At 66.8% G+C, this 57,671-nt stretch carries 45 protein-coding genes and 1 pseudogene (1 of these 46 running past the window's edge); 32 read left to right on the top strand and 14 right to left on the bottom strand.

Going from position 1 to position 57,671, the window contains the following annotated elements; genetic code table 11:
* Both ACQUQR_RS15080 and bioD read left to right on the top strand, forming a co-directional pair.
* A protein-coding gene (locus ACQUQR_RS15080) for an aminotransferase class I/II-fold pyridoxal phosphate-dependent enzyme (protein WP_435197344.1) crosses the window boundary here: on the top strand, nucleotides 1-1,100 show its 3' portion. Its footprint begins 148 nt before the window's first position; 1,100 of the gene's 1,248 nt are visible here — the last part of the coding sequence; the start codon falls outside the window, past its left edge; the stop codon is at nucleotides 1,098-1,100.
* Nucleotides 1,097-1,768, top strand: a complete 672-nt coding sequence (gene bioD / locus ACQUQR_RS15075) for a dethiobiotin synthase (protein ID WP_435197343.1) — start codon at nucleotides 1,097-1,099, stop codon at nucleotides 1,766-1,768. Before ACQUQR_RS15080 ends, bioD begins: the two co-directional genes overlap by 4 nt.
* 51 nt (nucleotides 1,769-1,819) lie before the next feature.
* On the opposite strand, the gene thiC is transcribed toward bioD, so the two are convergent.
* The 5 genes from thiC to ACQUQR_RS15050 form a co-directional block, all read right to left on the bottom strand.
* Nucleotides 1,820-3,265, bottom strand: coding sequence for a phosphomethylpyrimidine synthase ThiC (gene thiC / locus ACQUQR_RS15070; protein ID WP_435197342.1), 1,446 nt, complete (start codon nucleotides 3,263-3,265; stop codon nucleotides 1,820-1,822).
* Nucleotides 3,266-3,354: 89 nt separating this feature from the next.
* Nucleotides 3,355-3,699, bottom strand: coding sequence for a (2Fe-2S) ferredoxin domain-containing protein (locus tag ACQUQR_RS15065; RefSeq protein ID WP_435197341.1), 345 nt, complete (start codon nucleotides 3,697-3,699; stop codon nucleotides 3,355-3,357).
* Nucleotides 3,699-4,424 (bottom strand): CbtA family protein, encoded by a 726-nt coding sequence (locus ACQUQR_RS15060; protein ID WP_435197340.1) that lies wholly within the window; start codon nucleotides 4,422-4,424, stop codon nucleotides 3,699-3,701. The genes ACQUQR_RS15065 and ACQUQR_RS15060 overlap by 1 nt, the downstream gene beginning before the upstream one ends.
* A gap of 5 nt (nucleotides 4,425-4,429) precedes the next feature.
* Entirely contained in the window at nucleotides 4,430-4,618 is a 189-nt protein-coding gene (locus tag ACQUQR_RS15055) for a CbtB domain-containing protein (RefSeq protein ID WP_435197339.1), read from the bottom strand.
* 52 nt (nucleotides 4,619-4,670) lie between these two features.
* Nucleotides 4,671-6,941, bottom strand: coding sequence for a VWA domain-containing protein (locus tag ACQUQR_RS15050; RefSeq protein WP_435197338.1), 2,271 nt, complete (start codon nucleotides 6,939-6,941; stop codon nucleotides 4,671-4,673).
* A gap of 34 nt (nucleotides 6,942-6,975) precedes the next feature.
* Here ACQUQR_RS15050 and cobN point away from each other — a divergent pair, with 34 nt between their 5' ends.
* The 5 genes from cobN to ACQUQR_RS15025 all read left to right on the top strand — a co-directional run bounded on the left by cobN (nucleotide 6,976) and on the right by ACQUQR_RS15025 (nucleotide 14,643).
* The gene (gene cobN / locus ACQUQR_RS15045; protein ID WP_435197337.1) at nucleotides 6,976-10,902 is read left to right on the top strand and encodes a cobaltochelatase subunit CobN; all 3,927 of its coding nucleotides are present in this window, start codon (nucleotides 6,976-6,978) and stop codon (nucleotides 10,900-10,902) included.
* The gene (locus ACQUQR_RS15040; RefSeq protein WP_435197336.1) at nucleotides 10,892-11,605 is read left to right on the top strand and encodes a precorrin-8X methylmutase; all 714 of its coding nucleotides are present in this window, start codon (nucleotides 10,892-10,894) and stop codon (nucleotides 11,603-11,605) included. The genes cobN and ACQUQR_RS15040 overlap by 11 nt, the downstream gene beginning before the upstream one ends.
* Nucleotides 11,602-12,357, top strand: coding sequence for a cobalt-precorrin-7 (C(5))-methyltransferase (locus ACQUQR_RS15035; protein WP_435197335.1), 756 nt, complete (start codon nucleotides 11,602-11,604; stop codon nucleotides 12,355-12,357). The genes ACQUQR_RS15040 and ACQUQR_RS15035 overlap by 4 nt, the downstream gene beginning before the upstream one ends.
* Nucleotides 12,358-12,470: 113 nt before the next feature.
* Nucleotides 12,471-13,247 carry a CbiX/SirB N-terminal domain-containing protein gene (locus tag ACQUQR_RS15030; RefSeq protein ID WP_435197334.1) on the top strand — a complete coding sequence of 259 codons (777 nt, stop codon included), beginning with the start codon at nucleotides 12,471-12,473 and terminating at the stop codon, nucleotides 13,245-13,247.
* A 97-nt stretch (nucleotides 13,248-13,344) separates the two neighbouring features.
* A complete protein-coding gene (locus ACQUQR_RS15025; protein WP_435197333.1) occupies nucleotides 13,345-14,643 on the top strand; it encodes a cobyrinic acid a,c-diamide synthase in 1,299 nt (432 codons plus the stop codon).
* 37 nt (nucleotides 14,644-14,680) lie between these two features.
* Here the strand turns inward: ACQUQR_RS15025 and ACQUQR_RS15020 are convergent, their stop codons facing one another.
* Complete coding sequence (locus ACQUQR_RS15020; protein WP_435197332.1) at nucleotides 14,681-15,757, bottom strand: helix-hairpin-helix domain-containing protein; 1,077 nt, start codon at nucleotides 15,755-15,757, stop codon at nucleotides 14,681-14,683.
* Between the two features lie 168 nt (nucleotides 15,758-15,925).
* On the opposite strand from ACQUQR_RS15020, the gene ACQUQR_RS15015 reads away from it, so the two are divergent.
* The 15 genes from ACQUQR_RS15015 to ACQUQR_RS14945 all read left to right on the top strand — a co-directional run bounded on the left by ACQUQR_RS15015 (nucleotide 15,926) and on the right by ACQUQR_RS14945 (nucleotide 33,151).
* Entirely contained in the window at nucleotides 15,926-16,795 is an 870-nt protein-coding gene (locus ACQUQR_RS15015) for a mechanosensitive ion channel family protein (protein WP_435197331.1), read from the top strand.
* A 154-nt stretch (nucleotides 16,796-16,949) separates the two neighbouring features.
* Nucleotides 16,950-19,076, top strand: a complete 2,127-nt coding sequence (locus tag ACQUQR_RS15010; RefSeq protein WP_435197330.1) for a dipeptide ABC transporter ATP-binding protein — start codon at nucleotides 16,950-16,952, stop codon at nucleotides 19,074-19,076.
* Between the two features lie 133 nt (nucleotides 19,077-19,209).
* On the top strand, nucleotides 19,210-21,399 hold the full coding sequence (locus ACQUQR_RS15005) for an acetate--CoA ligase family protein (protein ID WP_435197329.1): 2,190 nt from the start codon (nucleotides 19,210-19,212) through the stop codon (nucleotides 21,397-21,399).
* A gap of 247 nt (nucleotides 21,400-21,646) precedes the next feature.
* Entirely contained in the window at nucleotides 21,647-22,195 is a 549-nt protein-coding gene (locus ACQUQR_RS15000; RefSeq protein ID WP_435197328.1) for a helix-turn-helix domain-containing protein, read from the top strand.
* A gap of 158 nt (nucleotides 22,196-22,353) precedes the next feature.
* The gene (locus ACQUQR_RS14995; protein WP_435197327.1) at nucleotides 22,354-22,620 is read left to right on the top strand and encodes an AbrB/MazE/SpoVT family DNA-binding domain-containing protein; all 267 of its coding nucleotides are present in this window, start codon (nucleotides 22,354-22,356) and stop codon (nucleotides 22,618-22,620) included.
* 3 nt (nucleotides 22,621-22,623) lie between these two features.
* A complete protein-coding gene (locus tag ACQUQR_RS14990) occupies nucleotides 22,624-22,983 on the top strand; it encodes a type II toxin-antitoxin system PemK/MazF family toxin (protein ID WP_435197326.1) in 360 nt (119 codons plus the stop codon).
* A 351-nt stretch (nucleotides 22,984-23,334) separates the two neighbouring features.
* Entirely contained in the window at nucleotides 23,335-25,152 is a 1,818-nt protein-coding gene (locus tag ACQUQR_RS14985; protein WP_435197465.1) for an ABC transporter substrate-binding protein, read from the top strand.
* Nucleotides 25,153-25,158: 6 nt separating this feature from the next.
* Nucleotides 25,159-26,142, top strand: a complete 984-nt coding sequence (locus ACQUQR_RS14980; protein ID WP_435197325.1) for an ABC transporter permease — start codon at nucleotides 25,159-25,161, stop codon at nucleotides 26,140-26,142.
* Nucleotides 26,142-27,062 (top strand): ABC transporter permease, encoded by a 921-nt coding sequence (locus ACQUQR_RS14975; RefSeq protein WP_435197324.1) that lies wholly within the window; start codon nucleotides 26,142-26,144, stop codon nucleotides 27,060-27,062. Before ACQUQR_RS14980 ends, ACQUQR_RS14975 begins: the two co-directional genes overlap by 1 nt.
* Nucleotides 27,059-29,152 (top strand): dipeptide ABC transporter ATP-binding protein, encoded by a 2,094-nt coding sequence (locus tag ACQUQR_RS14970; protein ID WP_435197323.1) that lies wholly within the window; start codon nucleotides 27,059-27,061, stop codon nucleotides 29,150-29,152. The genes ACQUQR_RS14975 and ACQUQR_RS14970 overlap by 4 nt, the downstream gene beginning before the upstream one ends.
* Nucleotides 29,153-29,155: 3 nt before the next feature.
* Complete coding sequence (locus ACQUQR_RS14965) at nucleotides 29,156-30,535, top strand: hemolysin family protein (protein ID WP_435197322.1); 1,380 nt, start codon at nucleotides 29,156-29,158, stop codon at nucleotides 30,533-30,535.
* 34 nt (nucleotides 30,536-30,569) lie between these two features.
* The gene (locus ACQUQR_RS14960) at nucleotides 30,570-31,022 is read left to right on the top strand and encodes a universal stress protein (RefSeq protein ID WP_435197321.1); all 453 of its coding nucleotides are present in this window, start codon (nucleotides 30,570-30,572) and stop codon (nucleotides 31,020-31,022) included.
* 148 nt (nucleotides 31,023-31,170) lie between these two features.
* Nucleotides 31,171-32,088 carry an AEC family transporter gene (locus ACQUQR_RS14955; RefSeq protein WP_435197320.1) on the top strand — a complete coding sequence of 306 codons (918 nt, stop codon included), beginning with the start codon at nucleotides 31,171-31,173 and terminating at the stop codon, nucleotides 32,086-32,088.
* A gap of 91 nt (nucleotides 32,089-32,179) precedes the next feature.
* Nucleotides 32,180-32,707, top strand: a complete 528-nt coding sequence (locus ACQUQR_RS14950) for a DUF7342 family protein (protein WP_435197319.1) — start codon at nucleotides 32,180-32,182, stop codon at nucleotides 32,705-32,707.
* Nucleotides 32,708-33,151 (top strand): hypothetical protein, encoded by a 444-nt coding sequence (locus ACQUQR_RS14945; RefSeq protein WP_435197318.1) that lies wholly within the window; start codon nucleotides 32,708-32,710, stop codon nucleotides 33,149-33,151.
* Nucleotides 33,152-33,343: 192 nt separating this feature from the next.
* Here ACQUQR_RS14945 and ACQUQR_RS14940 read toward each other — a convergent pair whose 3' ends face one another.
* Both ACQUQR_RS14940 and ACQUQR_RS14935 read right to left on the bottom strand, forming a co-directional pair.
* A complete protein-coding gene (locus ACQUQR_RS14940; RefSeq protein WP_435197317.1) occupies nucleotides 33,344-34,594 on the bottom strand; it encodes an MFS transporter in 1,251 nt (416 codons plus the stop codon).
* Nucleotides 34,595-35,112: 518 nt separating this feature from the next.
* Nucleotides 35,113-35,226, bottom strand: a pseudogene (locus tag ACQUQR_RS14935) (type II toxin-antitoxin system death-on-curing family toxin); the annotation flags it as partial.
* Nucleotides 35,227-35,683: 457 nt separating this feature from the next.
* Between ACQUQR_RS14935 and ACQUQR_RS14930 the strand changes: the two are divergent.
* From ACQUQR_RS14930 to ACQUQR_RS14910, 5 genes are all read left to right on the top strand, one after another.
* Complete coding sequence (locus ACQUQR_RS14930; protein WP_435197316.1) at nucleotides 35,684-37,144, top strand: ATPase domain-containing protein; 1,461 nt, start codon at nucleotides 35,684-35,686, stop codon at nucleotides 37,142-37,144.
* Entirely contained in the window at nucleotides 37,144-39,009 is a 1,866-nt protein-coding gene (locus ACQUQR_RS14925; protein WP_435197315.1) for a PAS domain-containing protein, read from the top strand. Before ACQUQR_RS14930 ends, ACQUQR_RS14925 begins: the two co-directional genes overlap by 1 nt.
* 22 nt (nucleotides 39,010-39,031) lie before the next feature.
* Nucleotides 39,032-40,090, top strand: a complete 1,059-nt coding sequence (locus ACQUQR_RS14920; protein ID WP_435197314.1) for a zinc-dependent alcohol dehydrogenase family protein — start codon at nucleotides 39,032-39,034, stop codon at nucleotides 40,088-40,090.
* Nucleotides 40,091-40,578: 488 nt separating this feature from the next.
* The gene (locus ACQUQR_RS14915) at nucleotides 40,579-41,259 is read left to right on the top strand and encodes a DUF7504 family protein (RefSeq protein WP_435197313.1); all 681 of its coding nucleotides are present in this window, start codon (nucleotides 40,579-40,581) and stop codon (nucleotides 41,257-41,259) included.
* Between the two features lie 3 nt (nucleotides 41,260-41,262).
* Nucleotides 41,263-43,482, top strand: a complete 2,220-nt coding sequence (locus tag ACQUQR_RS14910; RefSeq protein ID WP_435197312.1) for a hypothetical protein — start codon at nucleotides 41,263-41,265, stop codon at nucleotides 43,480-43,482.
* Nucleotides 43,483-43,554: 72 nt separating this feature from the next.
* Here ACQUQR_RS14910 and ACQUQR_RS14905 read toward each other — a convergent pair whose 3' ends face one another.
* Nucleotides 43,555-43,695, bottom strand: coding sequence for a DUF7503 family protein (locus ACQUQR_RS14905; protein WP_435197311.1), 141 nt, complete (start codon nucleotides 43,693-43,695; stop codon nucleotides 43,555-43,557).
* Between the two features lie 272 nt (nucleotides 43,696-43,967).
* Between ACQUQR_RS14905 and ACQUQR_RS14900 the strand changes: the two genes are divergently transcribed.
* Nucleotides 43,968-46,604: a right-handed parallel beta-helix repeat-containing protein gene (locus ACQUQR_RS14900; RefSeq protein ID WP_435197310.1), complete on the top strand. Its 2,637-nt coding sequence runs from the start codon at nucleotides 43,968-43,970 to the stop codon at nucleotides 46,602-46,604.
* A 633-nt stretch (nucleotides 46,605-47,237) separates the two neighbouring features.
* Here the strand turns inward: ACQUQR_RS14900 and ACQUQR_RS14895 are convergent.
* From ACQUQR_RS14895 to ACQUQR_RS14880, 4 genes are all read right to left on the bottom strand, one after another.
* On the bottom strand, nucleotides 47,238-49,202 hold the full coding sequence (locus ACQUQR_RS14895) for an archaea-specific SMC-related protein (RefSeq protein WP_435197309.1): 1,965 nt from the start codon (nucleotides 49,200-49,202) through the stop codon (nucleotides 47,238-47,240).
* Nucleotides 49,203-49,308: 106 nt separating this feature from the next.
* Nucleotides 49,309-49,944: a rod-determining factor RdfA gene (gene rdfA / locus ACQUQR_RS14890; RefSeq protein ID WP_435197308.1), complete on the bottom strand. Its 636-nt coding sequence runs from the start codon at nucleotides 49,942-49,944 to the stop codon at nucleotides 49,309-49,311.
* A 38-nt stretch (nucleotides 49,945-49,982) separates the two neighbouring features.
* Nucleotides 49,983-50,750: an IclR family transcriptional regulator gene (locus tag ACQUQR_RS14885; protein ID WP_435197307.1), complete on the bottom strand. Its 768-nt coding sequence runs from the start codon at nucleotides 50,748-50,750 to the stop codon at nucleotides 49,983-49,985.
* Nucleotides 50,751-50,948: 198 nt separating this feature from the next.
* Complete coding sequence (locus tag ACQUQR_RS14880) at nucleotides 50,949-51,803, bottom strand: 3-keto-5-aminohexanoate cleavage protein (RefSeq protein WP_435197306.1); 855 nt, start codon at nucleotides 51,801-51,803, stop codon at nucleotides 50,949-50,951.
* A 108-nt stretch (nucleotides 51,804-51,911) separates the two neighbouring features.
* Here ACQUQR_RS14880 and ACQUQR_RS14875 point away from each other — a divergent pair, with 108 nt between their 5' ends.
* From ACQUQR_RS14875 to ACQUQR_RS14860, 4 genes are all read left to right on the top strand, one after another.
* Nucleotides 51,912-52,688 (top strand): SDR family NAD(P)-dependent oxidoreductase, encoded by a 777-nt coding sequence (locus ACQUQR_RS14875; RefSeq protein ID WP_435197305.1) that lies wholly within the window; start codon nucleotides 51,912-51,914, stop codon nucleotides 52,686-52,688.
* 133 nt (nucleotides 52,689-52,821) lie between these two features.
* Nucleotides 52,822-54,177 (top strand): sugar ABC transporter substrate-binding protein, encoded by a 1,356-nt coding sequence (locus ACQUQR_RS14870; RefSeq protein ID WP_435197304.1) that lies wholly within the window; start codon nucleotides 52,822-52,824, stop codon nucleotides 54,175-54,177.
* 15 nt (nucleotides 54,178-54,192) lie between these two features.
* The gene (locus tag ACQUQR_RS14865) at nucleotides 54,193-55,764 is read left to right on the top strand and encodes a sugar ABC transporter ATP-binding protein (RefSeq protein WP_435197302.1); all 1,572 of its coding nucleotides are present in this window, start codon (nucleotides 54,193-54,195) and stop codon (nucleotides 55,762-55,764) included.
* A 92-nt stretch (nucleotides 55,765-55,856) separates the two neighbouring features.
* Nucleotides 55,857-56,759, top strand: a complete 903-nt coding sequence (locus tag ACQUQR_RS14860) for an ABC transporter permease (RefSeq protein WP_435197464.1) — start codon at nucleotides 55,857-55,859, stop codon at nucleotides 56,757-56,759.
* Nucleotides 56,760-56,936: 177 nt separating this feature from the next.
* Here the strand turns inward: ACQUQR_RS14860 and ACQUQR_RS14855 are convergent.
* Nucleotides 56,937-57,671 (bottom strand): aldehyde ferredoxin oxidoreductase C-terminal domain-containing protein (locus ACQUQR_RS14855; RefSeq protein WP_435197301.1); only part of this gene is annotated, 735 nt, incomplete at its 5' end.

The raw sequence follows: 57,671 nt of genomic DNA, 5'->3' as shown, positions 1-57,671 counted from the left end.
TGGCCCCCGACCCGAAGGGGGGAGTCCCCGAGTTCACCGACGAAACGCGACTGGTGTTCGCGGCGAACGACTACCTCGGGCTCGCGGCCGACGAGCGCGTCCAGTCCGCGGCGGCCGAGGCCTCCCGTGAGATCGGCACCGGTGCCGGCGCGAGCCGGCTCGTGACCGGTGACACGCGGGTCCATCGCGCCCTCGAACGCGATATCGCCGAGACGAAGGACACGGCGCGTGCGCTCGTGTTCTCGTCGGGCTACGCGACGAACCTCGGGGTGCTCTCGGCGCTGGCTCCGGACGTCGTCTTCTCCGACGAGCTGAACCACGCGAGCATCATCGACGGCTGTCGGCTCGCCGACGCGGAGACGCGGGTGTACGACCACTGCGACCCCGACGACCTCCGGGCGAAGTTCGACCGGCGCGCCCACGAGGCGACCGGGGACGAGTCGTGGCTGGTCGTCACCGACTCCGTGTTCAGCATGGACGGCGACGTGGCTCCCCTCGAGGAGCTCTGTGATCTCGCCGAGGAGTACGGCGCGTGGGTGATGGTCGACGAGGCGCACGCGACCGGCCTGTACGAGGCGGGCGGCGGTCTCGTCCAGCGCGAGGGGCTCGCCGACCGGGTCCACGTGCAGATGGGGACGCTCTCGAAGGCGCTCGCGAGCCAGGGCGGGTACGTCGCCGGGAGCGACGTGTTGATCGAGCACCTGCTCAACGCCGCCCGCTCGTTCGTCTTCTCGACGGGGCTCACGCCGCCGGCCGCGGCGGCTGCCCGCGAGGCGCTCCGGATCGCCCGGGACGGCGACCGGCCGGCACGGCTCTGGGCGAACGTCGAGCGGCTGCGCGATGGGCTCGAGGAACTGGGGTACGAGGTGTGGGGGGAGAGCCAAATCCTGCCCGTCGTCGTCGGCGACCGGGACACCGCGATGGCGCTCGCCGAGCGGCTCCGCGAGCGGAACGTCGTCGCGCCGGGGATCCGACCGCCCACGGTCCCCGAGGGGACCAGCCGGGTTCGGGTGGCACCGATGGCGAGCCACACGGCCGAGGAGATCGACCGCTGTCTGGCGGCCTTCCGCGAGGCGGGCCGTGCGCTGGAGCTGCTGTGACCGAGGACTTCGCGGTCGTCGGGACGGGCACGGGCGTCGGCAAGACCGTCGTCACCGCGGGGTTGGTCGGGACCCTCAGGGACGCCGGCGTCGACGCCCGGGCCGTCAAACCCTGTCAGACGGGCTACCCGCCGGACGACGACGCGGGGTTCGTCGCCGAGGTCTGCGGGACGGCCGCCGCCGCGACCTGTCTCCGCCGGCTGGAGCCGCCGCTGGCTCCCGAGGTGGCGGCCGACGAGGCGGGTCGCGCCCTCTCCTATGAGGCGATCCTGACGGACTGTGAACGGGCGCTGGCCGACGCGGCGTGTGGCGTCCTCGAGGGCGTCGGCGGGCTCCGTGTGCCACTGGCCGAGGGCCGGGACGTGATCGACCTCGTGGCCGACCTCGGGCTCCCCGCCGTGGTCGTCGCCCGGTCGGGGCTGGGGACGTTGAACCACTCGGCGCTGACCGTCGAGGCGCTCCGTCGGCGCGATATCCCCGTCCGCGGTGTCGTTCTCAACGAGTACGAGGCGGCGACCGTCGCCGAACGGACGAACCCGGCCGTGCTCGCGCGGATGGTCGACCTGCCGGTCGAGACGCTCCCACCGCTGGACCTGACGGACCCGACGGCCGTCGTCACCGAGACGGCGGACAACCTCTCGCGGTCGCTGCTCGATACCGTCGGCTAGCGTGGTGTCCGGGGCCGTCGAACCGGTTGCTCGACGGTCCGACGACCGAACTCAGTCGTCCGCGCGCGACTCGGGCGTGAAGGTGACGCCGTCGATCTCGATCTCCTCGGGGACGCGGCTGGTGTCGTGTGTCCCCACCGGAGGGAGGTTCACCTCCGCGGCGGGCGAGCTGGTCAGGTCCGTCTCGTCGTCGAGCGCGGTCATCTCGCCATCGGCGTCGCGGGCGTCCTGGTCGATCCGCATCGAGCAGAACTCGACGCCGCACATCGAGCAGAACCGGGCCTCCTTGTAGTTGTCGCCGGGGAGCGTCTGGTCGTGGTAGGTTCGGGCGCGGTCGCCGTCGAGCGCGAGCTCGAACTGCCGCCGCCAGTCGAACTGGTACCGCGCCTCGGAGAGCGCGTCGTCCCAGTCGCGTGCGCCGGGGAGCCCGGTGGCGACGTCCGCCGCGTGGGCCGCGATCCGATACGCGGCGAGACCGTCACGCACGTCTGCCTCCTCGGGGAGGCCGAGGTGTTCCTTGGGGGTGACGTAACAGAGCATCGCGGCTCCCGCACGGCCGGCTTCCGTCGCGCCGATCGCGCTGGTGATGTGGTCGTACCCCGGCGCGATGTCCGTCACGAGGGGGCCGAGCACGTAGAACGGCGCGCCGTCACAGACCTCCTGTTGTCGCTCGACGTTCGCCTCGATCTCGTCCATCGGGACGTGTCCCGGCCCTTCGACCATCACCTGGACGCCGTGGTCCCACGCGGTCCGCGTGAGTTCCCCGAGCGTCTCGAGTTCGGCGAACTGCGCCTCGTCGCTGGCGTCGGCGAGACAGCCGGGGCGGAGGCCGTCGCCGAGCGAGAACGTCACGTCGTGCTCGGCGAAGATCTCACAGAGCTCCTCGAACGTCGCGTACAGCGGGTTCTGCATCCCGTTCTCCTCGATCCACTGCGCCAGGATGGACCCGCCCCGCGAGACGATACCGGTCTTGCGACCGTCCGTCACCGGGAGATGTTCCATGAGCACGCCCGCGTGGATGGTCATGTAATCGACTCCCTGTCGGGCCTGTTTTTCGATCACCTCCACCAGCAGCTCGTGGGTGATCTCCGCGGGGCTCTCCGCTCGCTTGACGGCCTCGTAGATGGGGACGGTGCCGACCGGAACGGGGGAGTGTTCGACGTTGGCGACGCGGATCTCGTCGAGGTCCGCTCCAGTCGAGAGGTCCATCACCGTGTCCGCGCCGTAGTGGACCGCGGTGTGGAGCTTCCGGAGTTCGCCCCGGATGTCGCTCGTCGTGTCGCTGTTCCCGATGTTCGCGTTGACCTTCGTCGAGAACTCCCGCCCGATGATCATCGGGTCGAGCGACTCGTGGGCGTGGTTCGTCGGGATCACTGCCTGTCCCTCCGCGACCTGCTGCCGGATGAACTCCGGGTCACGGTTCTCCCGGTCCGCGACGCGTCGCATGGCGGGGGTGATCTCCCCGTCGACGGCCCGCTGCAACTGCGTTCGTACCATGAACCACCTAGTGATACTACCGAGTAATAAGTGGTCCGGTAGTCCGCAGTGGTGGTCGCGTGCGCGGGTCGGCAGCCGGGCAGGACGAGTCAGGGAGGCGACGGCTCGACACCCAGCTTCGACGCCTCCGGCCCGAACTCGCGTTCGAGCAGCTCCGGCACGTCGTCGGGGGTAACGTCCGAATACCACCGACCGCGTGGGTGGATGGCGATGGCCGTCCCGTCGGCGCTACACAGGCCGAGACAGCTCGTCTCGGCGACGTGGACCTGCGACCAGAAGACGCCCCGGTCGCGCAGCCACGCTTTCACCGCCTCGTACACGTCCTCGCCGTGTGCGTCGGCACAGCAGGCGTACTCGGTGTCCCGGGCGTTCGTACAGACCAGCACGTGGTCGGCAAACCCGTTCGCGAGGACGGCCTCGGTTCGCTCCTGCATCAGTCGGCGAGCGAGGAGCCGTGCGCGTCGGCCGCCATCAGGTCAGGGGCCGCCGCACGGTCCCGGTCGTGGAGCCAGGCGTGTGCGCTGGCGAGCACGAACCACAGTCCGAGCTGGCCGACGGCGGTGACCGTCCGAAAGACGGCGGCGAGGTCGGTGGGGATGGGCCCCGAGGCCGCGTTCGCCGGTGCGAACACGGCGACGACGGGAAGGAGCCCCAGGACGGCGACGGCCCCGATGGCGGCCACCTCCCGGCCGTACCGCGTCCGAATCCGGGTGTACGTGTACCCGGAGAGCCCACAGGTGACCGCGCCGGCGACCATCATGAGTAGATACCAGAGGAGCCGCACGTCGGTCGGGAGCGTCTGTTCGACGCCGGGGGGTTGCGGTGGGACCACCAACCACGGGGCGCCGGAGACGGTGAGGAACCCGGCAGCCGCGAGCAGGTAGCTCTTCGTCTCACCCACGCCGGGGATCGCCGGTTCGAGGACGTAGAACGCGACCCCGAACACGACGACGCCGACCAGCACTCCCAGCAGGATTCCGCCGAGGATGCTCACGACCGTGGTGACGACCCCGGGAACGACGGGACCGCTACCGTGGCCGTGTTCGAACGTCTCGGCGTACCCGATGAGTGGGTTGCCGACGAGCGCGACGAACAGGCCGAAGACGATGCCACCGATGGTTCCGGCTTTCAGGCCGCGCACGAGATAGCGTGTCAACATCGGTCTCAGTGGCAGGTGATCCCCGCGGCGTGCCGGAAGTTGTGGAGCGAATCGTGCGCGGCCGGCTCCTGGAGGAACAGCAGCGTGAAGCCGAGTGCGGCCACGAGCGCGACCCCGACGGCGACCTGCGTCGCCGAGAGTTCGAATCGAGCCTGTTCGATACGTCCGGTAACGGTGTTGTTGGCTGTTGCCATTCTAAACCACATTTGGATAAATACAAGTGGAGTTGTAAAACTTCCGGATGGCTCACCCCTGGTTCTCGTGTGCCACTCCGACGGCTGACTCGACGCGTTCGGCCGAGAGCGCGCCGATCGGCACGCGTTCGCCTCCCGTCTCCTCGGCGATCAGCTCGGTCATCGCGGCTCGGTCCCCCTCGCCGGCATCGACGACGACCACGTGCGTCCCGAGTTCACGGAGCCGTCTCGCGGCGTCGCGGGTCTCACGGACGGGGCTCTCCGCCGCGACGTTCGCCCGCCCGTCGGTGACGAGGACGACGACGCTGGCGGCCGGGTCGGCCCGGTCGAGCACCTCGCAGGCGGTCCGGAGCCCGGCGGGCAACGGCGTCCGGTCCCCGGTCGGAAGCTGTTTGAGGTGCCGGGCGGCGAGCGTGACGCTCTTCGTCGGGGGGAGTACCACCTCCGCCGTCTCCCCCGCGAAGGTGACGAACGCGACCTCGTCACGCTGCTGGTACGCGTCCTTCAGGAGTTCGAGGACCGTCCCTTTCGCCGTCCGCATCGCGGGCAGCATCGACGCGCTGGCGTCCACGACGAACAGGACCAGCGAGGAGGCGTCCCCCTGCCGAACCGACTCCCGCAGGTCGCGCGACTCGACGGCGGCGGACCCACGGGCGGCGGCGGCCCGTACTGACGCGGCGGCGTCGACGCGCGTGGCCGTCGTCGCTCGCCGACTGCGAACACGGGCGCCGTCGTTGTCCACGTGCGGCCGGCTTCGCGCGCGGGAGCCACCGCCAGCGCGCCCGTCGTCCACGGCGTCCGGGACCGACAGCTCCGGTGATGCCCCCGGCCCGACGCCAGCGCGGGACTGCCCCGGGACCACCGGCGCCCGCTCCGCCCCGTCCTCTGTCTCGTCCGGCGGCTCCCCCTGTGCGTCGGCGTCCCCGCCGCCCCCGTGGCCCCCATCGGCCGACGGTGCCGGCTCGCTCTCGGCCGGCTCCGTCTCGGGGTCGCCGTCCGCCTCGGCGGACCGCGGGGCGGAGCCGCGCTCGCCGTCGGTCCCCCCGGTGTCCGTCGAGTCCTCGTGGGATTCGCCGTCCCGTTCGTCCGTCCTACCACCTGGTTCCCCCCCGTTCTCCCCGTGGCCGTCGTCCGCCGTGTCTCCGTGGCTTCCGCTCGCGTCTTCATCCGCTCCTGCTCCGTCCGCTCCTGCTCCATCCGCTTCTGCCCCATCCGCTCCTTCCCCGCCGTCGCCCCGGTCACCGGCCTCGTCCCCGTCGTCTCGACGCTCCTCGTCAGTGCCGTCCTCGAAGTGGTCGTCGATGAGCTCGTCGGCGTCGGGTGCGTCCTCGAAGGGGCGGGAACGGAGTCGGTGGGGGAGCGCGAGCGTCGCCGCCTCCCGCACGTCGGCCTCGGTGACGCTCGCCCGCCCATCGAGCGCTGCGAACGTCATCGCGGCGCGGGCGGTCGCGATGTCGCCCCGGTGGCCGTCGACGCCGGCATCGCGACACAGCTCCGCGATCTCGCGGGCCAGCGCCGTCGGTAGTTCGACGTCGCCGACGCTGCCGTGGGCCGCTCGGAGCTGGTCACGGTACGCGTCCGTCTCCGGGCGGGTCGTGTCACTGGCCCCGACACGGTCCGCTTCCCGGCCGATGGCCTGGTCGATGATACGTACCCGCTCGTCGATGTCGGCACAGCCGGTGACCGTCGCCTGGAGCGCGAACCGGTCGCGGAGCTGGGGACGGAGGTCGCCCTCCTCGGGGTTCATCGTTCCGATGAGCGTGAAGTCCGCGGGGTGCGAGACGCTCACGCCGTCGCGCTCGACGGTGTTGACGCCGCTCGCCGCTGCATCGAGCAGCACGTCCACGAGATGGTCGTCGAGGAGGTTCACCTCGTCCACGTAGAGGACCCCGCGGTTCGCCCGGGCGAGCAGTCCGGGGTCGAACTCGTACTCGCCGGCCAGCGCGTCCGCCACGGAGAGCGTCCCGGCGAGCCGTTCGCGCGTCGCCCCCAGCGGGAGTGTCACCAGCGGAACCGCTCGCGTCGTCGTCGGTGGCGCCGTCCGGGCGCGGCACTCGTCGCACTGGCGGCTCGGCTCGTCCGGCGGACACCCGTACGGACAGCCCTCGACGACGGTTTGTCGCGGGAGCAGGTCGGTGAGCGCCCGCACCGCCGTCGACTTCGCGGTGCCCTTCTCCCCCTGAATCAACAGCCCGTTCAGGTCGGTGTTCGCCCCAACGGTGAGCAGCGCCCGCTTGAGCTCGGCCTGCCCGACGATATCTACGAACTCGCACGGTGTGGCTCGGCCGTGCGAAGCTTTTTTGCCTCCGCCTAAATCAACCATACTTGTATTAGCACAATAGAGGTTTAACAACGTTATGCCAACAATCGGCCTTTACACCGCGACCGAGAACGAACTCGGGTCGATCCAGCGAGCCGCGACCCGAACAGATATCGACCTCGTCGTCCGATCGGAGAGCGATTTCGACGACCAGCGCGACGTCGACGCGTTCCTCGACGAACTCGTCGGCCCCGCCGACACCGACGCGTCCAGCAGTAGGGCGTCGGACGACGACGCGACGGCGGCGATCTTCTGGCTCCACGGGGCCGAAGAGAGCATGCCGGGATACAGTCACGCTGTCAGCCGACTCGACGATGCCGGCGTCCCCCTCGTCGTCAAGTCGACCGGTGACGCCTACGCCCTCGAGGACACGTCCGTCCCCGCGGCGGCCCGCGACAGCGTCTACGAGTATCTGGACCGTGGGGGGACCAGCAACGTCGCGAACTGCCTGCGGTTCCTCGCCGACGAGTTCGGCGATGGTGACTACGCGTACGACGCCCCGATCAGTCTCCCGACCGAGGGGGTCTACCACCCCGACCACCCGGGGGCGTCGTACGACGAACTCGTCGCCACGTTCGACCCGCGAAAGCCGACGGTCGCGGTCTGGTTCTACGAGTCCCACTGGACCCACGAGAACACGCGCTACGTCGACGCGCAGGTGCGGGCCATCGAGTCGCAGGGTGCGGACGCGCTGCCGATCTTCTGTAACCCGGCGACGGACACCGACGAGCAGTGGGACGCGGAACGCGTCACGGCGGAGTGGCTTCTCGATGGCGGTGAGCCCGTCGTCGACGCCGTGCTCTCCTCGTTTATGTTCTCGCTGTCGATGGCCGAGCGCGGGCGCGCCGCGGACGACGAGGGGGCCGCCGCCGCGGACGTCTTCCTCGACAAACTCGGCGTCCCCGTCATCCAGACGGTGACGACGATGCGCTCGCGCTCCCGGTACGAGGCGAGCGACACGGGCGTGATGGGGTTCGAACTCGCCCTCTCGGTCGCGCTCCCGGAGTTCGACGGGAACGTCATCACCCACCCCATCAGCGGGAAGGAGCGCACCGACGACGAGGCCGGCATCGGGAGTGCCCCCAAACAGCATTTCCCCATCGACGACCGGGTCGACCACGCCGCGCGGCTCGCGGTCAACTGGGCGCAGCTGCGACACACGCCCACCGAGGAGAAGCAGGTCGCGGTCGTCCTGCACAACTACCCGCCGAGCGACGACGGCATCGGTACCGCCTTCGGCCTGGACAGCCCCGAGAGCACCGTCAACCTGCTCGAGGAACTCCGCGACCGGGGGTACGACCTCGGTGGCACCCTCCCGGAGAGCGGGCAGGCACTCGTCGAGCGACTGACCGCCCAGCTGACCCTGGACGACCGCTGGGTCGCCCCGGCGGACGTCCGCGAGTTGAGCGTGGATGTCGTCTCCACGGCGCAGTACCGCGAGTGGTTCGCGGCCACCGACGACCGGTTCCAGGCGAACATCGAGGCGGAGTGGGGGGCGGTCCCCGACCGCCCGTTCGCCATCCCCGGCGTCGAGTTCGGGAACGTCCTCGTCACCGTCCAGCCGCCGCGCGGGTTCGGGATGGACCCCTCGAAGGTGTACCACGATTCGGACCTCCAGCCCCCCCACGACTACGTGGCGTTCTACGGCTGGCTCCGGCACAGCTTCGAAGCCGACGCGGTCGTCCACCTCGGCACCCACGGGAGCCTGGAGTGGTTGCCGGGGAAGACCGTCGGCCTGAACGGGGAGAGCGCCCCGGACCAGCTCGTCGACGACCTCCCGAACGTCTACCCGTACATCATCAACAACCCCGGTGAGGGGACCCAGGCGAAGCGACGGTCGTACGCCGCCATCGTCGACTATCTCACCCCCGTCATGCGGAACGCCGGGACGTACGACGAACTGGCCGAACTCGAGGCGCTCGCAGACCAGTACCGCGAAGCCGGGATGGAGGACGCCCGCACCGACGACGGCGAGGGGCTCGAACGCCTACTCCGGGAGACGGTCGACGACCTCGACCTCGCGGTGGAGCTCGGTATCGACGGCGAGATCGACGAGAAGGCGGACGTGCGCGGCCCGGAGGAGGCCGGAACCACGCTCGCCGAGGGAGCCGTCGACGGCGACGAGGTGTCCATCGACGAGCTCGTCGAACGGGTCCACACGTATCTCACCGACGTGAAGACCACCCAGATACGGATGGGGCTTCACACGATGGGCGAACCCCCCGAAGGCTCCCGGCTCGTCGAGTATCTCGTCGCACTGACGCGACTGGAGAACCCGGGCGGGCCGAGCCTCCGGGAGAGCGTGGCCGGCGTGCTCGGTGTCGACTACGAGCGGATGCTCGACGCCCCCGGGACCTACGACGAGGCCCTCGGCATGACGCTGTCCGAGGCGGCCGACGAGGTGTACGAGACGAGCCTGCGACTGGTCGAGACGCTGGCCGAACACGAGTTCGACATCCCGGCCTCGGAGGTCGCGGCCGGCCCCGACGAGGAGGTGAACATGAACCTCCTCGTCGTCGACCTCGACCCGCTGGGGGACGCGCGCGCGAAGTCGGGCGCGCACGACGACCTCCGGGACGCGCTGGCGTTCATCTGTGAGGAGGTCGCCCCGCGCGTGGGAGGGGCGGAAGCGGAGATCCCTCGCACGGCGGACGCGCTCGCGGGCGAGTACGTCCCACCGGGGGGGAGTGGTGCACCGACGCGCGGCGGGGTCGACCTGCTGCCGACGGCCCGGAACTTCTACACGCTCGACCCGCGGAAGGTCCCCGCGAAGAGCGCGTGGCGCGTCGGGCGGGAGGTGGCGGAGGGTATCGCCACCCGTCACCGGGACGAAGCGGGCGAGTACCCCGAGGAGGTCGGCGTCGTCGCCTGGGGGACCCCGACCGTCCGCACCCGCGGTGAGACCATCGCCCAGGTGCTCGCGCTGATGGGCGTCGAGCCGGTCTGGACCGACGCCGGTCGCATCGACGACGTCGAGCCCATCCCGCTGGAGGAGCTCGGGCGACCCCGCATCGACGTGACGACGCGGGTCTCGGGGCTGTTCCGCGACGCCTTCCCGCAGGCCGCGGGTGTCATCCACGACGCCGTGGACACCGTGGTCGCGCTCGACGAACCGCACGAGCGGAACTACGTGAAGAAACACGTCGAGGAGGAGACCGAGCAGCTCGCGACCGAGGGGGTCGACGACCCCGAATCGGCTGCCAAACGGCGGGTGTTCACGACCCGCCCCGGCGGCTACGGTGCGGGCACGAACAAGGCCGTCGACGAGGGGAACTGGGAGGACCGCTCGGACCTCGCGGAGGTGTACGTCCAATGGGGCGGTTACGCGCTCGGGAAGCGGGGGCGCGTCTCCGAGGCGCACGACGCCTTCGAGCGCCGTCTCGGGAACGTCGACGCCACCGTGAAGATCGAGGACACGGCCGAACAGGACGAGTTCGACAGCTCCGACTGGTACGCCTTCCACGGTGGGTTCATCACGGCCGTCGCGGAGATCGCCGGCGAGGAGCCCGCCTCCTACGTCGGGGACTCCAGCGATCCCGACAACGTGGCCGTCTACACGAACGAACAGAAGGTCCGCAAGGCGATGCGGGCCCGCGTGCTCAACCCCGACTGGCTCGACAGCATGGAGGAACACGACTACAAGGGTGCCGGCGACCTGTCGACCACGGTGGACGTGGTGCTCGGCTGGGACGCGACCACCGGCGTCGTGAGCGACACGCTCTGGGACGATGTCGCCGAGAAGTACGCGTTCGATGCGGACCGGCAGGCGTGGCTACGCGACGTGAACCCGTGGGCGCTGGAGAGTATCACCGAGACACTCCTCGAGGCGATCGACCGGGGGCTGTGGGACGCCGACGATGCGACGGCCGACCGACTCCGGGATATCAACCTCCGGGTCGACGGTGACCTCGAGGCGCGTGCGGACCGCGGAGCCCCCTCGGAGGTGACGAGCGATGACGACTGAGGAGGGGAGAACCGAGGACGAGGACGGATTCGAGGCGTACGCCGACCTCGGAGCGACCACGGAGAACGCGATGGCGATCGCGGAGACGAGCATGGATCGCGTCCGCGAGCTCGTCCCGGACGAGACGCTGGCCGACCGCATCCGCCAGAAGGCCGTGCACGCCACGGGTGACCCGGAGTTCCAGCATCTCGTCCGGTTCACCGGCGAGACGGCGGACGAGCCGGTCGTCGCCGGCGCCCGGGCCGTCCTCGCGGAGCGGCCGATCGTGACCGACATCACGATGGTCAAGGCGGGAATCACCGGGCGCGGCCACGACTGTCCCGTCCGGAAGGCGATCGGGAACGGCGCGGAGCTGGCGGCCGAGACGGGGATGACGCGGACGGCGGCGTCCGTGTTCGAACTCGACCGGGCGGGGGCGTACGACGACGCCATCGCCGTCGTCGGAAACGCCCCGACCGCCGCGCTCGCGCTCGCAGACTGTATCGAGGACGGGACGCGGCCCGCGGTCGTGGTCGCCACGCCGGTCGGCTTCGTCAAGGCGGCGGAGAGCAGGACCCGGCTCCGGGAGGTGGCCGCGGTACACGGCGTCCCCGCCATCACGAACGTCGGTCGCCGTGGCGGAAGCGGCCTGGCTGCCGGGCTGACGAACGAACTCGTCCACGTCGCCAGTGACGTGCGAGAAGACGAGCTCGTCCTGCCATGAGCGACGGATACGACCTCGAGTCGGGCCCGGACCCGGCGACACTCGCGGCGGCCCAGCCCGAACCCGACGGTCCGGCCACCGCGGAGACGGTGTCCGCCGTCGGCATCGGCCCGGGGAACCTGGAGTACCTGACGCCGCGTGGTGACCGCGCTATCCGGGAGGCGGACGTGGTCGTGGGGTTCGAGACGGTCGTGGACTTCGTTCGCGAGCGGACCGACGCGGACCTGCTCACCTGCGGGTACCGTGACGAAGCGGCGACGCTCGAGAGCTTCGCCGAGCGGGTCGCCGACGGGGCGGCCGGCACGGCGGTGTTGATGGGCGACCCGAACCACTCCGGCTACCAGTTCGTCGGGAAGGTGCAGGCCGCCGTCGACGCCTCGGTCCGGGTCATCCCGGGGATCTCCTCCCTGCAGGTGGCCGCGAGTCGGGCACGGACGCCGATGGAGGACACCGAGTTCGTGACGCTCCACAAGAGCGGGGATATCACGGCCGACATCGACCGGCTCCGGGCCCACGTCGGCACGCGGCATCTGCTGGTCCTCCCTCGCCCCTACGACTGGATGCCGGAGGACATCGCGGCCGACCTGCTCGACGCTGGCGCGCCACCCGAACTGAACGCGCTCGTTCTGGAGCGGTTGACACACGACGACGAGTCCGTGACGCGGACGACGCTGGGGGCGCTCGCGGCCCGCTGTGAGGTCGACAGCTCCCCGTTCTCTGACCTCTCCGTCCTGGCGGTCCGACGCGAATAAGCGGACCGTCCCCGGGGCGGGCCCGGGTGACCAAAACTTATTTCCCATCCCACCGCAAGCCCCTATACAAGCAAGATTGGGGAAACTCAAGCTCACTTTCCCAACCGAGATATATGACTTCAGAATCCATCCTGCTCATCGGCCGCGAGACGAGAAACGCCCGCGAGGTGTTCGCCACCCAGGCTACCCGGCTCGCGGCCCTGACGTCGGTCGAGACCATCGAGGTCGCGACCTACGAGGAGGAGCCGATTCGCGAACTTCGCGACCAGCTCCAGGGGATAACCGCCGACCGCGTGTACGCGGTTCCGATGTGTACCGCCCACACCCACGACACGCTCAACGACGTTCCCGCCGTCCTCTCGTACGTCCCGGGTGAGGTCTACTACTGCGACCCGGTCGGGGGGAGTCCGGCGGTCACCGGGGCTATCGAAGCGCGAGCTGCGGCACGCGTGCCCCCTGCCGACGACGTGACGCTGGTTCTCGTCGGGTTCGGGAGCAGTTCCAAGCCCCACCATCGCCGAACTGCGGACTATCACGCGGCCCGCATCCGCGAGGGGGCAGACTACGGCGACGTGGTGACGTGTTATCTCCTCCAGAACCCCGCCGTCGAGTGCGTTCGGTACAACATCGCGACCGACCGTGCGGTCGCAGTCCCGCTGTTCCTGTCGCGGTCGGCGGCCACCGAGGAGAGCATCCCCGCCGAACTCGAGCTCGACCGCGGTGGGCTCGTGTACACCGACCCACTGGGGGACCACCCCCGTATCGCGGACGCGGTGCACGCGGAGGTCGAACGACAGCGCGCACTGGCTTCAGCCGATGGACTGGCGTCCCCCTCGCTCGTGCGCGGGGAGGAGCATCGCCCGGTCGCGACCGACGGAGAAGGGCTTTGACCGGGGGGCCTCAATCCTCGTCAATGACGCCTCTCACCGCCGGACCGATAGCCACGCTCCACCGCGAACGCCCCAACGACGCGCCCGGTGTGGGCCGATGAAGGGCTTCGTCCTCGGTGGCACCCACTCGGGCGTCGGGAAGACGGTCGCCACCCTCGCCATCATCCGGGCGCTCGACGAGGGCGGCTACGCGGTTCAGCCGGCGAAGGCCGGACCCGACTTCATCGACCCCAGCCACCACGAACGGGTGGCCGGCCGCCCGTCGCGGACGCTCGACCTGTGGCTCCAGGGCACGGAGGGCCTCCGGCGGAACTACTACCGCGGTTCGGGTGACGTCTGCGTCGTCGAGGGGGTGATGGGGCTGTACGACGGCGACGGCTCCAGCACCGCGATGGTCGCCGAGGCGCTCGACCTCCCGGTCGTCCTCGTGGTCGACGCAAAAGCCGGGATGGAGAGCGTCGCCGCGACCGCGCTCGGCTTCCGACAGTTCGCGTCGCACGCGGGCCGCGATGTCGAAGTCGCAGGTATCGTCGCCCAGCGCGCCCACGGCGGCCGCCACGAGGAGGGAATCCGAGACGCCCTCCCGGACGACATCGCGTATCTGGGCCGTATCCCGCCACAGGCAGACCTCGAGATCCCCGACCGCCATCTCGGACTCCACATGGGCGACGAGTCACCCCTCGCGCCCGAGGTCCTCGACGCGGCGGCCGACCACCTCCGGACGGACCGGCTCGTCGACCTCGCGCGCACACCCCCGCGACCGGCGGCCACGCCCGAGCAGGCGCGCACGGGCAAGCGCATCGCCGTCGCCAGGGACGCGGCGTTCCGGTTCTGCTATCCGGCGACCGTCGAGCGACTCCGCGAGCGCGGCGAGGTGGTCACGTTCGCGCCGACCGCCGGCGACGACCTGCCCGCCTGTGACGGGGTGTATCTCCCGGGTGGGTATCCGGAGTTGCACGCCGAGACACTCGCGGAGAGTCCGGCGCTCCGACAGCTGGGTGCCGAAGCGGCCGACGGTCTCCCCGTCCTCGGCGAGTGCGGCGGGCTGATGGCGCTCACCGAGTCGCTGACTACTGCCGAGGGGGTGACCCACGAGATGGCCGGCGTCCTCCCCGCGGCCGTGCGGATGCACGACCGGTATCAGGGGCTGGACCACGTCGAACTCCGGGCCCGCCGTGATACCCTCACCGCGTCCGCGGGAACCTCCATCCGTGGCCACGAGTTCCACTACTCCAGCGCGGAGACGGCTTCCGATGCCCGGTTCGCGTTCGACGTGGTGCGCGGCGAGGGAATCGACGACCAGCGGGAGGGGCTGTCCGAACACCGGACGCTCGGGACGTACTGTCACGTCCACCCCGAGAGCGGGGCGTTCGACGCGTTCGTCGACTCGCTGTGAGAAACACGGACAGCCCACGTGTCGGGGGGGCTCGTGTTCAGGAGGGGCGTCCGTCGACGCGGTCGCGGAACTCCCGCGTGATGTTCCGGATCGTGACACTGCTCACGTCCGCGGCCGTCGCGACGGTCGACTGGGTGAGCCCGTCCGCGGCCAGATACACCGCCATCGCGGCCTTCCCGTCGTCACCGCGCGCGTTGCCGGGGACGGCGTCGTCGTACTCGTCGACCAGCTCGTGGGCGGCCGCGACCGGGTCGTCGGCCATCCCCAGCTCCCGCGCCAGCTCGTCGACGCGCTCGTGGACCGCGTCGTTGGGGGGGCGAAGCGCCTTGGGGTCGAACGCATCGAGGGTCTCGTTGAGCGTCTCTACGGCGTCTTCGGCGGCCGCCTCGCTCGCCACGCCGGCGATCAGCAGCTTCCCGCGCTCGGTCACACGCACCGTTCCCGCCACGGGTGGGTCGTAGACGAGTCGTTTCCCGCCACGGTCGCTCTCCTCGAGCGTCGCCCCCGGCATCTCCAGGACGACGGCATCGAGTTCGAGGTCGAGTCCGAGCGCCCCCGAATAGACCATGTTCTGCACGGTGAACCCCTCGTCCGCGTCAGGCTCCTCGCCCCGAGTCGCGTCGTCCGAGGGCCGTCCGCCGCCACGGTCGTCGAGGGCGCGCTCGGTCGGTGAGCGTATCGACGGGGGTGACTCCGGGACCGTGATCGACCCCGGTCCGTCGCTGCTCGCGCGCGTGAGGCGACTGGCGACCGCCGGCCCGACGCCGTCGACCTGCGTGAGCTCGTGTTCCCTCTTCCGGAGCACCGTCTCGACGGAGCCGAACCGCTCGACCAGTCGCTCGGCGACGGCCGCCCCGACCCCATCGACCTGCATCAACGCGCGCTTCGCCGCGGCCGTCGATCCCGCCCCGCCCCGGCTCTCACCCGGGGTCCCGGCAGCCTGTGTGATGTTCTTCGCCGTCGTCTCCCCAACGCCGGGAACGCTCCGCAATCCCGACTCGGACGCATCGAGGACCGCCTCCGCGGAGCCGTAGCGCACCAACAGCGCCTCTGCGACGGTCTCACCGACACCGTCGATTCCTGTGAGGAACTCGTGGTCCTCGTCGCTGGTCATGCCTACCCTGTCCGAGTACGGTCACTTGTGTGTATCGGCGGCTCCGGCGAACCGGGGCGGCCCCTCCGACGGAGGAGAGGGGCACCACCAGGCGGGGACGCCTCGATGCGGTGTCCGTCCCGTCGTGATTTCGCCAACTTTCATTCCGCAGCCAGCTGTTACGGGTGTATGGCGCTTCAGGAGGTCTTCGATTCCCTGCCCGCGAAGTACGCGGCGCTCCTCGCGCAGCTCGGGGAGTTCGTGCTCGTCTCGGCGCTCCTCTACGGGGTTGGGCGGCTCGTCGTCGTCCCGGCCGTCAGCTGGCTGTTCGCACGACAGGCGTTCGAGCCGACGTTAGAGCGCGCGTTCGAGAAGGTGCTCCGGGTCGTGGTCGTCCTCGGTGCTATCGCCGTCGGGGCCTCGATGGCCGGCTTCACGGCGTTCCTCGGTGGGTCGGCGCTCATCGTCGCCGCCGTCACGCTCGCGGTCGGCTTCGCCGCCCAGGACGTCCTCTCGAACTTCGTCGCGGGGGTGTTCATCGTCCACGACCGGAACTTCAACATCGACGACTGGATCGAGTGGGAGGAGAAGGCGGGGTTCATCGAGGATATCGGGTTCCGGGTCACCAGGATCCGGACGTTCGACAACGAGACGATCACCGTCCCGAACACGGAGCTCGCGACGAACGCCGTCACGAACCGCATGAGCAACGACACGCTCCGCATCTCCTACAGCGTCGGCATCGGCTACGGGGACGATATCGACGAGACGACACGCATCCTCACCGATGTCGCCGCGGACCACGAGCAGATCTTGGCGGAGCCGGCTCCCTCCGTCCGGGTCACCGACCTCGGGGACAACTCGGTGCTCCTCCAGTCCCGGTTCTGGATCGCGGACCCGGACCGGGAGGACTTCTCCGTCACCCGCTCGGAGTACATCCAGACCGTCAAAACGCGGTGTGAGGCCGCCGGTATCGACCTGAGTACGACCACCCAGCACGACGTCTCGGGGGAAATCGCGGTCGACGACGGGGGGCCACCGTCCGCCCTCGGGGGGTGATGCTGTCTTCTGGCTGTCAACAACATACATAACAGTCGAGAAGTGAGTACGACGCAGTGTCTCGACACGAGCACGGGAGTCTGTGGCTACTCGGAGCCAGCGGCCGGTCCGGTGAGACGTCCGTGGTCTCGTGGCGAGCAGCTGAGGGGTCGAAATGACGCTTCTCGACGTAGATGACCTCGTGGTGCGGTACGACACGCCAGACGGCCCACTCCACAGCGTCAACGGCGTCTCGTTCACGATCGAGGACGGCGTCAACTACGCACTCTCCGGCGAGTCGGCCTCGGGGAAATCGACGACCGCGAAGGCGATTCTGGGACTCTTGCCGGACCACGCAGCGATCGAGTCGGGGTCGATCGAGTTCATGGGTCGTGACCTGCGGGCGATGTCGCCGGCAGAGCGGCAGGACCTCCTCTGGGAGGAGATCGCGTTCATTCCCCAGACGGCGATCAACGCGCTCGACCCGATGATGACCGTCGGTGGGCAGGTTCGCCAGGCGATCCAGACCCACCGGACGCTCTCGACGGCACGGGCGAAACGCCGGACTCGGGAGCTGTTCGAGACCGTCGGACTCAACCCCGAACGGACGGACGACTACCCCCATCAGTTCTCCGACGGGATGTGCCAGCGGGTCGTCATCGCGATGGCGCTCGCGCTCGACCCGAAGCTCATCATCGCCGACGAGCCGACGACGGGGTTGGACGTCGTCGTGCAGGACGAGATCATCGACAACATCCTCACGATACAGGAGGAGACGGACAGCTCACTGCTGTTGATCACTCACGACCTCAGCGTCATCGCCGAGACCTGTGACGAGCTGTCCGTGCTGTACGGGGGGATGGTGATGGAACAGGGGTCGGTCGATAACCTGCTTCTCAACCCCTCGAACCCGTACACGATGGGGCTCAGAAACGCGTACCCGTCGTTCGGCGGCGACCACGAGGGAGATCTCGTCTCGGTCCCCGGCGAGCCGCCGAACCTGGATTCGCGCCCGACCGGGTGCGTCTTCGAGCCCCGGTGTCCGTTCGCGACGGATCGATGTGGTGAGTCGGTTCCGGAGCTGGAGACACTTCCCTACCGGAACCACCGGGTGGCCTGTCACCACGTCGAGCGGTCGAACCAGATGCGGACGGCGGCCGATGCGTCCGAGACGTGGGGTGGAGCCGTCGAGGGCTCGCGCGACCCCGACGGTGAGGTGCTCCTCGAGGTCGAGGGGCTCAGGAAATGGTACGAACGCGACGGGTCGATTCTGGGTCGGCTCCCCCTCGAAAGCATCTCCCCCTCCGTGACGGGCCTGACGAGAAGCACCAGCGATTGGTTCGACCGTCGCGGTGAGATACTCAAGCAGGTGTTCGGCGATGAGAACACCCCCGTGCGTGCGGTCGATGGGGTGTCGCTGCAGGTCTCACGTGGCGAGATCCTGGGTATCGTCGGCGAGTCCGGCTGTGGCAAGTCGACGCTCGGGGAGACGCTTGCGCTCCTCGAGGAGCCGACGGTCGACCGCTTCACGTTCGATGGCCGCTCGTACGAGTACTACCAGGAGCACCTCCAGACGTTCCGACAGAAGCTCCAGATCATCTTCCAGAACCCCTACGAATCGCTGAACCCTCGCCAGACGGTCGAGCAGATCGTCACGGAGCCGCTGACGATCCACGACCACCGACCCGGTGAACACGAGACGATCGTCGAGGAGACGCTCGAGAAAGTCGGACTGGCGCCCGCAGACCGGTATCTCGACCTGTACCCGAACGCCCTCTCCGGCGGTGAGCGCCAGCGGGTCGCCATCGCGCAGGCGCTGGTGCTCGACCCCGAACTGCTCATCTGTGACGAGCCCGCCTCGATGCTCGACGTCTCCCTGCAGGCGGAGGTGCTCAACATCCTCCGTGGGTTGGCCAACACCGAGGGTATCGGCGTAGTCTACATCTCGCATGACCTCGCCAGCCTCTCACAGATCGCCGACCGGCTGGCGATCATGTATCTCGGCCGGTTCGTCGAGCGGGGGTGGACGGACCGGATCATGGACGACCCACAGCACCCCTACACCGAGGCGTTACTGGGGGCGGTCCCGGAGACGAACCCGCGTGGCGACCGCGAGCGGACGCGCCTCGAGGGGAAGCCGGCGCTTCCCTCGCGACCGGCCTCGGGCTGTCGGTTCGCGCCACGCTGTTCGAGAGCGAGCGATGCGTGCTGGGACGACGAGCCCGAGCTGTCCGAGTGGACGGGCGAACACCACTCCGCGGCGTGTTTCCACCCGGCCGAACGCATCTCCGACGACGACTGACCCCGGTCCAACGACCCCTGGCCACTGTACTCGGTTCTCCGCTCCGGATTCCAGGGGGGACTTAAACGCCGAAGATAATCGGGCCCCATCGGAGGCAGATTCACGCGGGTACTACAGCAACCGACGGGCAGGCATGACGACAACCGGACCAGAGACCACTACGCCCCCGACGCCTGCGTTGGGGCCGCTGTTCGACCCCGACTCGGTCGCTGTCGTCGGCGCGAGTCCCGACTCGTTCTACTCGGGGAACCTCGTCGACAACCTGCTCGACTACGGCTTCGACGGCACCCTCTACCCCGTCAACCCGAACCGTGCGGAAGCGTGGGGCCGCCCGTGCTACGACAGTCTCGAGGCGGTCCCGGAGCCGGTCGACCTGGTGGTCGTGAGCGTTCCTCGCGAGTACGTCGTCGAGGTCGTCCGATCGGCTGGCGAGCACGGTGTTCCCATCGCGCTCGTTCTCACGGCGGGGTTCGCGGAGGCGGACGACACCGGCACCGAGTTGGAGCGAGAACTGGCCGCCGTGGCGAGGGAGGCGGGTATCCGTGTCGTGGGGCCGAACTGTATCGGGGTGATGGCCGCCCGTGGGGCGACGCTCACCTCGACGTGTTCGCGCGCCCCCGAGCCCGGGGGGGTCGGCCTCGTCAGTCAGTCGGGCGCGCTCGCGTTCACGACGTTCTTCGAGCGCGCAGCCGACAGGGACCTGCATTTCAGCCACATCGTCTCGACGGGGAACGAGACCGACCTCACACTCACCGACTACGTCGCCTATCTCGCAGCGCAGGATGACGTGGACGTGGTCTGTGCGTATATCGAGGGGATCGACGAGCCGGAACGGTTCATGCGCGTCTCCGAAGACGCGGTTCGACACGGCACGCCCGTCCTGACGGTGAAGATCGGGCAGTCCGAGCTCGCCGAGGAGGCCACGCTCTCGCACACCGGCTCGCTCACGGGCGATGACGACGCCTGGGAGGCGGCCATCGACCAGACCGGGCTCCAGCGCGTGCCGGACATCCCCGATCTCCTCGCGCAGGCGAACGCACACACCGCCTACGACGCACCTGACGGGGACCGCATCTGTATCGCGTCGACCAGTGGTGGACTCGCGAGCTTGCTCGCCGATTTGGCCGCCGAGCGCGGCCTACAGCTCCCCGATATCGACGGTGCGACCGAGCGTGCGCTCCTGGAGATGGACGAACTCCTCACCTACGGCGAACTCCACAACCCCGCCGATATCCGAGGATACGGGGCCGACGCGCTCCCCGCGATCGCCGAGATCCTCCTCGACGACGACGGGTTCGATGCCTACGTCTTCGCCATCGGGCTCTCGGCGGTCGACGACCGCGCTGCCGACATCGCGGCCGATTTAGAAGCCATCACCGACCGAGCGGATGTGCCGGTCTACGTGCTCTGGACCGGTCGCAAGGAGCCCGACGACCCGACGGCCACGCCACCGTACGCCCGCCTCCGGGAGTCGGTGCCGGTCTACGAGGACCCGAGCCGCTGTCTCGACGCCGTCGCCTCGACGTGTGACTTCGCCGCGGCTCGCGACCGGCTCACCGACCAGCCGCCGAGACACGCGCTCTCGACGCGCGATGACCGCTCGGGAGCCACCGGTGTAGACCGCCCCGATGTCGCGGTGCCGAGCGGGCGCGTCCTGACGTGGGCCGAATCGGAAACCCTGCTCTCGGCGTTCGACGTGCCGCTCGTGGAGACGCAGCTCGTCACCGACGCTGCGGACGCTGCGACTGCCGTCCAGTCGATGTCCGGTCCGGCCGTCCTCAAGATCGATTCGCCGGCGCTCCCCCACCGGACGGATATCGGGGCGGTCCGGCTCGGTGTGTACTCGCCCGCCGAGGCGCGCGCGGCCTACGAGGAGGTGGTCTCGGCCGCGCGGGCGCACGCGCCCCCGGAGGAGGTCGAGGGGGTGCTGGTCCAGCCGATGGTCGATGACGGAATCGAAGCGATGGTCGGCGTCGCACCGGGTGACGTCTTCGACTCGCTCGTCACCGTCGGCGCAGGTGGCATCCTCGTCGAAGCGCTCGGCGAGAGTGCGACGCTCGTCCCGCCGTTCTCGCGGGCGGACGCCGAACGCGCGGTCGAGTCGACCGTCCTCGATGACCTCCTCACCGAGCGTCGTGACGGTGCCCCCTTGGCCACCGACCCGCTCGTCGACCTGCTCGTGAACGTCGGCGATCTCGTCGCTTCGGTCGACACCGTCGTAGAGCTCGATCTCAATCCAGTCGTCGTCACCGAGGACGGTCCCGTCGCCGTCGACGCGCTCGTCCGGACGGCCGACCCCGCCGACACGGAAGATGACACGTAGGCAAGTGACACGTAGGCAAGTGAGTGGATATATACGCGTCCCCAAGAGACTCTCTGCCTGTATCGGGTGACTCACGATTCTCCGCATCGAGTTCCAGACGATCCCATCCGGCGTCGTCAACGACCTCAGGACGCAGGTTTCCGGCGTTCGCCGGATCGAGTTCGAGAACGCCTTCTACGCCGACGAAGGGGACTGGATCGAGTCGCTGCTGGTCACAGCTGACACTGCGTTCGACCCGGAAGCGGCCGTGGACTCGCTCTCCCGTGCGGAGTTGTTCCATTGCGAGCAGGTGTCGACGGACGCGTCCGACCAGCCCACGTACCGACTGACGATCGTCGCCCACGAGCCGTACCCGTTCATCCTGGGGGTGATCCTGCGGGAGAAGGCCATCCCGAACCGGCTGAAACTGCACGGTGAGCACTTCGACGGGGTCGTCACGGTGAAGGTGTGGGAGGACTTCCGCCGGCTGGCGGACCAGATCCAGGAGCAGTTCGGCCGGTTCGAACTGCTGAGCGTGAACCAGGTCGAGACGACCGGCGAGCCCCTCGGTAGCGGGCAACTCGGCCGCGTGTTCCGGAACGAACTCTCTCACCAGCAGCTCGCCGTCCTCAAGGCCGCCCACTCGATGGGCTACTTCGACGCGCCACGGAGGGCCTCGGCCGACGATATCGCGAAGGAGCTGGGCATCGCTCAGTCGACACTGAGCGAGCGCCTCCGCCTCGCCGAAAAACAGGTGTTCGACCTCGTGTTCTCCACCGACGAGGACGCCTCGGCGACCGAGTCAGACGCCGAGTGAGCGGTCGACGCGCGGTCGTCGTGTGCGCCGCCAGCAACCGTCCTGGGGTGTTGTGCAGTTGTAGAGGGACGGTGGCTCCTCGAGTCGAATTTGCCTCTGACTCCATCGAGTAGCTTCCACCCGGGTCCTTTATTGGTATGTATTGGATATGAATATGTATGAGACGAGCTGAACGGCGGAAGGTCGGAGAGCGTGGCCAGGTGACGATTCCGAAAGAGCTCCGCGAACGATTCGGGATCAAGGGCGGGGACGACGTTCTGATCTACGAAGAGGCGGGGAAACTGGTTATCGAACGACCGGTCTCTCGTGAGGAGCTGGCAGCGGGTTACCGCCAACGTGCCTCCAGAACCCGCAAACTCGCCGAGGAGATGGAGGGCGTTTCGTCGGAGGCGAACGAGCATCTGGGCGACGCCCCGGAGTGGTAGCGGATGTCCCCGTCCGTTCGTCGAGGCGATGTCGTCATCGTCGAACTCGATCCGACGCAGGGATCCGAACAGCGGGGGACGCGTCCGTGTCTCGTCGTGCAGAACGATGTCGGTAACGCGAATGCCCCGACGACGATCGTCGTTCCGTTCACTACCTCGTTCGGCGACCAACTCTACCCGTTCGAAGTGCTCGTCCCTGCCGAGGCGGGCCCACTTCGAGAAGACTCCGTTGCCCTCTGCAGCCAGATCCGAACGGTCTCGATCGACCATCGCATCAGGGAGAACCTCGGCTCGATCCCGGCAGAGCGACTGGACGAGGTCGATACCGCACTCGAATACAGTCTCGGCCTCATCGAACTCTGATAGAGCTGACCGACGGTCATCCCGTCATCGGAGACTTCGCTATCGAACCCATCGTGACCGTCGGCAGATCGCCTGCGACACTATCTCAGAATGTTGAGTATTTCTCGGGGTCGTGTTCCCCAGCCCACCTCTCGCTCTGACCAGCAGTGCACTTCGACGCGGTGTTCGCCCCTGGAATATGGATGTCTATATAAAACACGATGATGATTGGACGGAATCGGGAGTAGATTCACCCCAACAACTGTGAAAGGCTGTGACGCGATGGCGCAGGACAAACGCTTCGGAATCGAGAGAGGTACAGTCTCCCGACGCCGCTTCATTCGCGTCGCGGGCGCAGCCGGGCTCGCTGGGATGGCCGGCTGTCAGGGGAGTAGTGACGGCGAGGGAAGCAGTGGCGATGGGCGCACGATCGAGACCCAGTTCTGGGAGGAGTGGCCCGTCGACACGAAGGGGAAGTCGGTCAACGACGAGGCCGTCCAGTTCGAGTACACCGCGGTCGAGGGGCAGCCGCTGAGCGAGGTGGACGTCCACTTCGCACAGTCCGAAACGCCGTGGATGCGCGAGCACGCGTTGATGATCAAAGACTCGTTCAACGCGCTCGGTGTGCCGGTGAACCTCGTCAACGTCCAGCCGAGTACCCGATACGGAGAGTACTGGCGTGCCGACATCGGCCACCCGACGCCCGCGGTGATGAACCTCCACGGGCCGGACCCGCAGCGTGGGCTCGACCCGAACCCGTTTTTGATGCGTGCACACCCGGAGACGGGCGGGAACTACTACAACTACAAGAACGACGAGATCACGGCGCTGCTCGACGAGCAGGCGGCGACCATCGGCGACGTGGAGAAGCGCGCCGAGCTCTGTAAGGAGATCCAGAAGAAGCTCAGCGAGGACGCGTACATCATCGCCTCGAACTTCCCGGACGTGATCACCGTGGCGAACACGGCCGACTGGGAGGGGTACGTCCCGACGCCGGGGAACGGAACCACCCGCGACTCGTTCATCTGGACGCAGGTGAACCTCCAGCCGCAGGGGGACTCGAGCTCCTGGGTGAAGGGTGTCATCACCGGGATGCAGGGGACGAACCTCCCCTGGTCGACCGGCGGGATGGAGGAGAAGCGGCTCCTGAACGTCTACGACGGCCTCTACGACGCCTCCCCGGAGCTGGAGATCGTCCCGGGGCTCGCGACCGACCACGAGGTCGTCGACGAGACCACCGTCGAGATGGAGTTACGCGAGGGCGTCACCTGGCACGACGGGAAGTCGTTCAGCCCGGAGGACGTGAAGTTCAGCGTCGAGGCGTACAAACAGCACACGGCCCCCCAGCAGGGTCCGTTCTACCGGACCATCGACAGCGTGGAGGTCGTCTCGAACTCCGGTGGTGGGCGCGTCCGGTTCAATCTCACCGAACCCGACGCCTCGTTTCTCACCCAGCGGGCCGTCCGCAGCGTCATCATCCCGAAACACCGGTGGAAGGACATCGACAACCCCGGCCGGCACAACCCGGAGAACCCCATCGGCACCGGGCCGTTCAAGTTCGTCAACTGGGAGCAGGGGACCGAGCTCCGCCTCGAGAAACACGAGGACCACTGGCTGTGGAACGACGACATCCGCGAGGAGATCCTCGGCGAGTACTTCGTCCCCGGCGACGGCATCGACGAACTGGTCGAGGCCAACGTCGGGAACGTCTCGACGCTCATCGGCGCGATGCAGTCCGGCGACATCGACGCCATCGGGACGACCGTCTCGAACCAGCAGGCGGATCGCGCGGCCAAATCCGACGGCGTCGAAAAACAGACCTCGGAGAACTACGTCCCGACGGACGTTCACCTCAACCACATCGTCCCGCTGTTCCGGGACAAGACGTTCCGTGTGGCGCTCAGTCACGCCATCGACAAGAAAGGGTTCGTCGAGAACGTGCTCGGTGGGCGTGGCACCGCCATCGAGGGCCAGCGGCTCATCACGAGCCTGCTGACGCCCTTCGCGGCCGAGACGGAGCCGTACGAGTACGACGTCGATAAGGCGAAGACGATGCTCCAGCAGGCGGGGTACTCGCTCGGTGGTGACACGCTCGTCTGGCCGCAGGGCGACGCCTGGGAGGCCTTCGCCGAGCGCGTCGAGGACGGCCACGCCACCCGCTCCGAGCTCGACCAGCCGGACTTCTCCTGATCACCCATGAGCTTCAGGAGATTTCTCGTCAAGCGGACGGCGATCGCGGCGGTACTGACCCTGGTATCGGTCAGTATCATCTTCGCGACGCTCAGGCTGTTGCCGAGCGACCCGTTCAGCGGGCTGGTCGCGACTGGCTCGTTGACGGCCGAGCAGGTCACGAGACTGCGTGCGATGTACGGCCTCGACGACCCGATCTACGTGCAGTACATCAAGTACGTCAAGAACCTACTCACGTTCCAGTTCGGGATCTCGCTGACACAGCAGCGACCGGTCGGGGCCATCGTCATCCCCGCGCTCGTCAACACGCTCGTCCTGCTGTTGCCGGCGCTCATCGTCACGGCGATCATCAGCTCCATCGCCGGGATGTACGCCGGGTGGAACCGGGGGTCGTGGTTCGAGCAGTGGTCCATCGTGATCACCACGTTCTTCCGGGCGACCCCGATCTTCGTCACCGGCATCTTCCTGCTCATCATCTTCTCGTATGGGCTCAACTGGCTGCCGGCGTTCGGGATGCGGAGCCCGATGGCGAACCCACAGGGGTACGCGGAGACGTATCTCTCACTGGACTTCCTGAAACACTACATCCTCCCGTTCACGGCGTCGGTGCTGTTCTTCAGCGGGGACTTCCTGATGCTCGCGCGCAACTCCATCGTGGAGCGCAAGGGGTCGGAGTTCCTCAAACTCCACCGCGCGAAGGGGCTCTCCGAGCGCGAACAGCTCGCCCGGGCCGGCCGCAACTCACTGTTGCCGCTGGTGACCTACTTCGCACTCCGGACGGGGATGATCTTCCAGGGCGTCATCACCCTCGAAGTGGTGTTCGCGTGGCCGGGTATCGGCCGAGCGCTGGTTCAGGCGATCCTCAACCAGGACTACCCGACGGTCCAGGCGGCGGTGTTCATCATGGCGCTGGCGGTCATCGTGATGAACCTCTCCGCGGACCTGGCGTACGCGAAACTCGACCCGACGATCGACGCAGGTGATGTCTGATGTCGGGATACTCGCTCGACGCCGACACTGTGAGGGACCGTGTCCGATCCGAACTCGACCGCGCCAGCGACATCCTGAGCGTCATCTGGCAGGATACGGCCGCGCGGATCGGCCTGCTCATCCTCACGGCGTTCGTGTTCATCGGGCTCTTCGGGCCGTACATCGCGCCCTACCATCCCATCGAGGACACGCTCCGGCAGGACTACTCGATCATGAAACTGACGAGTCCAAGCTCGAAAGCGCTGCTCGGGACGACCTCCTTCGGGAAGGACGTCCTGAGTCAGTTCCTCGCCGGCGCGCGCCCGACGCTCATCATGGGCTTCTTCGGCGGCGTCGGCACCGGTGTGCTGGGCTTCCTCGTCGGCCTCTCGAGTGGTTACTTCGGTGGCCGCGTCGACGAGGTGCTGATGCGGATGACCGACCTCACGTTCGCGCTGCCGCTGTTGCCGATGGCGCTTTTGATCCTGTCGTTCGTGACGCCGAACGTCTGGCTCATCACCGCCATCATGGTGATCTTCCTCTGGAAGATGCCGGCGCGCGTCATCCGGTCGGAGGTGATGACGGTGAAGGAACGGACGTTCGTGAAGTCGGCCCGAGCGAGAGGTGCCGGCCACCTCCGGACGATGTTCCTGCACGTCGCGCCGAACGTCATCGGTATCGGCTTCCTCTACACGGCGTACGCGGTCGGCTGGTCCATCGTGGTCGGGGCGTCGCTGGCGTTCCTCGGCTTCGGTGACCCGACGACGACGTCGTGGGGCCGGATGCTCCAGCAGGTGTTCCGCTCCGGCGCCATCCGCGTCGCCTGGTGGTGGGTCATCCCGCCGGCATTCGGTATCGCCGCCGTGACCACTGCGGTCTTCCTCGTGGGGCGCGCCCTCGAGGAGATCGTCAACCCCGAACTCAAGAGCGACCACGAATGAGCCTACTCGAAGTCAACGACCTGAAGATCACGTACGAAACCCCCGGCAGCGACGTTCACGCCGTCAACAACGCCTCCTTCTCCATCGAGGAGGGGGACAACTACGGGCTCGTCGGCGAGTCCGGCTCCGGCAAGTCCACGCTGGCGAAGGCCGTGCTCGGCCTGCTCGACGATAACGGTGCCATCCGGTCCGGGAGTGTCACGTTCAAAGGTCGTGACCTCGTCGGGCTGTCCGAAGCGGAGTGGCGGGAGGTCCGCTGGGAGGAGATCGCCTACATCCCCCAGAGTGCGATGGACTCGCTCGACCCGGTGATGAGCGTCGGCAAGCAGATCCGCCAGGCGATCCGCAAGCACAAGGACGTCTCGAAGACGCGGGCGGACGAGCGCGTCGACGAGGTGTTCGAGATCGTCGGGCTCGACCCCGCGCGGACCGGCGAGTACCCCCACGAGTTCTCCGGGGGGATGCGCCAGCGCGTCACCATCGCGATGGCGCTCGCGCTCGACCCGGATCTCATCATCGCGGACGAGCCGACGACCGGGCTGGACGTCATCGTGCAGGACAAGATCGTCCACAAGCTCATGGAGATCCAGGAGGAGATCGACAGCTCGTTGCTGTTGATCACCCACGAGGTCGGCGTCGTCGCGGAGACCTGTGACGAGGTGTCGGTGCTCTACGGCGGGAAGGTGATGGAGCAGGGCGCCACGTTCGACGTGTTCAACGACCCGCAGAACCCCTACACGATGGGGCTCAAGAACGCGTTCCCGGAGGTGGACGAACTCGACCAGCAGGCGATCTCCATCCCCGGGTCGCTCCCCGACCAGACCGAGGAGCCGACCGGCTGTGTGTTCCGGAACCGGTGTCCGTTCGCGACCGAGGAGTGCGCGGACGGGCACCCGCCGCTGGTCGACAGCGGCGCGCAGGCATCGGCGTGTTACCACGCCGACGAGGCGGAGCGTATGCAGGAGCGGGCGAGCGACCCCCAGACGTGGGGGATCGACGCCCCGGAGGAATCGGACGGCCGTGACCTCGGCGAGGTCATCGTCGAGACGGACGGCCTGGAGAAGTGGTTCGAGCAGTCCCAGCCCATCGTCCAGGACCTCCTCGGCGAGGAGCCGGAGTACGTCAAGGCCGTCAACGGCGTCGACCTCGACGTCCGTGAAAGCGAGATCGTCGGCGTCGCCGGTGAGTCGGGCTGCGGGAAATCCACGCTCGCCGAGGTGATCTCTGCCTTACAGTCGCAGTCCGGTGGGGAGATCCTCATCGACGGGGAGCCGGTCGACGACCTGCTGGCGGCGGACACTCAGGCGTTCCGGTCGCAGGTCCAGTTCATCTTCCAGGACCCGTTCGATTCGCTGAACCCCCGACAGCGGGTTCGCGCCGCGGTCGGCGAGCCGCTGAAGATCCAAGGGCACGAGCCCGAAGTGATCGACCGGCGCGTCCGCCAGACGCTCTCCGACGTGGGACTCAATCCGCCGGAGAAGTACCTGGAGAAACATCCGGACCAGCTCTCCGGCGGTGAGCGTCAGCGGGTCGCCATCGCGCAGGCGCTCGTACTCGAACCCAAACTCCTCATCTGTGACGAGCCCGCCTCGATGCTCGACGTCTCGCTGAAGGCGAACATCCTGAACATCCTTCGGGAGATGGCCAACGAGCGAGATATCGGCATCGTCTACATCTCACACGACCTGGCGAGCCTCTCGCAGATCACCGACCGGCTGGCGGTGATGTATCTCGGCGAGATCGTGGAGATCGGCGCGACCGAGGAGGTCGTCGAGAACCCCAGACACCCCTATGCGGCGTCGCTGCTCTCGGCATCGCCGAAGGCCGACCCGAACATCGACCGCCAGCGGGTGCTGCTCCCCGGTGAGCCGCCGAACCCCATCGAACTCCCCGGTGGGTGTAACTTCGCGCCCCGGTGTCCGAAAGCGACCAAGGAGTGTCACCAGAAGGACCCGGCCCGCTCGACGTTCACGGAGGGTGACCACGAGGCCGCGTGTCACCTCCCGGTGGAGGACATCGAGAGCGAACTCCTGGCTCACTACGCCCGCGAACGCGAGCGTGTCGAGCGCGAGTCCGCCGAGGAGGCGTAGCCGATGGGCCCAGGCTCCCCGGTGCGAGCGACGCTGCACGAGGTGCCGCCGCTGGCCGTTCAGGTCGGTGGCGTCCCGATCTCGGATAGCGTCATCGCCGTCGGTGGGGTCGCCCTCATCACCGTGCTCATCGCGCTCTCGGCGTTCTTCTCCTCCTCGGAGATCGCCATGTTCTCGCTGCCGGCACACCAGGTCGAGAAACTCGTAAACGACGACGTGCCAGGGGCGGCGATGGTGAGCGAGATGAAAGCAGACCCGCACCGTCTGCTCGTGACCATCCTCGTCGGCAACAACCTCGTCAACATCGCGATGTCCTCCATCGCGACGGGGCTGCTGGTCGTTCTGGGGTTCGGGCAGGGGACCGCCGTCGCGTTCGCGACTCTCGGCGTCACGGCGCTGGTCCTGCTGTTCGGCGAGAGCGCGCCCAAGAGCTACGCGGTCGAGAACACCCAGTCGTGGGCGCTCCGCATCGCGCGGCCACTCAAACTCTCGGAGTACGTCCTCCTCCCGCTGGTAATCCTGTTCGACTACCTCACGCGGGCTGTAAACCGGGTTACGGGCGGTCGCTCGGCCATCGAGACCTCCTACGTCACCCGCGAGGAGATCCAGGACATCATCGAGACGGGTGAACGCGAGGGCGTCCTCGACGAGGAGGAACGGGAGATGCTCCAGCGCATCTTCCGGTTCGACAACACCATCGCGAAGGAGGTGATGACCCCCCGACTCGACATCACCGCCGTCGAGCGTGACGACGGGATCGAGGAGGCCATCGCGACGTGTATCCGGAGCGGCCACCAGCGACTCCCCGTCTTCGAGGGCGGGCTCGACAACATCATCGGGGTCGTCACGCTCTCCGATCTCGTCCGGGAGTGCCGCTACGGAGAGGGTGATCTGAGCACGCTCGACCAGCACGTGGAGGCGGTGCTTCACGTCCCGGAGAGCAAGAGCGTGGACGACCTCTTCGAGGAGATGCGCCGCGAGCGCGTCGGCATGGCCGTCGTCATCGACGAGTTCGGCACCACGGAAGGGCTCATCACGACCGAAGACCTCGTCGAGGAGATCGTCGGGGAGATCCTCGGTGCGGAGGAGGAAGAGCCCATCACGGTCGTCGACGAGACGACCGTGCGCGTCCGCGGGGACGTGAACATCGAAGCCGTCAACGACTCACTCGATATCGACCTCCCCGAGGGTGAGGAGTTCGAGACCATCGCGGGGTTCGTCTTCAACCGGGCCGGCCGGCTGGTCGAAGAGGGTGAGTCGTTCACCTACGACGACGTCGAACTCCGCGTCGAGGGGGTCGACAACACGCGTGTCACCCGCGTCCGAATCACGGAACAGTCTGACGAAGCATCCGGGAATCACTCGGTGGAGGTCAGCGGGTGACCGCGCCGACATTCCCACAGCGCATTCACTGACCATGACGATACTCACCGCCGTCGGAAAGGAACTGCATTCGAACGACCCGATCAAGATCGGATACGAGCTCGCGACGACCTACGACGAGCAGCTGGTCGTCCTGCACGTCATCCCGAAAGCGGACTTCGCCAAGCATAAGAAGGCCGTCAAGGGGACGCCAGCGTACGACGACTTCGCCATCAGTATGGAAGAGCAAAGCGGGGCTGAAGTCGCCCGAAAGGCGGTCCACGAGTCGCTCGACGACTACGACATGGACCGCATCGAGACGAAGGGCCGTGTCGGTGACCCGGCTAAGAAGGTTCTCGCCGAAGTCGAGTACAGCGATCCCCGCTATCTGGTGATCGGCGGTCGACCGCGGTCACCGGTCGGGAAGGCCGTCTTCGGGAGTACCGCTCAACGTCTGCTGTTGAACGCCTCCTGTCCCGTGGTGTCCGCGATGGACGGAGAAGAGTAACTGCGATGGAGCCCGGTCGCAATCGGACCCGCTAACCCCCACTGCTACCCAACCCACTCACACGAACACACCTCACGATGTTCCCCCACTCTCGCCTGGTTCGCCCCGAATCTGAGTACGCCAATCACAACCCGCGGTCACGCTCGAGATGAGTGTCGCCACTCAGCTCGCGTACATGCTCCTCCTGCTCTCTGTTGGGGCAGGGCTGCGAGCCGCGGGTATCCTCACCGAACACCGGCGTGATCGGCTCACCTCCCTCGCGTTCTACGTCGCCCTCCCGGCGCTGGTCTTCTCCTCGACCGTCAACCGGTCGCTCTCGGAGGTGCTCGTCTGGCAGCTGTTCGTCGGCGTCACGGTCGTCCTGCTCCTGGTCGCCGGCATCGGCTGGGTGGTCCACCGCGAGAACGAGCTGCCGGCTCGCCGCGGGGTGGCGGTCGTCCAGTCGTACCACTGTAACATGGGCTTTCTCGGCGTCCCGTTCGTCGCGGCGACCTTCGGGGGCGTCACGGCGGGGAAGGCCAGCCTCATCCTCGGGATCGGCACGCTCGTCCAGGTGTCGCTCACGGTGTTCCTGCTCACGCGCATCACCAGCACCGACGCCGATGTCGTCGAGGAGCTGCGGAGTCTCGTGACGAATCCCGTGCTACTGGCGCTCGCGTTCGGTATCACGGGGAGTGCCGTCGGCGTGGCGCTTCCGGGCGTGGTCCAGAGCGGCCTCGATATCCTGGGGGGGCTCGCCCTCCCCATCGCCCTCCCGGCCGTCGGGGCGTCGCTCACGGCTGAAGACGGGCTCGTCGACCTGCCCACCGTCAGCGCCGTCACCGCGGTGAAGCTCCTCGTCATGCCGCTGCTGGCGCTGCTCGTGTTCGTCGGCCTCGATGCCACCCCGACGACGCTTCGCGCTGGCGTCCTCATGCTCGCGATGCCGACCGCCGTCTCGACGTACATCTACTCGAGCGAGCTCGGCGGTGACGGCGACCTCGCGTCCGCGACGGTCCTCGCGACGACGGTGGTCGCCGTGGGGACGCTGTTCGGTGTGGTGCAGGTGCTGGGTCTGGTCACGTGAGTACGGAGCCCCCCGGTGTGGCCGCGACGAACTATTTGCATATATTTGAATAATCCGAAGATATATTGAGAGCAACCGCCTACAGAGAGGTATGACCGAGTTCGATCCGGCCCCCTCGTCCGACGAGACGCGGCGCCGGTGGCAGGCGGGGACAGACACGTTCGGCCGCGTCTACGACGTCGTCCTCGGCGTTATCGCTCCGACGGCCTACACCGAGATCGCCGAGCTCGCGGACTGCTCTCCGAATGCCGCGAAAAAGCACCTCGACCGCTTGGCGGAGATGGGCATCGTTCGAGCCGACAGGGACAGCCGCCCGGCGACATACGAACGAAACGAGGGGTACCTCGAATGGCAGGACGCCAGTCGAATCGCGAACGAGCTCTCCATCGAGGAGATCATCGACCGCGTGGAGGCACTCGAAGCCCAGCGAACGGAGTACGAAGCGCAGTTCGAGACGACCGACCCGACGGCAGTCGACGTGTTCGAGCACGAAAGTCACGAAACCATCCACGAACGAATGGCCGCGGTCAGCGAGTGGCAGGGCGTGATTCGCGACGTTCGACTATATGAACTTGCGCGCCAGCTCTCCCAGAACGACGGGCATCTGATTCGGGCGTAAATGAGCCAGCCACCGGAGGAGCCGGGCGCACACTCGACAGGGCCAGCGGACAGACAGACGTTGCGCCTGCTGGAGCGACACCTCTCGTCGGATTCGCTCGTCGCCGAGACCGCGTTCGACCCGGATCCGTACGAACCTCGACTGCTTCGTGGCCTGCTCGATGCTGGACGATACCCGGACGCAGTGACCGTGGCCCGTCTCGACATCCGGTGGTTCACGACCGGCGACTTCTCGGTTCACTACGTCGAAGCGCACGAGGACGGGGAACGCTGGGCGTGTCGCTGGGACCGGCACCCGAACGCGCACAACACCCGGTTGCACTTCCACGAGCCACCGGCTGCCACCGAAATCAGCGACCTCGAACTTCCGTCGTCTCATCCACTCGACGTATACGCCACCGTCCTCACGGCGATCGAGCAACGTATCGAGACACTGTGGTCTTAGTTCGGGGGGCGAACGACCGGAAGCTACCCACTGGAGGACTTCTCAGTGAACTGCGGGAAGACGGACGCCTCGGGGCAGGTGTGCATTCCGGCGTGTCCCGAGCGCAGAACCGAGAACCGGGGGGTAACCAACAACACACGGAAATTCGCTTGGCTGTTGGTTAACTACTTCATTTGCTTCCTACTGAGCTCATCAGTCACCCGGCGAGCCGTCCGGCCGATACGGGCTGGTCACCCCACTTGCACGTACCGGATTCGTGAGGGCCCACAACCCGACGCCGACGAGCGAGAGCAGCACGCCGGCCCAGGGCAGGAATCCCACGGCGCCGAGCAGCTCGCTGGCCTCCCCGGCGACGACGCGGGCCGCGGCGCCGACCAGCGCGAGCGCCATCGAGACGCCCGAGAGCACGGTCGCCCGGCCGATGTCGTCGAGTCGGTCGTTCAGATACTGGTCGATGACCGGGCTCGTGACGGTGCGGACGGCCCGGTTCAAGAAGAGTACGGGGAGGACGGCGAGCGGGGTGAGGAGGATGCTCGCGTACGCGAGGCCGTAGACGGGGGCCATGGCCACGAGGACGCCCCGTGTGCCGAGTGCCGCGTGGAGCCGGCCGACGGAGGCAGCGCCGCCCGCGGAGACGAGCTTGAACCCCGCGTACAGGACGCCGAAGCCGGCGACGGGGACCCCGACCGCATCGAGCGCAGGCTGTTCGTAGATGCGGGTGACGACGAACAGCGAGTAGAACACCGCGGCGTAGGCGACGAACCAGCGAAGCGCCGGCCGGGCGGCCTGGAGCCGGAGCAGTTCGATGGCGTCCCGGACGGAGAGCGGGTCGCGCTCGACGGGGTCGACCGCTTCCGAGTCCCGGAGCCGGTCGATACTCGGGAAGGTCGCCAGCAGCGGGACGCCGGTGAGGGCGATGGCGGCGGTGGCCACGAACGGCAACGCGGGGTCGATAGTGTAGAGGGCACCCCCAGCGAGGGCGGTTCCCGCGTCGGTCACGAGCTTCAGCGTGTTCCCCCGGCTCTCGATGCGGGCGAACTCGGACTCGTCGAACCTCGCCTGGAGGATCTCGTAGAGCCAGGCGTTCTGCGTTCCGGAGCGGAAGGCGCGACCGACCGCCCAGAGGACGTGCACCCAGAGGTAGAGCGCCTCGTTGGGGATGAACGGGTAGCCCCCGATGACGAGCGCGCGGATGACGCTGCCGAGCGCGAGGCTCGCTCGTCGGCCGAGCAGGTCCCCCAGATACCCCGTCGGGACCTCGACGACGAGCTTCGCCACCGCGTAGACGGCGTACGCGAGCCCGATGAACGCCAGCCCGAACCCCTTGTCCTGGAGGATGAGGATGGCGACGGGGAGGAAGAACCCGGAGGTGTTCGCCACGCGCACGAGGTAGTAGCGGGGGAGCAGCCACGCCGTGTCGCCGATACGACCGTCTTCGGCCATGTCTCACCCGTGTCGAGGGGGGATAATCGGTGTTTCCGAAAATGGAGTTTTGTACGCGCTCTGACACTCGGGAGGGGGACGCTCTAGCGACCGGCAAACCACCGGTAGCCGAAACTCACCCGGAGAGACTCAGTTGCTTCCTCGCGCTCAGCGACTCTGGCACACGAATACAGCAGCAGTGTCACTCGTTTTCGAGCGCGTCGTACACGTCCCGATGTCCGTCGCGGTCGGCTTTCGCGACACGGAGGACGAGTTCTCGCCGAATGTCCGCCATCACCTGCTCGAGCGGTGTGTCGTCTGTCTCCTCTTCTACGGCCGTACACAGTGTTGGCCCCGGAATGTGGTTGATCGTTCGGGTCGGACAACTCGTCTGTCAGCTGGTCGACTCCGAACTGAACGAGATCCTCTCGCCACTGGCTGATGGCGTTCTCGAGGTCGATCTGTTCTGTATGCTCTCGGAGAGAGTCGATGACCGCCCGTTCATCGACGTCGGCTTCGTCTACTTCGAACCGTTTCAGAATCGTTCGGATCTGGTTGTCGTAGTCGAACCGATAACCGTTGAGAAAGTAGAAAACGACGGTCGTATTGAGTGCTGTCCGTTTGTTCCCGTCGACGAAGGGATGGTTCGCCACGAGCAACCTCAGCAAGTGAAACGCTTTCTCGTGAACCGTCTCTGGACCCCGTCCGAAACTCCCGTCGCCGATGCCGAAGGCGTCCGTGATCTCACCGTCGGCGTTCACGACGACCAGCCCATCCCCGGCCCCGGTGAACGCCTGTTCGCGGGCGACGCGCGCACACGACACTTCGAGGAGGACGACCTCGAGACGGCCTGGATCTGGCTCGTCTGAGACGACTGGGCTCTCAACGTATCCCGGACGGGCTGAGATTCTCTAAAGGGGCTATTATCCATTGTATGTGATATAATTAATACCCGTACTGAGGGGGCGTGTATTAAGTGCCGAATCGGTCGATAACCCCATTGTACTCCCGTTATCTGGCATTGTAGGTAATTTTAATAAAATTGTATATTATCGGGAATGTACACATCTGTTAGGAAGCTTAAAGTTCATAGACGCTATGAATTCGGGCATGGATTCGGACAGCGAGTACCGGCGCGTCTCGTCGGGTACTCCTGGCCTCGACGAGGTTCTCGATGGAGGACTCATCCGAGGGCAGACGACGATTCTCAGCGGCGGTCCCGGGACGGGTAAGACCGTGCTTGCGCTCCAGTTTCTGGCGGCTGCGGACGGTGACGGCCTCTATATCGGATTCGAAGAGCGGGAGGAGGATCTCCGGCGCAACGCCGAGTCGCTGGGTATCGACACCTCGAACATCACGATCCTCGACCTCTCCCCGCGGGAGGGGGAGTTCTTCGCCGAACGGACGTACACGGTGTTGTCGCCGGACGAGGCGGAAGGCGGCGACATCTTAGAGCGGATCTCGACGGCCATCTCCGAGACGGCGCCGAACCGCCTCGTCATCGACCCCCTCTCGGAGCTTCGCGACCTCCTCCCCGACGGCTTCCAGTTTCGCCGGAACATCACCTCGTTCATCAACGAGCTGAAAGAGCGGGAGATCACCACCATCTGTACGACCCAGCCACGGACGGGTACGGGCGCGGCCGACCTGGAGTACCTCGGTGACGCGACGGTCGAGCTAGAGCGGACGGTGAACAACCGGACGCTCGAAGTGACGAAGTTCCGGGGGTCGAGCTCCGCGTTCGGGAAGCACACCTACCGGATCGAAGACGGCGTCGGCGGTCTCGTCTATCCGAAGCTCGTCCCCAGCGAGCACGAACGGGAGGTCCCGCGCGAGCAGCTCTCGACGAACGACCCGCGGCTGGACGCCCTGCTCGGCGGCGGGCTCGAACGGGGCTCCGTCACCGTGCTATCGGGGCCGTCGGGCGTGGGGAAATCGACGCTCGCGTCGGTCCTGTTGAAAGCGGCGGCGGAGCGCGGTGACACCCCGGTCGGCTTCCTCTTCGAGGAGCTCAAGTCGGATTTCGTCCAGCGGTCGGTCGACCTGGACATCTCACTGACGGGGCACGTCGAGACGGGAGCGCTCCTGCTCGACGAGGTCGAGGCGCTCACCCAGAGCCCGGACGAGTTCGCAAAGCGGGTCCGACAGCTCGTCGAGGAGGAGGGTGTCGAGTTCCTCGTGCTCGACGGCATCCCCGGCTACAGACAGGGGCTCCGCGGCGACGGGTCCGAGGCGGAACTCACCCGCGAGCTCCACGCGCTGTGCCGGTATCTCAAGCGGATGGGGGTGACGACCGTCCTCATCGAGGAGGTCGCGCGCATCACCGGCAACCTCTCGGCGACCGACCGGGAGATCAGCTACCTCGCGGACAACATCGTCTTCCTCCGGTACATCGAGGTCGAGGGGTCGATCGAGAAGGCGACCGGCGTGCTCAAGAAGCGCTACAGCGGCTTCGAGCGGTCGATGCGGGAGCTCAGTATCGACTCCGATGGCGTCCACATCGGGGAACGACTCACCGGCTTGCGAGGGGTGTTGACGGGAATCCCGGACACCACCGAGCGCCGACCGTAATGGACGAAGACCCCCCGTCGTCGAACCCCGCAGCGGCGTGGCGACACCAGCAGGAGGCGGCACTCGATGCCGCCTCGCCGGTCGTCGGACTGGCGTTCACCCACGCCCGCAATCGCGAGCTCCTCCAGCAGGTGCTCGCGGAGTTCGAGACGGTGGTGGTCTCCGAGTCGATCCCCGACGATATCGACGTCATGCTCGTCGACGAGGGGGGGCTTCGCACGGTGAGCGACCGGCTCGTCGAGTGGAAACGGACGGAACGCCCCGCGACCGCACCGGTCATGCTCATCACCGAGCCCGACCCCGACCCGTGGAAACGCCACGCGTCGCTGTTCGGCAGCCACCTCGACGCCATCCTCACGACCCCCTCGAGCAACGAGAAGATCCGGGCCCGCGTCGAGGGGCTCTTAGAGTCGCGTCGCTACTCGCTCATCGCCCGGGAACGCCAGGCCCAGCTGGAGCTGTACGAACGCGCGATGGACGGGGCGAGCATCGGTATCACCATCGCCGACGCGACGGACCCGGAGCTCCCGCTCGTCTTCGCGAACCAGGGGTTCGTCGACATCACCGGCTACGACGAGGAGGCGGTGCTCGGGCGGAACTGCCGGTTCCTGCAGGGAGAGGACACCGACCAGGAGACGGTCGACGAGATCCGCGAGGCACTCCACGCCCACGAGCCGGTCTCCGTCACCATCCGCAACTACCGCAAGTCGGGCGAGCCGTTCTGGAACCAGCTCGACATCATGCCCGTCGTCGACGACGACGGCGAGGTGACCCACTTCCTCGGCTTCCAGCAGGACGTCACGACCCAGAAGTACCGCGAGACGCTGCTCGAACAGAACACGCAGGTGCTCGACTCACTTCGTGACCCCGTCTTCGCGCTGGATTCGGACGGCCGCATCATCGACGCCAACGAGGCCGCGGAGGCGCTCGTCCCCCCCGAGGCGGCACCGGTCGTCAGCCACCCCCTCGCCGAGGTGCTCCCCGCCGGCGGTCCGGCCATCGAGGCCGCCATCGACGCGCTGGAGACGGTGGGCGACCAGCAGAAACTGGAGCTCAGATTCGGGAACGATGGACAGTCGACCGTCTTCCAGTTCTACTTCCAGCTCGAACAGCTGAGCGGCGACCCGCCCGAACGCCGTATCATCGCGGTCGGTCGCGACATCTCCGATATCCGCCGTCGGAACAATCAGCTGACGGTCCTCGACCGCATCCTCCGACACAACCTCCGGAACAAACTGAACGTGGTCATCGGCAACGCGCAGCTCATCAGCGACGACGTCGGCCGGCTCGACGACGAGACGATCGCCCACCTGAGCGAGAACGTCATCGACGCCGCGAACGAGCTGCTGTCCATCGGCGACAGCGCCAGACGGTTCAGTACCCCGGCGGAGCTCGGGCGCACCAGCGCGAGGACGGTGGACCTCGCGACGGCCGTCGACGAGACCGTCGCCCATCTCCGGCCGACCGCGCCGAACGCCACCATCACGAGCTCCATCCCGAATGGGATCATCGTCGAGGCCCCGGAGAACATCGGGCTGTGTCTCGAGCGGATCATCGGTAACTCCATCGAGCACGCCGAGTCGGAGACGGTTGCGGTCACCATCACGGCGACCGTCTCGCCGACGCGCGGCACCGTGACGCTCCGGGTGTCGGACGACGGCCCGGGGTTCCCGGAGATGGAACGGGCCGTCCTGTCGGAGGGGACGGAGACGCAGCTCCAGCATACCCAGGGCGTCAGCCTCTGGCTGGTGAAGTGGGCCGTCGAGAGTGTCGGCGGCGCGCTGGAGATCGAGAACAACGAGCAGGGCGGGTCGACCGTCTCGCTGGAGCTCCCGCTGAGCGAGGACCGACCCGAGGAGGTTTAGCGGCCGGGGCCGGAGGGCGAGTATGCGCGCAGCTGTTCTCACAGCGTACGGTGAGCCCCTCGAGATCCGGGAGGTCGAGCCCCCCGAGGCGACCGCTCACGGCGTCGTCGTCGAGGTGGCGGCCTGTGGCGTCTGTCGCAGCGACTGGCACGCCTGGCAGGGCCACGGCGAGTGGGCGGACGACCAGGTCCCCATCGGGCAGGTGCTCGGCCACGAGCCCGCGGGCCGGGTCGTCGAGGTCGGTGCCGACGTGGAGACGCTCGGGGTCGGCGACCGGGTCGCGGTCCCGTTCAACCTCGGTGACGGCACCTGTCACCAGTGTCGCAACGGCCACGGCAACGTCTGCACCGACGGCTACGCACTCGGGTTCGAGCCGTCCGTCCCCGGCGCGTTCGCCGAACGGGTCCACGTCCCGCACGCCGAGTACAACCTCACACGGCTCCCGGCGGGCGTGGAGATGGAGGCCGCGGCCGCCCTCGGCTGTCGGTACGTGACCGCCTTCCACGCGCTCGCCCATCGCGTCTCGCTTTCCGGTGGGGAGTGGGTCGCGGTCCACGGCTGTGGCGGGCTCGGACTCGCGGCCGTCCAGATCGCGACGGCGCTCGGTGGGAACGTGGTCGCCGTCGACGTGCGTGACGCCCCACTCGCGATGGCGAGCGACCTCGGGGCGGTCGCGACCGTCAGAGCCGACAGGGATACCCCCACCGAGGCCATCGAGGACGCCACCGACGGTGGGGCACACGTCTCGGTCGACGCGCTCGGCCGGGCGGAGACCTGCCGGAACAGCCTCGCCTGTCTCCGCCCGCGGGGGACCCACGTCCAGCTCGGCCTGACGACGGACGCGGAGCGGGGCCAGCTCTCCCTGCCGGTCGACCGGATGACCCGCTGGGACGTCTCGTTTCTCGGCTCCCGCGGGATGCCGCCCTCGCGATACGACGAACTGCTCAGGATGGTACAGACGGGCCGTCTCGACCCCGGTGCGCTCGTCACGAACCGGGTCGCGCTGACGGAGGTCTCCGACAGGCTCGCCGCGATGACTGACTACGGGACCGACGGCATCGAGGTCGTCACGGCGTTCTGAGCGTCGAATCCCGACGGAATACGGCAGTGATGGCCGTCGCTCCCCAACAGGCTCCACGAAGCAACCTGACACCGGCCGACCCCTGCCGTGGTGCCCATATTCCGGGGAAAGAGGGCACGGTTGAAATTTAAGCATGATGGAGTGGGGGAACCGCAGTGCTGCTCGCTCGGAGAGGGATCGCCGGCGGAGGAGGGTGCCCTCGACCGGATAACGATCCGCCCTCCAGCCGGTCGGCCCCTCTGATACCCCACCTGTTACGGCAAAAAAGCTGGGGACAGAGCGGCCGATATCGACACCCGGACCGTCGCTACCCGGGGTTCGGCTGGCGACCGGGTGGACCGAGGGGGGTCTCCCACGTCGCGGTGCTCGTCGCCGACGGGGCGTCCGGGGTGGCTCCCCCGGAGTTCGACCGGGTGATTGTTTCACGCGATCAATGTGAACATACAAGTAGCACGTCCCCGAAGACGAGACAACGCGATACCGACGCCATGACACACCGGGGTGGACACACACGACCGTTCGAGCAGTTCCTAGCGGCGCTCAAACGCGACGGGTGTGCGCTGCTCGTGACGGGAGACGAGCCGGCGCTCGCGCGTGAAGTCGCGAGCAAGCGCCTGTTCGGGACGACTCGGCCCGATGCGGAGACGGCCCCGCGCAAGCGGCTGCTGCTCACGACGGGGAAGGGGGAGTGTCCAGCGGCGTATCTCCCCGGTGAGTTGACGGGCGCGTCCGAGTCGACGACGGTCGTCTCCACGACGACGGCGACGCGGGCGACGGTGGCCCGGCCCCCGGCAGAGGACCCGGAACCACGGTCGCTGGCGGCCGTCTCCGCGGAGCTCCACGAGGCGCTGTCGGCGCTCATCGACGACGAGCCACGGCCGTCGGAGCTTCGGGTCGGCGTCACCTCGATCCGCCCCCTCCTCGAGGAGTACGGCCCCCGGGAGACCCGGCAGTTCGTCTCTGAGCTGGCGGAGACGGTCCGGGGCTACCGGGGGATGGCCCACGTCCACTACCCGGTCGCCGACGACTCCCCCGCGGTGGAAACGGTGGAGCCGGTGGTCGATGCACGAATCGAACTCAGAATGCGAGAACGGGCGAGCGTCGAGCTGCGCTGGCACACCGGCGACGAGACGCTCGACGACGGGCTCTCGTGGCACCCGGTGGTCTGAGCGATGGCACGCTTCCCGACGGGCTCTGCGACCCGCCCGACGTTCGAGCGACTCCCCCAGCAGCGGGCGATACAGGTCCGCGACCCGGTTCAGGACGTCCAGTTCCGCCTGCTCACGGAGCGCCCGGTCGAACCACAGCCCTGTGTCACGGACGCCGCACCCTGGTGTTTCCCCATCGACGCGTCCGCCCGGCTCGCCACCTCGACGGTGACCGTGCCGATCCGCCTGAACGTCAACATCCGCGAGCCGGACGGCCGGCTCGTCGAGTCCATCGCGGAGAAGTCGCCGGGGTCGGCTGACGAGGCCCGATTCTACACGGTCGAGCTCGCGGGCACCCCGATCAAACTGTATCTCGCGGCCAACAGCCGCGTGCTCGTCACGCCGGACGACTACTCGACGGAGATCCACTTCCCCGATACGGACGTGGTGTATCTCGGCGCCCGGTCGCTCCACGAACTCCCGGCGCGGACGCTCACCACGACGACGGACCCGCGTGACCTGATGGAGGTGATAAGCGAGTTCGGCGCCGCGCTGAAGACCACCTCGTGTGAGCGGTCGTGGCCGACGCTTCGGGGGCACCCACCGCTCCTCGAGTTCGGCGACCGGGTCCACATCCCCGGAGGGCGCCAGCGCGTGGAGACGGGGGTCCGCATCGACGTGCCGCCGGAGCCGGAGTACATCTTCCCGGTGGCCCCGCTGGTCTACTACACGAGCGCGAAGCTCCGCCCGGGTGAGCGCCCCCGGCTCGTCACGGACAGGGGGTTCTCCTTCGATCTGACGAGCCAGGGCGGGTTCGAACGGACGGTCGCCGAGGTGCTCCAGCACGTCTTCACGCTGGACTGTCTCACCCGGTGTGAGGGCTACTACCCGATCACGCTCCACGAACGGCTCGAGGCCGCCTCGGTCCCCTCGCTCGATCTCGATTTCGAGGCGCTGTACGACGCCCCGCTCGCCGAACAGCTCGCGGTGTATCTCCAGATCCCCTTCGAGGACGTCGCGCCGCTCCGCCCGGAGTGGCGACTCACGGCGGATATGCCGTCGGCGACCGAGCATGCGGACATCCTCCCACACTTCGTCGAGGAGCTGGCGCTGGTCCGGTGTTATCCGCCCGAACTCGAGGGGATGCGCTACGACCCCGAAACCGCGGTCCCGGAGACGGAAGCGGGGCTCACGACGACCGTCGACGACTTCTTCCGGGAGGACCGGGAAGCGACCGAGCCGGACGGGGGCTACCGCGTTCCCGGCCCGTCGGAGCCGGGGGGTGGGCGGATGCCGGTCTCCCAGGAGGGGGTCTTCCGGGTTCGGGAGGCCTCGACGACGACGCAGACGTACGTCGGCAGCGGGTTCCCCGTCGGTGGGAACAAAGCCTCCAAACGCTCGTACGAACGGCAGCTGCATCTCCGGCAGTCGCGGGGGAACCAGATCAGCGTGACCGTGGTGTGTAACGACCCCGAGATGACCGAGGAGATCGGGGTCGGCGAGTACTACGGGACGCGCGACCTGTTCGATTTCGACGTGACCATCGAGCAGGAGACGAGCGTGGCCCTCCTCCGGGAGGTGTTCGAATCCGACGTGGACCTGGTCCACTACATCGGGCACGTGGACTCCCGCGGGCTCCAGTGTGCGGACGGCTATCTGAGCACGGACTCCATCAGCTCGGTCGGGGTGAGCGCGTTCATCCTCAACGGCTGCCGGTCGTTCCGGCAGGGCGCGGAGCTGGTCGAGTCCGGGGCCATCGGAGGGATCGTCACCCTCGAGAACGTCCACAACTCCCTCGCGACGGAGGTGGGCCACAACATCGCGCGGCTGTTGAACGCGGGGTGGACGCTGGACACGGCGCTGAAGCTCGTCCGCGAGGACTCGCTCGTGGGCCGCCACTACCTGGTGGTGGGTGACGGGACGACGGAGATCGCGAATCCGGACAGCGGGACGCCGTCGTATCTTCTCCTGGAGCCTACGTCCCATGAGACCGTTGATGTGACGCAGGTCGCGTTCCTCACGCGGTCACATCATCTTGGGACGATTACGAACCCGTTCATCAGTGACAGCGATACCCGATACCTTGCGGGAGGGAAAATCGGTCCGTTCGAGGTGACTGTACGAGAGCTCAAAAAGTTCCTTTCGCTAGCCTCGTTCCCAGTGCAGTTAGAGGAAGAACTACAGAAAACGACGATATCGTTACAGTGGAGTGATGATTTCGACGTATCTACGCTGTTCGAATAATCTCTGCTGTTTCTCTTCTGAGTGAACTACCGGTCTCCGTGACTACTGCGTTAGAAAGTGTCTCAGCGTCGATCAGGGACCGGGGTTCGAAGAGGCGATACCGGCAGCGACGGAGCCCGCCTGCGAGAGCAGGAGCAGGACCGTGAACAGGACGCCGGCCATCTTGGGGTGCTGTGCGAGGTATTCCGCGGTTCGGGTCGTGTCTTCGGACATTACAAATATCCTATCGGGCGATGGGTATATTAATTTTACTGATATTTATATTAAGAAAAAAGGGGGTTAAAATAATTAGAGGGCGGCGGGATTCGACCGATTTCACACCCGTTTGCGTGGTCTTCACTGGCGGGCCGGCCCCCCAGAAATCGGGTCGGCGACCGCGCGCGAGAAGCGGGCCGTTCGACACCGATCTCACGATGGATTATATTCCCCCGGGAATGAATGTACTATACAGTACATTTATTCACACGTCGCGAAATCGTGAGACCATGACACGTGATGTGAGGCGGCGACAGTACCTGCAAGCTGTCGGCGTTGGGGCGGTAGCACTGAGCGCGACCAACTCGGCGAGTGCGGCACCGACGGCGGTCGTCGTGCCCGACGACGAGCCGACGATTCAGGCGGGGGTCGACGCCGTCGCCGCCGGCGGTACCGTCCGGGTGAAACCGGGGTCCGGCCCGTACACGGGCCAGGTGAACGTCGGCAAGCCGATGACCATCGTCGGCGACCCCGGCGACGACACGCCGGGTGCCGGCCCGGACGCCCCCCTCATCGACGGGAACGGCGAGGGGCAGCGAAGCGGCTTCCTGCTCTATCAGCAGGGCGCAACCCCGGACGACGTGACTATCGAGGGGTTCGAGATCCGGAACTTCGGGACGCGGCCGGAACAGGGCCAGTGGGGTCACGGCGTCTCGCCCGGCTCGTCGAACAACGGGATTACCGTCCGCGATTGCACCATCGGCGACGTGGGCGCTGCGGGCATCAGCGTCTCCACGTGGGGCGACCGCTCGTACACGGACTGGACGGTCGAGCGCTGTCGCTTCGAGAACACGCCGCTCGCCGGCGTCCGGTTCGACCACGTCTCGAACGCGACGGTCCGGGCCAACGAGTTCCACAACCCCTCGCCGATACCCGACGAGTACCCACACTTCGGGGTCTACCTCCACGCGAACACCCGCGAGGGGAACTCCGGGGTCCAGCAGGGCATCACCGTCGAGGACAACCGGTTCGTCGGGGACAGCGACCGGGCGTCAGTCTACCTGCTCGCCATCAACAAGAACGACGCGTCCGTCGATTCGGTTGCCGCGCTCGAGGATGTCTCGGTCCTGCGAAACGAGTTCGCGGGGATGCCGAACACCATCGCCATCAACACGGCGGTGAACTCCGTTCGCGGTGGGACCACGCGGATGCGGAACATCGAGATCGGCGAGAACCGCATCCGGGAGGCGGCCACCGGTGTCGTGCTCGACTCCGGTGCCGAAGAGGGGCTCTCCGGCGTCTCCGTCTCCGCGAACGACATCGACGCCGACCACGCCGCCCTCGAGGTGAGCGGGCAGGCACCGGCCGCCATCGCCGATGTCGTCTCGTCCGAGAACGCCTACGCGAGTGGCGACTACGCCGTGCGCGTCACGGCGGGCGAGGAGGGCGACGCCGAACCCGACCGCCCCGGCACGGACGGTGTCCGGTTCGTCGGTGACGAGGCGCGCGGGGACAGATGGCCCGGCCTCGTCGTCCAGACGAACGCCACGAACGGCGTCGGGAGCGTCGCCATCGAGAACGTCGACGCGTCCGGTGGCGCGGGGGTATTCATCGGTGGCCACGCCTCCGGCGCAGTCGATTCGGTCGATATCACGGGGGGAACGCTCACCGGCACGCGCGGTCCGGGACTCTCCGTCCGCGGGCTTCCACGGACCGACGCGACGGGGAGTGCTCCCCTCGTCGACGCTGTCACCGTCTCGAACGTGGATATCCGCGGGACGGGCGGGACGAAGATCGCTGGGGATACGGCGAACGCCATCGGGTCGGTCGCCATCGACGGCCTGGATATCGATGTCGACGAGGGCCCCGGCTTCGAAATCCGGGGGAGCGGAACGGACGGGACGACCACCACTCCCGCGGTCGGCCCGGTCTCGGTCGCCGACCTGAGCGTGGCCTTCGGCCGCGGCGGTGGGTTCCGCATCGCTGGTGAGTCCCCGCACGCGGTCGCTCCGGTCGACGTCTCGAACCTCGCCGTCGATGCGACGGAGGTGACGGAGGGGGGTGCAGGATTCGTCCTCCGAGCGCGCGCCGAGAACGCCATCGCACCGATCACCATCGATGGAGCGACCCTCCGCGGCCGGGGTCCCTCGATCTTCGTCGACACCAACGATGGGGAGAACGCCCACGTCCGACTCACGGCCGCCGACGTGACCGCCGAGAGCACCGAGTCCACCGGCGTCACCGTCACCGGCCGGGAGTCCGGTGCGATCGATGCGATCTCCCTCTCCGAGAGCACCATCCGAGGTGGTGGTTCTGCCGTGACCATCACCGGGAAGGCGAGCGGCGCGATCTCCTCCGTTTCGCTCACCGAGGTTGGCACGCGGTCGGACGCGTTCTACACCAGTCAGCTCAGAGCTCTCGCACCGAACGCCATCGACACCGTCGACATCGTCGGCCTCACCGCGAACGACGGCGGCGTCGGGCTCTTCGGCTTCGCCAGGGACGCAGACGGAATCGGCCAGCTGTCGATCGCGGACAGCGAGTTCAGACGCAACAGCTACGGGGTCGCTTCGGCCGGTGAGCTGCTCGGAGACCGTATCCGTATCCGCCGAACGAACTTCGTCGACAACGAGCTTCCACCGGAGAGTGAGTTCGTCGGCTACGGCGTCGCCAACTTCACTGGTGGCGAGAGCGAAAACCCCAACGGGACCATCGACGCCCGGCACAACTACTGGGGGCACCCGAGCGGCCCAACCCGGCCCCATCCTGCACGGGAGAACGGGAAGGCCTCCGAGAAGCGCAGCGACCGCCCCGAGGAGGTCGGCGGCGAGTTCGAGAAGCGGCGTGGCCCGCCGGAGACGCTCGGGAAGGGTGACCGCGTCTCGGATGGGGTTGCCTTCCGGCCGTGGCTGAACAAACCGGCCTGACGAAAGGTCGACGGTGGTCAGGTTTCTTCTCGCTGCCGAGGGGTCGAGACTGCCGCAGTCAGACGTAGCGCCCGCGTCATACCGGCCGTAGTAATGTGGTTCAACTGGATGGTTTAACTAGTTGATTTAACTGATTTAGCTAACAGACGGCGGACGAAGTCTGGTGGTTGGACCGGAGGAGAACACCCGGAACTACTCACCGGCCGAGGGCGCAGCTCCTACGAGTGGGGCGTGCGGGTCTCGACGTGGGCGGAATACGGACCGAACTGAAACACTGGGTCGCCAACGGTGAAGGCGAATACCAATACTAACTATTTTGATATATAATACAATAGTTGTAAATATAATACCACTCTAATAAGTTAGGATTAGGTAACGATATCGTTTGACATACCACCCGTGAAACACCGTATTTCCGGGTATAGATATCCTTCGAATCCCTTAGTCACGTCTGGCGAGCGGATTCTTGATACTTTATAGTACTGTCACTATCTCATATCTTACGGAATAATTGAACATCAGTATATTTGAAAATACTCCCGTACCACCGTGCGAATTCGCATCCCCGTTTTCGAGGGAGTCCGTGGGATGGTCGTGGAAGGCAGGACCCAACAGGTGAGGAATGACTCGCGCCTATATCTCCGTGATCCGGGTGTACTCCTCGCTGAGTGCAGCGGCGTCTTCCGGGAGCAACGCGACGACGAGGTAGTCGGCGTAGGATTCGAGATACTCGACGAGGGCGGCGATGCGGTCGGCGTCGATGGCCTCCAGCGAGTCGAGCAGCATGAACGGGACCGTCTCGTGGACGTCGTGGACGAGGTAGCCCGCGAGCGCGAACACCAGTCCAGTGACCTCCCGCTCGCTCTCCGAGAGGTGGTCGACCGTGTCCTCGTAGGCCGTCCCGCCCTCGGTCTGGCGCACCACGTGGAGCTCGAAGACCGTCCGGATGGACTTCTGGCGCCCCTCCGTGATCTCTCGCTGGAGGCGCTCGATCCAGATGCGCTCGAGGTTGTCGTAGTCGAGCAGTTCGAGGATGGACTCCATGTGGGTGTTGAACTGCTCGACGGCCGCCTTCTCGATCTGCTCGACGCGGGTCCGGAGGTCGGCGAGCTGCTCCGAGAGGGCCTCCCGGCGACTCTCCAGGTCGGCTTCCTCCGCCAGTTTCGCGTCGATGGCGTCGATCCGGTCGTCGAGCTCCTCGCGGTCCTCCTCCAACTGTTCGAGCTCGACTTCGAGCTGGTTCGCCTCGCGGTGGAGTTCGATGACCCGGCTGTAGTCGGCGTCCGGCGACTCCTCGACCGTGGACTCCAGCGAGTCGATGGTCTCCATGAGGTCCTCGCGCTGCTCGCGGAGGCTCACGAGCTGTGTCTCGCGGCGCTCGATCTCCTCGCGAAGCTCCTCGCGGTGTTGCTCCAGCTCTCGACGGTTGCGACGCTGCTCCTCCAGACGGTCGCGCTCCATCTTCCGGTCGGTGAGTCGCTGTTTCACCTCGTTGCGCTCCTCGAGGAGGTCACTGCGCAGCGACCGGAGCCGGTCGACCGTCGACTCGATCGCGGACTTCTCCACCTCCGTCCCGCAGGTCCAGCAGACGACCTCCGAGGACCCGACGAGCTGGTCGGTGACGGCACCGTCGGCCCCTTCCTCGTCGAGCGCCGCCTGGATGGCGTTCGTGTCCCCGTCGAGCATCTCCTCGTTGAACCCGATGATGCTCTGGAGCTCGTTGACGGTGCCGTCGAGCTGCTGGCGGCGCTCCCGGAGCTGGGTGATCTCCGACTCGACGGCGGAGAGGTCGGTCGACTCGTCGTCCGGGCCACCGATGCCCGACGACTCGAGTTCGTCCAGCTCCTGCTGGAGCGCCTCCAGGCTCTCCTCCTGGGAATCGATGCGGAAGCGGACGCGTTCGAGCTCCTTGCGGGCGGCGCGCAGCTCGTCTAACTGCTCGTCGGTCTCCTCCTTCCGGTTCCGGCTCTCCTCGAGGTCCGTGTTCGCGGCCTCGATCTCCTCGCGTTTCGCCGCCAGCGCCTCACGTTTGGTCTCGAGCTCCTCGGTCAGCACCTCCCGCTCGGCTTCGAGTTCCGGCAGCTCACGGCGGAGCGATTCGAGCTGTTCTAAGCGGGATTCCACCTCGTTGCGTTCCTCGCGGAACGCGGCGATCTCCGACTGGATCGCTTCCGTGTCGACCGGGCGCATGATGAGCTCACGGAGGTCGTCACCCCGCCGAATCGCGCGTCGGGCCTCGTTCGATTCGAGGAGGAACGCGAACGTCTCCGCGGGGCCGGGCTCGTCGAGATACGGGTCACCGGAGCGGACGACGGTCCCGTTCTCGCGGGTGAGCGTGCGCGTGTACGTCGACCCGTCGAGGGTGAGCGTGACCTCCCCGTCCTCCGAATCGGCTTTCAGCGAGACGGCGTCGCTCCCCAGTGCTCCCATCGTCGCCCGGAGGAAGGAGGTGCGGTTCGTCGCGTTACGGCCGGTCAACACGGTCACGCCGGGCGGCAGGTCGACGGTCGTGGACTCGATGCCGCCGAGGTTCCGAACGGAGACCTTCGCGGACTGCTCCGTGTCCTCTGTCGGTTCCGTCTCCTCTGTCGAACTCATTACCTACTGATTTCACCGTCTCGTATTTGATTGTTTCCCACACTCCTCCAGCTGTCATTACAGACATATTCTCGTAATGCGTTACCTCCCGTAAAACGTTACAGAACTATGTTTGTAATGATTCTGTGCAGTCACAGCCGCCCTGGTCGAAGAGTTCCGCGAGCTGGTACTGGGTCCCACACTCCCCACAGAGGACGCGAACGTCGACGAGCACCTCGAACTCCTCGAGGGTCAACTCGCCGCGATTGACGAGGCGGCGGACGGCGTCTTCCGTCACCGCGCGCGTGCGACCCGCCAGCCGTTCGACGGTCTGGAGCTCCTTCTCTCGGCGGTCGCCGTCATCCACGGGCTGTTCCGCCCCGCGGACCTTCCGGAGGTAGGTGTGGATGGCCTGATGCGAGACGAAGTCGGCTTCCAGCGTCTCCACGTCGACGCCCTTCCACTCGAGCTGATTGCGAACGTCGACCCGGTCACCGGGGCTTGCGCCACCGTCGGTGAGCACCTCGTACGTGCTCTCGATCTCGGCGTCGAGGGGGTCTTCACCCGCGTCACGGAGCGCGGCTTCGAGCACCGAGCGGTTGAACGCGTCGGCGAGATCTCGCAGGCTCAGCTGCTCGACGCCGTCACCCAGCCAGTGGCGTTCGAGCCACGCGCCCTTCCCCTCGAGGTCGTACTCGTCGATCACGCGAGCGACCTTGCTGTTGACCGTGCCCCCGCCGTCGGTGTCGTCAGTCGCTGTCATTGGTCCCGATGCGTGATACCTGCGTAAAAACGTCCCGTCTACGAGAGGGTGTACTCGAGTTCGAACTCGTTGGCGATCCCCAGCAGGGTGCTCGGGAGCACCTCCTCGAACTCGTGGTCGTCGAGGCGGTTCGCCGGGGCAGCGACGCTGAACGCGCCGATGACGCGGTCCTGTGCATCCGTCACCGGGGCCCCGACTGCCTTCACCCCGTCGAGCTGCTCCTGGTTGTTGTACGAGTAGCCGCGCTCGCGGATGGTCTCCAGCTGGGAGAGCAGGTCGTCGAGGTCGGTGATGGAGTTCACCGTCTCGGCCGGGAGCCCGTGCCGGTCGACGATCGACCGGACGTTCGCCTCCGGGAGCTTCGAGAGGATCGCCTTGCCCGCCGCGGTCACGTGTAGCGGGACCTTCTTCCCCACCGTCGAGTACGTCCAGACCGCGTGTTCCCCGGAGTACGTGAACAGGTACACCCCCCAGCCGTGCTCCTCGACCATGAACACGGCTCGGCTCTCGGTTTCGTTGGCCAGCTTCCTCGTGTAGGCTTCGGCCGTCTCGTAGGCGGGTTTCCGGTAGCCCACGTAGTTCCCCAGCGAGAGGAACTCCAGCCCGAGGTGGTACTCGTCCCCCTCCTTCGCGACGTACTCGTGAGCTTCGAGGGTCGCGAGGTGGGCGTGGACCGTGCTGACGGCCATCTCCAGCTCCTCCGCGAGCTCGGAGACCCGCGCGCCGTCGAGCGCTTCGAGCCCCTCGATGACGCGGAGGGTCGTCTCCGTCGTCTTCAGCGTGCGAGCGCTGGATTCTCGTTCCATGGTATGTGCTATCGGAGCTGACTTATAAAATTCGCGTCTGACGAAAGACGGCAAGATTGCGTACCCGTTCAGTGTGGGAACAACTCACACTATGCCGACAGTGATGATAAAACAGTATATAATATTCGAGAGGAGAGAATCGTCGGCGAGGCCGACGGATGGGACAGAAGAACGGTGCGCTGACCGCTGGACTGCGGGTTAGAGCCCGAGGATCTCGCGGGCCTCGCTCGTCGTCGCGAGCGGGCGGTCGAGTTCGTCGGCGATGCGGGCCGTCCGGCGGACCAGCTGGGCGTTACTCTCCGCGAGCTCACCCTTCCGGTAGTAAACGTTGTCCTCCATCCCCACCCGCACGTGCCCGCCCATCGTGATGGCCATCGTCGTCAGCGGGAGCTGATACCGCCCCACCGCGAGCGCCTGCCACTCGGTCTCCGGCGGGAGGTTGTCCACGAAGTTCACGAGGTTGCGCGGGTTCGGCGGCGTCCCGGTCTGCATCCCGAGGATGACCGTCGCCCAGTAGGGCGCGTCGACGAGGCCCTTCTCGATGAGGTTCTCCATCTCCGGGATGTGCCCCTGATTGAACAGCTCCAGTTCGGGCTTGACGCCTGCCTCCCGCATCCGTTCGGCGTACTCCTCGCTCATCTCGCGGGGGTTGATCGCCGTCCGGGTCTGCCCGAAGTTCATCGGGCCGACGTCGATGGTGGCCACCTCCGGGCCGGGCTCGGTCTCGAGGACCGGCGCGATTCGCTCCTCGCGGGAGTAGATGCCTCCACCGCCGGTGGTGAAGTTCACGATGATGTCGTCGCAGTGGTCGTCGATGGCGTCGAGGAGGAGCTGGAATCGCTCGATATCTTTCGTATCCTCGTGGTTCTCATCGCGCGCGTGGAGATGGACCATCGACGCGCCGGCCTCCTCACACGCTTTGAGATCCTTCGCCACCTCGTCGGGCTGTGTCGGCAGGTTCGGGTTCGCCTCCTTCCCGTGGAGCCCGCCCGTGGTCGCGACACTCAGTATCATCTTCTTCTCGAAGTAGTCCTCGAAGCCTTCGTATGGCATAGTAGCACATTCTCAAATATTCATATATAGTTCTTTGTGTGTCGGTACTCGCCCCGGAACGCTGAGAAATCGAGATAGATTTAAGTGATGGTAGGAACGGGTTAGAGTGTGAGCCGCAATAGCACAGCACTTGTGACTGGCGGTGGTCGCGGTATCGGCCGGGCGATATGCCAGGAGCTGGCTGCCTCGGGCGTCGATATCGTCATTGCTGACATCGATGCGGAGTCGATGGCGGAGACAGCAGACCTCGTCGAATCCATCGGGCAAGAAGCGCATCCGATCGAGACCGATCTCGCCGACTTCGACAGCGTCCGCGACTGCGTCGACCAGGCGTACGCGACGTGTGGCGAGATCGATATCCTCGTGAACAACGCCGGTATCGCCGGGCCGACCGCCCCCTGTGAGGAGGTCACCCCCGAGGAGTGGGACACCACACTCGATGTCAACCTCCGAGGGGTGTTCTACATGTGCCGGGAGGTGCTCCCCATCATGAAGGAGGCCGGCTACGGCCGCATCGTGAACATCGCGTCGGTGACCGGGAAACGTCCGCTCGTCAACCGGACACCGTACGCGACGGCGAAGATGGGCGTGATCGGCTTCACCCGAACCCTCGCGGCGGAGGTAGGCCGACACGACATCAACGTGAACGCGGTCTGTCCGGGCTCGGTCGACGGGCCACGCATCCAGCGGGTGTTCGAACGACAGGCCGAAACCTCGGGTGAATCGGTCGAGGAGATCGAAAATGCGGTCAAAGACGAGAGTGCGCGCGGCGAGCTCGTCGACGGCGCGGAGGTCGCGAACACGGTCCGATACCTCTGCTCGCCGGACTCCCGGCAGATCACCGGCCAGGACATCAACGTCTCGGCCGGGAAAGTGATGTACTGACGCCGGCAGCAACGACGCGATGGTCACGACACGGTTCCGACAGCCAACAGACTCTTCATAAATAACTGAGGGTTGGTCAATATAACACAAACATTTATATGGTATTACTTCACAGTAGCTAACGAACGGTACCATGGCACGGGATAACAGCAATCAGTCACGACGACAATTCGTTCGAAATACCGCGGCTGCGGGGACACTCGCGGGCCTGACCGGGCTCGCCGGCTGTACCGGCGGCAGCGGGAGCAACAACGGCGGCAGCAGTGGCGGCGGTGGCGGTGGCGGCGGTGAATCGAGCAGCGACAGCGGGTCGAGCGGCGGTGGCGGGAGTCTGAGCTCGATGGCGTCCATCGCGAACCGGCAGAACTCCTACTGGCTCAGCTGGGAGAAGGGCTACCTCGAGGCCGCGAAGGCGTTCGGCTACGACACGAACGTCCAGACGAACAACGGTGAGGTGACGACCCAGAAACAGCAGTTCGACACGGCCGTCGCCAACGACGCCGACTTCATCGTCGGGCAGACCTACACCAACGCGGCGGCCATCACGCTGGCCGAGACGCTGGTGCAGGGGAACACTCCCGGTGTGCTCGCGGTCACCATCGCCGACTGGTTCGTCCCGCAGGATGCCGGCGAGGAGTACGTGACGTTCTTCACGCCCCACTTCGTCAACCACGCGTACTCGGCCGCGAAGATGCTGTTCGAGGCGATGGGCGGCAGCGGGAAGTTCGTCCACATCGAGGGGAACCGTGGCACGGCACCGAACATCGGCCGGAACAAAGGTGTCGACCTGGCGATGAAGGAGTACCCCGACATCGAGATGGCGGGGCCACGGCAGCCAGGCAACTGGATCCGTTCGGACGCCCGCAAGGTGATGAACGACAAGGTCTCGAAGTTTGGCGACGACATCGACGGCTTCTTCGGCCAGAACGACGCCGTCGCGCTGGGGGGACTCACCATCCTCGAGGAGAACGGCATCGACGTGCCGGTCGTCGGCATCGACGCCAGCGAACCCGGACTCGCGGCTATCGCCGAGGGGCGCATGACCGGCACCGTCTCCGGGATGGGGCCGTGGCAGGCCGGCTGGTCGGTCGCGAAATGCCACGACTACATCAACGGGCACACGCTCAGCCCCGCAGAACGGATGATGTCGTTCAACGCGCCCGTCTGTGTGAAGAACCCGGGTGACTGGACGGACACCATCGACCGGCTGCCGGTCGTCGACGCGGCCGACTACAACGAGGCCATCTTCTCCGGTGAGACGCCGTACGACTGGAAGAAGATGTCCGTCGTCGAGGCCGGCGAGGACGCCTGGGACCCCCAGATCGACATGCAGCCGATGAACCTCGCCGACATGAAGGAGGTCCTCGACTGGAAGGAGAAGGACAAGCCGAACGGCTACAGCCTGCCAGGGGTCTACACCGACAGCGCTGCTCAGGAGGAGACGACCCAGCTGTACAGGGATCAGTTCAAGTCGAACCCCCTCAAATAACTCTCAGTGTCCCTCATGGCATCAGAGAGTCACACGAACACGGTGGATGCGGCCGGAGCTCCGGGCGGTGGGTCCGACTACAGTTTCCGCGTCGAGGGCATCTCGAAGTCCTTCCGCCACGTCCAGGCGCTCAAGGACGTCTCGCTGGCGGTCGACCACGGTGAGGTCATCGGCCTAGTCGGCGAGAACGGCGCGGGCAAGAGTACGCTGTTGAACATCCTGACCGGCGTGTTGCAGGCCGACGAGGGCCAGCTCTACGTCGACGGCGAGCCCGTCACGTTCACCAATCCGCGCGAGGCGGCGAACTACGGCGTCTCGCTCGTCCACCAGGAGCAGGACGTCATCACGACGATGCGCGGGTACGAGAACCTGTATCTCGGGCGCGAGCTCGAGCGGTTCGGCGTCTTAGAGAAGGAGCGGATGCGCGAGGAGGCCCAGGCGTTCGTCGACGAACTGGGCATTACCATCGACGTTGACGAGCGCGTGCGCAACTACACGTTCAACGAGCGCCAGATGCTCGAGATCGCGAAGGCGTTCCACGTCTCCCAGAAGTCGGAGAACCCCGTCATCTTGCTCGACGAGCCGACCGCAGGGCTCGAGGAGAGCGGCCGGGAGATCCTCTTCGACCTCGTCAACGACCTGCGGGAGCGAGCGACGTTCGTCTTCGTCTCGCACGAACTCGACGAGGTGCTCGAGATCTCCGACCGCATCTACGTCCTCAAAGACGGCGAGCGCGTGGACGCCACGACCGCAGCCGAGGCCACCGCGGAGACGCTCCAGCAGGCGATGGTCGGCCGCGAGACCGCGGACGAGTACTACCGCGTCCCCGACCAACAGCGCGAGGCCGACCTCGGTGAGCCGACGATGGCCGTCGACGAGGTGGTCCACGAGGACGCCGTCGGCCCGGTCTCCTTCTCCGTCCGCGAGGGTGAGATCTTCGGCATCGTCGGCGTCGAAGGCTCGGGGAAACAGCGGCTCGGCCGTCTGCTCGCCGGCGACCTCGCGATGACACGGGGGTCCATTTCCGTCAACGACACCACCCTCGAGAACCCGACCGTCTCGGATATGGTCGACGCGGGTGTCGGCTACATCCCGAAAGACCGGAAGTCCGAGGGGCTGCTTCTCTATCAGTCGGTCCGGGTCAACACCTCGCTGGCGATGGTCCGTGATATGCACGGCAGCATGCCACTTCTGGATCTGGAGGCCGAGGAGGAAGCGACGCTCGACGCCATCGAGGAGCTCGCGATCAAGACCCCGGGCCCGAACGCCCTGGTCCACGGCCTGAGCGGTGGCAATCAGCAGAAGGTCGTCATTGCCCGCTGGCTGGCACAGGAGACTCCCGTGCTCGTGATGGACAACGTCACCCGGGGGATCGACGTCGGTGCCAAGGAGGAGGTGTACCGTCTCTGCCGTGAGTTGACCGCAAAGGGCGTCTCGATCGTCTTCATCGGCGACGAGCTGCCCGAGGTAATCGGCATGTCCAACCGCATCGCCGTGATGGCGAAAGGTGAGTTCGTCGGCGAACCGTTCGACGCGTCGCCGGGGAACAAGCCGACTGAAGAAGACCTGATACAGGAGATGATCTGATAATGAGTACACGTAGCGTCAGCAAGTGGATTACCGAACAACGAGAGCAGCGCACCCTGCATGACTGGATCCAGGACCTCGGCCCGTTCGTCATGCTGTTCGGGCTGATCGCGATCTTCACATTCACGTCGAACGAGTTTTTCACCGAGAGAAACCTGCTCGACAACGTCGCGAAGAACGCGGTTACGCTGCTCTTGGTGGCGCTCGCGGGGACCTTCCCCATCCTCCAGCAGAGCATCGACCTCTCGGTCGAGTCGGTCGTCCTGCTGACGGGGGTCGTGACCGTCGTCCTGATCTCGGAGTTCGGTCTCGGACTGTTCGCGATTCCGCTCGCCATCGGTGTGGGGATGCTCGCTGGCCTGTTCAACGGGCTCGTCTTCACGAAGCTCAAAGTGCCCTCGTTCCTGGTCACCCTCGGGACGCTCTCGGTGATGGCCGGTGTCGGGAAGATCATCACCGGCGGATCGACGATCACCTTCCGTGACCCCGCACTGCGCACCATCTCGACCGGGAACGTCTTCGGGATTCCGAACCTCGTGCTGTGGGGCCTGCTCATCTACGTGGCGACGATCGTTCTCGCGTTCCGGACGAAGTTCGGCCGCTACTGCTTCGCGCTCGGTGAGAACGAGCGCGTCGTCGAGCTCGCGGGTGCGAAGGTCGACCGCTACAAGATCTACCCGTTCGTGCTGTCTGGGCTGCTCTGTGGGATCGCCGGCGTCCTGCTGACGCTGCGTATCTCGTCGGCCTCGCCGAACATCGGGAGCGGGCTGCTGCTCCCCAGCATCGCCGCAATCGTCATGGGCGGGACGGCCCTGACGGGCGGTGTCGGTGGTCCCCACCGGACCATCCTCGGCGTGCTCGTCATCGCCGTGTTGAACAACGGGATGAACCTGCTCGGCATCGACTCGTTCGTCCAGGAGATCATCCTCGGACTGGTGGTCGTCGCCGCAGTCGCACTGTCCATCGACCGTGACAAGATCGACGTGGTGAAATAACGAGCGAGGAACACACCCCCCACGCTCTGTCCCACGACACCCTTCTTTTGCGACGCTGCATCCGCGACCGTTCGATTTTCGACACTCGTTCCGAAGAGTAGCAGCGCGGCAGCCCATCGCGAGACGTAGCTCTCGACGTCCGGTGTGAGCGTGAAAGAGAGAAACAGTACGACGCGGTCAGTCGGCCGAGACCGGATCGTTCTCGAGCGCGTCGTCCGGGACGGTTCCGTCGTCGTTCCAGCCCCGCAGTTCGTAGTACTCGTCGAGTGCCGTCTCGAAGTCGGGAAGCTCGTACGGGAGCCGGTCGTCACCGCGGTCGAACCCGCGCTGATTGTTGAAGTGTCGTTCGAGTTCGACGACGCGCGACCCCACTGAAACGAGGTCGTCGTACTCCGCGTCGAACAGCTTCTCGAACCGCTCGGGCGTCATGAACCCGCGTGAGAACCGGCAGACGACCCCGCAGTCCTCCAGCGCGCGGGCGTTCTCCTGTTCGATGACGTGGGCGGGCTTCCCGTCGAGGCCCGTCGGGTCGAACGCCTCGTCGTTCGCGACGAGCGGGTACTCCCACGCGTACATCGTCGTGTACATGTGGTCGGCGCCGCGGTTGGCGACCGCGTAGGAGAGCCCCTGGCCGTTCAGGGTGCGGCCGTCGTGGGCCGCGAAGTCGAGCCCCTTCACCGTCCAGTTCTCGACGCCCAGCTCCTCGTGGAAGCGGTCGATGCCCTCCGCAAGGAGATCACCGTCCCCCTCACGGAACGCGATCTGCTCGACCAGTTCGTGGACGAGTTCGACGTTGCCGAACTCGTCCTCGCTCGCCAGATACGCGGCGACCACGTTCCCACAGGAGATGGCGTCGAGGCCGTAGCGGTCACACAGCTCGTTGGACTTCATCACGTCGACGATGTCGTCGAC

The organism is Natronomonas sp. EA1, from assembly GCF_051195035.1.
GTDB lineage: Archaea > Halobacteriota > Halobacteria > Halobacteriales > Haloarculaceae > JBNTJV01.
Note: the sequence above shows the minus strand (reverse complement) of the source record. Positions and strands in the feature narration are given on the sequence as shown.

What these genes read in the sequence shown, in the direction of transcription:
- ACQUQR_RS14880 (WP_435197306.1), bottom strand. Translation starts at nt 51,803, where the DNA reads ATGCCATACGAAGGCTTCGAGGACTACTTCGAGAAGAAGATGATACTG.
- ACQUQR_RS14920 (WP_435197314.1), top strand. Translation starts at nt 39,032, where the DNA reads ATGCGCGCAGCTGTTCTCACAGCGTACGGTGAGCCCCTCGAGATCCGG.
- ACQUQR_RS14985 (WP_435197465.1), top strand. Translation starts at nt 23,335, where the DNA reads ATGGCCGGCTGTCAGGGGAGTAGTGACGGCGAGGGAAGCAGTGGCGAT.
- ACQUQR_RS14950 (WP_435197319.1), top strand. Translation starts at nt 32,180, where the DNA reads ATGACCGAGTTCGATCCGGCCCCCTCGTCCGACGAGACGCGGCGCCGG.
- ACQUQR_RS15055 (WP_435197339.1), bottom strand. Translation starts at nt 4,618, where the DNA reads ATGGCAACAGCCAACAACACCGTTACCGGACGTATCGAACAGGCTCGA.
- ACQUQR_RS14940 (WP_435197317.1), bottom strand. Translation starts at nt 34,594, where the DNA reads ATGGCCGAAGACGGTCGTATCGGCGACACGGCGTGGCTGCTCCCCCGC.
- cobN (WP_435197337.1), top strand. Translation starts at nt 6,976, where the DNA reads ATGCCAACAATCGGCCTTTACACCGCGACCGAGAACGAACTCGGGTCG.
- ACQUQR_RS14990 (WP_435197326.1), top strand. Translation starts at nt 22,624, where the DNA reads ATGTCCCCGTCCGTTCGTCGAGGCGATGTCGTCATCGTCGAACTCGAT.
- ACQUQR_RS15040 (WP_435197336.1), top strand. Translation starts at nt 10,892, where the DNA reads ATGACGACTGAGGAGGGGAGAACCGAGGACGAGGACGGATTCGAGGCG.
- ACQUQR_RS15065 (WP_435197341.1), bottom strand. Translation starts at nt 3,699, where the DNA reads ATGCAGGAGCGAACCGAGGCCGTCCTCGCGAACGGGTTTGCCGACCAC.
- ACQUQR_RS14980 (WP_435197325.1), top strand. Translation starts at nt 25,159, where the DNA reads ATGAGCTTCAGGAGATTTCTCGTCAAGCGGACGGCGATCGCGGCGGTA.
- ACQUQR_RS14945 (WP_435197318.1), top strand. Translation starts at nt 32,708, where the DNA reads ATGAGCCAGCCACCGGAGGAGCCGGGCGCACACTCGACAGGGCCAGCG.
- ACQUQR_RS14870 (WP_435197304.1), top strand. Translation starts at nt 52,822, where the DNA reads ATGGCACGGGATAACAGCAATCAGTCACGACGACAATTCGTTCGAAAT.
- ACQUQR_RS15030 (WP_435197334.1), top strand. Translation starts at nt 12,471, where the DNA reads ATGACTTCAGAATCCATCCTGCTCATCGGCCGCGAGACGAGAAACGCC.
- ACQUQR_RS15020 (WP_435197332.1), bottom strand. Translation starts at nt 15,757, where the DNA reads ATGACCAGCGACGAGGACCACGAGTTCCTCACAGGAATCGACGGTGTC.
- ACQUQR_RS14865 (WP_435197302.1), top strand. Translation starts at nt 54,193, where the DNA reads ATGGCATCAGAGAGTCACACGAACACGGTGGATGCGGCCGGAGCTCCG.
- ACQUQR_RS14915 (WP_435197313.1), top strand. Translation starts at nt 40,579, where the DNA reads ATGACACACCGGGGTGGACACACACGACCGTTCGAGCAGTTCCTAGCG.
- ACQUQR_RS14965 (WP_435197322.1), top strand. Translation starts at nt 29,156, where the DNA reads ATGGGCCCAGGCTCCCCGGTGCGAGCGACGCTGCACGAGGTGCCGCCG.
- ACQUQR_RS14925 (WP_435197315.1), top strand. Translation starts at nt 37,144, where the DNA reads ATGGACGAAGACCCCCCGTCGTCGAACCCCGCAGCGGCGTGGCGACAC.
- thiC (WP_435197342.1), bottom strand. Translation starts at nt 3,265, where the DNA reads ATGGTACGAACGCAGTTGCAGCGGGCCGTCGACGGGGAGATCACCCCC.
- ACQUQR_RS14910 (WP_435197312.1), top strand. Translation starts at nt 41,263, where the DNA reads ATGGCACGCTTCCCGACGGGCTCTGCGACCCGCCCGACGTTCGAGCGA.
- ACQUQR_RS14995 (WP_435197327.1), top strand. Translation starts at nt 22,354, where the DNA reads ATGAGACGAGCTGAACGGCGGAAGGTCGGAGAGCGTGGCCAGGTGACG.
- ACQUQR_RS14900 (WP_435197310.1), top strand. Translation starts at nt 43,968, where the DNA reads ATGACACGTGATGTGAGGCGGCGACAGTACCTGCAAGCTGTCGGCGTT.
- ACQUQR_RS15060 (WP_435197340.1), bottom strand. Translation starts at nt 4,424, where the DNA reads ATGTTGACACGCTATCTCGTGCGCGGCCTGAAAGCCGGAACCATCGGT.
- ACQUQR_RS14860 (WP_435197464.1), top strand. Translation starts at nt 55,857, where the DNA reads ATGCTGTTCGGGCTGATCGCGATCTTCACATTCACGTCGAACGAGTTT.
- ACQUQR_RS14955 (WP_435197320.1), top strand. Translation starts at nt 31,171, where the DNA reads ATGAGTGTCGCCACTCAGCTCGCGTACATGCTCCTCCTGCTCTCTGTT.
- ACQUQR_RS15005 (WP_435197329.1), top strand. Translation starts at nt 19,210, where the DNA reads ATGACGACAACCGGACCAGAGACCACTACGCCCCCGACGCCTGCGTTG.
- ACQUQR_RS14960 (WP_435197321.1), top strand. Translation starts at nt 30,570, where the DNA reads ATGACGATACTCACCGCCGTCGGAAAGGAACTGCATTCGAACGACCCG.
- ACQUQR_RS15015 (WP_435197331.1), top strand. Translation starts at nt 15,926, where the DNA reads ATGGCGCTTCAGGAGGTCTTCGATTCCCTGCCCGCGAAGTACGCGGCG.
- ACQUQR_RS14905 (WP_435197311.1), bottom strand. Translation starts at nt 43,695, where the DNA reads ATGTCCGAAGACACGACCCGAACCGCGGAATACCTCGCACAGCACCCC.
- ACQUQR_RS15035 (WP_435197335.1), top strand. Translation starts at nt 11,602, where the DNA reads ATGAGCGACGGATACGACCTCGAGTCGGGCCCGGACCCGGCGACACTC.
- ACQUQR_RS14975 (WP_435197324.1), top strand. Translation starts at nt 26,142, where the DNA reads ATGTCGGGATACTCGCTCGACGCCGACACTGTGAGGGACCGTGTCCGA.
- ACQUQR_RS15050 (WP_435197338.1), bottom strand. Translation starts at nt 6,941, where the DNA reads ATGGTTGATTTAGGCGGAGGCAAAAAAGCTTCGCACGGCCGAGCCACA.
- ACQUQR_RS14895 (WP_435197309.1), bottom strand. Translation starts at nt 49,202, where the DNA reads ATGAGTTCGACAGAGGAGACGGAACCGACAGAGGACACGGAGCAGTCC.
- rdfA (WP_435197308.1), bottom strand. Translation starts at nt 49,944, where the DNA reads ATGACAGCGACTGACGACACCGACGGCGGGGGCACGGTCAACAGCAAG.
- ACQUQR_RS14930 (WP_435197316.1), top strand. Translation starts at nt 35,684, where the DNA reads ATGGATTCGGACAGCGAGTACCGGCGCGTCTCGTCGGGTACTCCTGGC.
- ACQUQR_RS14885 (WP_435197307.1), bottom strand. Translation starts at nt 50,750, where the DNA reads ATGGAACGAGAATCCAGCGCTCGCACGCTGAAGACGACGGAGACGACC.
- ACQUQR_RS14970 (WP_435197323.1), top strand. Translation starts at nt 27,059, where the DNA reads ATGAGCCTACTCGAAGTCAACGACCTGAAGATCACGTACGAAACCCCC.
- ACQUQR_RS15025 (WP_435197333.1), top strand. Translation starts at nt 13,345, where the DNA reads ATGAAGGGCTTCGTCCTCGGTGGCACCCACTCGGGCGTCGGGAAGACG.
- ACQUQR_RS15010 (WP_435197330.1), top strand. Translation starts at nt 16,950, where the DNA reads ATGACGCTTCTCGACGTAGATGACCTCGTGGTGCGGTACGACACGCCA.